Genomic DNA, 57671 nt, shown 5'->3' with positions numbered 1-57671 from the left:
GTTGCCTTAGAAAGACTTTCGTACTTGACAATTGCTTGCGGCGATCCCGATAAAGCTAAAATTGTAGCCAAAACACTTTCTGGAAATTATATTAAAGCCAAAATTTCAGACGACATCATCGGAACTGAATATGCGGCAATGCTTAAAAACATTTACTCCATTGCTGCCGGAATTGCGCATGGTTTAGGTTATGGCGACAACTTCCAATCGGTTCTTATGAGTAATGCGATTCGCGAAATGAAGAAATTTATTAGAAAAGTACACCGAATGAAACGTAACATTAACGATTCGGCTTATCTAGGCGATTTGTTGGTTACAGGATATTCTGTTTTCTCTAGAAATAGAATGTTTGGAAATATGATCGGAAAAGGGTACACCGTAAAAAGTGCCATGATGGAAATGAGCATGGTTGCCGAAGGTTATTACGCAACAAAAAGTGCTTATAAACTAAATCAAGGTTACGGAGCAAAAACACCAATTATAGACGCTGTTTACGCTGTTTTATACGAAGGAAAAGACGCTAAAACGGTTTTCAGGAAATTAACGGAATCTTTGGATTAAGTTTTTTTAGTGAAAAGAGACAAGAAGCAAGAGGAAAGACCTTATTAAAGAATATAGAATAAAGAGCCAAGACTAATTCAGTTTGGCTCTTTTTTTTATCTCGAAATAAAAGTCTTTACTCTTGTTTCTTGTCTCTTTCTCCTTTCTTCTAACCTTTAGCATTCTTTTTCTCCAGTTCCAACAGCCATTTCTTTCGCCATAATCCGCCTCCATATCCTGTCAGTTCTCCATTTGAACCTATAACACGATGACACGGAATAAGTATTGAAATTCTGTTTGCTCCATTTGCATTAGCTACAGCTCTAATTGCTTCTGGTTTATTAATGGCAATAGACTGCTCTTTATAAGTTCTCACAGCTCCATAAGGTATATTTTGTAGCGTTGTCCAAACTTTATTTTGAAAATCAGATCCTCGAGAGCAAATCGGAACTGTAAATTTCTTTCTTTTTCCTTCGAAATATTCTTTTAATTGCTCTTCTAAAATTTCAAAATGGATATTATCTCCCTGAATAATTGAAGCATTGAATGTTTTTGCCAATGCCTTAAATTCTGTCTCCAGCATTTTTCTGTCTGTAAATTCGAGCAAACAAATTCCTTCTTTTACTGCACAGACATACATCGTTCCGAGCGGAGTTTCTATTCTTTTAAGATCAATTATATTTTGTGCTTTACTATTTTTAGGAGAAACTCCAAATATCGATTTAAAAGAATCATTAAAACCACTCAAAGATTCATAACCAATATCAAAAGCTGTTGAAGTAACACTTTCTCCTTCTTTTATCTTTTTGAAAGCGCTATTAATACGAAACATTCTTTGATAAGCCTGAAATGTAATCTTATGATTTTTTAAAAACCATCGTCGCATTTTACTCGGTTCAATTCCGCGTTGTATTAAATCTGCATCTTTGAATTTTAGAGCTGGATTTTCTGAAAGCTCTTTTAAAATCTCCTTTATAAAATCAGGCGTTTCATTATATTTTTCCAAAGGAAAACAAACTTTACATGGCCGATATCCTTTTAAAATAGCCTCCTTTGATCTGGTAAAAAATTCTACATTTTCTCTTTTTGGTTTTCTAGCTGTACAAGTTGGTCGGCAAAATATTCCAGTTGTTTTAACCGCAGTAAAAAACACTCCTTCAAAAGAAGTGTCTTTATTTACTGCTGCCTGATACATTATATCGTCTGTAAGTTCCATAACCGATTATTCAAAAATGGGAGAAAAACTATTTCTTTCAAGTATCTGTAAAGTAACTTTTTCTAATTGTTTGTTTAGAAAATCATTTGCAAAATTCCCCATACTAATGCGCTTTACTCCCAATTCTTTTAACTTTTCAAAATTAGAAAGATTAGGCATGCACATCACATTAAGAGGAAGTTTTATTATTGCGGCAATTTCTTTTATATCATTTTCATTTGTAATACACGGAAGAAAAACACCATCAACCCCAGCCTTTTCATATTGTTTTAATCTGTATTTAGATTCTTCCATTTTGTTCGGTAAATCTAGAAGAAATACATCAGAACGCACATTTATAAACATATCAATGTTTTTCTTTTTTAAGTTTTCTACGATTGCTTTCAATTTTGCTGCAAAAGATTTTGTTTCTGTTATTTCTCTTTTTGAGTTGATAACAACCGAATCTTCAATATTAATTCCGACTATTCCAATTTCATATAATCTTGAAATATTTGCAACTATTTCCTCAACAGTATCACCATAACCAGCTTCTAAATCAACACTTAAAGGAATTTTTACAGCCGATTTTATTTTTCGAATCATAAAAAAATAATCCTCAAAAGGCATATTTTCCCCATCTTCATAACCTAAATCAGAAGCAATGGCTGCACTTGAAGTTCCAAGTGCTTTAAATCCTAATTTTTCATATTGCAATGTACTTTGAACATTCCAAACATTGCCAAGTAATAGCGGACTTTCATTATAGTTCAGTTTTCTGAATTCTTCAAATCTTGTTGTCATATTTTACTCTTTTAGTTTTGACAAAAGTACTTTTAGGAGAAAACCTTCTGCAACCGAAAAATTGACAACTATTTTTTTTAAATAAAAAATCACGACCATAAATGATCGTGATTTCATACTGTTTTTTAAGTAATCAGTCACCGTCATAGTTTTGAGTTTAGGTATTAAATAAAAAAAGTCAGAATGAATTATTTATCTGACTTTTTTTTTATCGTAAAACTGACCACTAAAAACTGACCACTGAATACTATTTGACCATTATCCCCTCAACAAACAAAATAGGCACTTCTTCCGTATTGTTTTCGTCAAGCGAATTGGCTTTAAAAATGAATTTCTTATCGTATAAAGTATTTCCGATGAAGAAAGTTACCATAAACTCATTATTAAGCGGTAAAAGGCTTTTTTCGACTAATTCTATTTTTACAACAGAAACCGAAGGAACCTCAACGAATGCATGACGCAAGATTGAAGTCTTTTTCATTTCGCCATCAATAGTTCCAAATGCTTTTGAAACTACCATTACGCTGTCTAAATTAAAATCACTGTCATTAACCAAATAAGCGTACCACACTTTTTCCATAAAATCGTCGCTCCATTCCTGCACTGCAGCAAGAAATACATTTTCAACTTCTGGAATTATTATATCTTTTTTCATCTATTAAATTTTAAAAACCTTTGTCAAAGCCTGAAGCTTCAACAAAGGTTTGTTTATTGTAAAGGTAAATTATAACGTAAAGCCATAGCCCTGATGGAAGCGGCATCCTTTTGTTTTTTTCTTTAAAAAACAAAAGATACAGCGGACAGCAGGAAATAGCTCCTAAATATTTGATTTGAACTGCTCTAAGAAACGAACATCGTTTTCATAGAACATACGGATATCTCCAATTTGGTATAAAAGCATAGCAATACGCTCTACTCCCATTCCGAAAGCAAATCCGTTGTATTCATCTGGATTAATATCACAGTTTTTCAAAACGTTTGGATCTACCATTCCGCAACCTCCAATTTCTAACCAACCCGTTCCTTTTGTGATTCTGTAATCCGTTTCTGTTTTTAATCCCCAATAGATATCAATCTCAGCGCTTGGCTCTGTAAATGGAAAATAAGATGGACGAAGACGGATCTTAGATTTTCCAAACATTTCTTTTGTAAAATAAAGTAACGTCTGTTTCAAATCGGCAAAAGACACATCTTTGTCAATGTACAATCCTTCTACTTGATGGAAAATACAGTGCGAACGAGATGAAATCGCTTCGTTACGGAAAACACGTCCTGGAGAAATTGTACGAATTGGCGGTTTATGATTTTCCATATAACGCACCTGAACAGATGATGTATGCGTACGCAATAAAACATCTGGATTGGTTTGAATGAAAAACGTATCCTGCATATCACGCGCCGGATGGTATTCTGGCAAGTTCAATGCGGTAAAGTTATGCCAGTCGTCTTCAATTTCTGGTCCTTCAGAAACATTGAATCCGATATTAGCAAAAATATCTATAATCTGATTTTTAACGATAGAAATCGGATGGCGAGAACCAATAATTACCGGTTCTGCCGCACGTGTTAAATCTCCAAAAATTCCTTTAGACTCTTCTTTGCTTTCTAGTTCTTCCTGAATAACTCTTACTTTTTCTTCAGCAACCGCTTTTAAAGTATTGATTACTTGTCCAAAATCTTTTTTCTGGTCGTTTGGTATATTTTTAAATTCAGTAAAAAGTTCTTTCAGCAAACCTTTACTTCCTAAATATTTAATACGGAATTGTTCTAACGATTCTTTATTTTTCTCATTAAAGGCTTTAGCTTCCTCTATATGTTGTTTTATCTTATCTATCATTTTCCTTCGATAATTGAGAGTACAAATTTAGTGTTTTTAGTTGAAAGTGTGCGGTCACTGTCGCAGTTTTAGGTTTTCCGTAAATTATTTTATCAGATTTAACTTTTCTTCAACTTGTTTAATCTTTCCATGCCAATAATCTAAACCTTCTTGATTGGTTACTATTTCCTTTTTGTAATTAGAAGAAATACTGCTGAGTTTATGCCAGTTTTTATTTAAATCCCGTTCTCGTTCTTGTTTATTTGTTGGTTCAATTCTACTGCGCCAAAAGCCAATATTTTCAAGATATCTTTTTTTTATCCCTTCAAAATACTCTACTAATTTTTCTTTTGAATTCGGAATATAGCCCGGCCCGCTACAACCGCAGGAGTGAAACGTAATGCCTACAGAAAATAAACTTTTAATATGTTCCCACTTTTTGACATCGTCTTTCTTAGGCGATTCAAAATCTAATCCCATATTCGCCATAAATTCTCCGCATTGCGGACATTTGGCTTCAAAAACCGATGTTTCTCCTTTTTTCACATCAACCATCAGTCTTCTTTTAAAGGTCTTTCGACAATTAAAACAAGCATAATGAGGCTTATAAGATGTCATTGCGTATCTGCACATTTTTTTAGTGGTCAGTGGTCAGGTTTTTAGTGGTCAATATTCCGTTTACAGCGCCGAACACTTCCAAACTGAATACTGAACACTAAAAAAAATCTATTCAATAAGTTTTCTTTCTAAAAAATAACTTACAATCGCTTCTTTCATTAAAACCGATTGTTCTCCTGCTTTTAACGGCGGCAAATTTTCTTTTACTTTGTAATGAGGCCAGCCTTCTTCATCGAAATATTCGAATTCATAAAATCCGTATGGTTCTAACAATCGACAGATTGCAATGTGCATCAAATTCAGTTTTTCGTCTTTTTTGTATTCGCGGTGCACTTTTCCGTATTCTTGAACTCCGATTAGGTAAATTATGGCATCCAAATCTAAATCTTCGCCTTGCGAAAATTGATTGGAAAGTATATCAACGAGCTTTTCCCAGCGCTCTTTTAATTGTGTATCTCTAGACATTATATGATTTTAGATTGTTGATTTTAGATATTAGATTGCTCAAAAATTCAATTCTGAAGGGGGGCAGAATTACAATCTGTACTCTAAATTTGATTTGCAAAGATACAGAGTTCGAACACAATGTGCCTAAAAAATTAAACACATAAAATTACATCTGCCATAAACCCCATGAACCTTTGTCTCTCTACACATTTGAACCTTAAAAAAAACATATCTTTGCGCCTTTATTAAACACCCGTAAAACATGAGTTTTTTTGATATTATTGTAGCCGCGCTTTTAGGATACAGTTTGTACAAAGGCATTAAAAATGGACTTTTTGTAGAAGTTGCCTCTTTCATTTCTTTGCTGTTAGGAATTTATCTTGCGATTAAATTTTCTTCGTTAATGACGGGAATGATTTCAAAACACGTTTCTTGGAATCCGACCAATATTCAAATTACGGCTTTTATCCTGACTTTTATCTTAGTTGTAATTGGCGTTTATTTTTTAGCCAAAATCTTAACTGGAATTGCCGATCTTGCCATGTTAGGCTGGATGAACAAACTCGGAGGCGGATTCTTTAGGGTTTTAAAAACCATTCTGATCTTAAGTATTTTTATTGCTTTGTTCGAAAAGATAAATTTCAATAATACATTGGCTAAAAAGGAAACTTTAGATAGTTATATTTTTTATAATCCAGTGAAGAAAGTTGCTGCTTTTGTTTATCCGTCGATTGAAAAATGGTACGAGACTTTTAAAAAAGAACATACTCAAAAAGATGAAGAAAAAGAAACTTCTGAATCTGAAAAAAAATAAATTCAAATATAAAAAAGCTTCGGAGAAGCGAAATATTTATAGAAATTTAATAATCAAACCAAAAAGAGCTCCAGCGGAGCGACATATAAATTATTTAAAATCCAAATATGTCGCTCCGCTGGAGCTCTTTTATATCTTGAACGCTTGTTTTTTTCTATAAATATTTCGCTTCTCCGAAGCTTTTCTAAAACTTGATTTCTATACTTTCTCCTTTTTTCAAAACAATTTCTTGTTTTTTATCGCCGAAAATCAAAGTTGTTTTTCCTCCATTTTTAGAGGAAATAATCACTTTTTCAGGTTTTTTATCATTCCAAGTCATTTCAATTTCAAATCCGCCTCTTGCGCAAATCCCTTTTACAGAACCTTCTGACCAAGCGTCTGGTAAAGCAGGCAATAATCTAATTTCATTTTCATTTGACTGCACCAACATTTCGGCAACGGCAGCTGCTCCTCCAAAATTACCATCAATTTGAAATGGCGGATGCGCATCGAATAAATTCGGATACGTTCCTCCTCCTCTTCTTGGTTTTTCTGTTTTTTTCCCGTCGGGGTCAACATATCGAAGTAATTCACGATACATTTTATAGGCACGATTCCCGTCCCAAAGTCTTGCCCAGAGATTAATTCGCCAGCCTTTTGACCAGCCTGTGGTTTCATCACCTTTTATTTCCAAAGTTTTCTTAGAAGCTTCAGCCAAATCAGGCGTTTTTAACGGTGTAATATGATCGCCAGGGAAAAGTCCGAATAAGTGCGATTGATGACGATGTTTCGGTTCATTATCATCCCAATCAAAATACCATTCCTGAAGATTTCCTTTTTTTCCAATTTGATACGGATGCAATTTTGAAAGTGCTGTCTCTAGTTTTTTTCTAAAATCAGCATCTGTATTTAGCACTTTTGAAGCTTTTATGGTTTTTTCAAAACATTCGCGAATCATGGCTAAATCAGCAGTTCCTCCATACAATGTCGCACCTACAAAACCATCTGCCAGTTTATATTGATTTTCTGGCGAAGTCGAAGGCGATGTAATTAAATTTCCATTTTTATCGGTAACCAACCAGCCTAAACAAAACTCGGCTGCGCCTTTCATTAACGGATATCCTTCTTTTTTCAAATAAGTTACATCTTGGGTAAAAGTATAATGTTCCCAAATGTGTGTACTCAGCCACGCCTGCGCCATTGGCCAGCACGCCCACATCGGATCTTCTTTTCCAAACTGTCCAACGGGATTAGTCATTGCCCAAATATCTGAATTATGCGCTGCAGCCCAACCTTTATCTACACCATAAAAAGTTTTGGCTGTAACTTTTCCTGTTACCGAAAGATTTTTAATGAAACTCAAAAGTGACGAATGCATTTCTGAAAGATTGGTGTTTTCTGCCAGCCAGTAATTTTCTTCCAAATTGATATTCATCGTATAATTACTGCTCCAAGGCGGACTCAAATGCGGATTCCAAAGTCCTTGCAAATTGGCTGGAACGCCCAAAGTTCTAGATGAACTGATTAATAAATAACGTCCGAAATTGAAATAGAGAATTTCTAGATTTTTATCTTCTTTTCCCTCAGCATAACGCAATAAACGTTCGTCGGTCGGCAAATCTGGAGCACCTGTTTTTCCTAAATCTAAATCGACACGATTGAAGAATTTTTGATAATCGGCAATGTGAGATTCCTTTAGTTTATCGAATGGTTTTGCGTAGGCATTGTTCAGATTTTGCAAGGCGATCGATACCTCGTCTAATCCTTCTGATGCTGGATTTTTGTCAAAACCGTTAAAGCTTGTTGCCACAGAAACATAAATAATTGCTTCGGTTGCATCTGTTAGCGTTAACGATTCTCGAGAACTTGTAACTTTTCCGTCTGTTTTTTTGATTTGGACCAAACCTGTAAATCGTGTTCCTCTTTCTTTTAAGCTCAAATATTTTGGAGAAACATTGTACCCTGCGTTTTCATGAATTGGCGCAGAACCTTTTAGAACCAAAATATTGTTTCTCACTTCAACATTTGATTTTAAAAGGCTTTTTAGATTGATATCAAAGTTTAAAGCTCCTTTTTGATCGGCTGTCAGTTTGATAATCATAACTTTATCTGGAGCCGATACGAAATATTCTCGCGTATATTTGATACCCGCCATTTCGTAACTAACTTTAGAAATAGCATTTGAAAGATCCAGTTCACGATGATAATTTACTGCCTTCCCTTTTTCGGAATTATTGATTTCTAATGTTCCTAAAGGCGCATACGATTCGGAATTTTTTCCCTCGACTTTTTTATTCAGTTCTTCGGCCAGTTTGTAGTTTTCGTTTTTTAATGCTTCTCGAATTGCGGGAATATTTTTGTAAGCTTCCGGACTCATATTGGCATTTACAGGTTCGCCTGACCAAAGCGTAATGTCATTCAAATAAATTTTGTCTGAATTGGCGCCTCCAAAAACCGTTGCTCCCATTTTTCCGTTTCCTAAAACCAAGCTTTCTTCAAAGAATTCTGCGGGTTGTTTGTACCATAAAACATTCTTGGATTGCGCCGAAATGTTTGTGTAGCAAGACGTGAGAAGTAAGATGAAAAATGTTTTTTTTATCATATTGTGTTATCTTATCCTAACAGGTTTTAAAAACCTGTTAGGTATTTATTTTTTATCTAAACTAATAAAAAAATCTAGTCATACCTAACAGGTTTTTAAAACCTGTTAGGATAAAAAACGGTACCAAATCAGATGTTCCTACGGAACATTTTTTGTTATATCCATTTTATTCAACGGATTTCCATTGCCACCGATGAAATTTCTACCGACGAAATGTTCCTAGTGGAACATCTATCGTTACGTATTATTTAGCTCTTTACTAGGGACTAATCACTAAGTACTCAAAAACTATTTACTCACTTTATACTTTTCATTCGCCGTTAGCATTTCCCAATTATCTGTTCTGAATGGCGATGCGGGAAATTTTTCTTTATTGAAAAGATTAATTGCCGTATCATCATCTGCCCAGCCGTAATGAACTGCTACGGGATTCCGAACTTTATCGCTCGAAACAATTATTTTGTTGTCTTTGATTATCGCTTTCGCGGAATGAAAAACTTTGTCTGCACCTGCAATTTCGAATCCTTTTAATTCAACATTATTAGGTGTTGATAATCCGCTGCCGATGTTATCGAAAGTAAGGATAATTTCGTTTCCTTTTATTGTTTGAGATTTATACGTTGGTCCGCTGTGAACTTGTTTTTTGCCGTAAATATTGTTCATCGCAATAGCTGCCAAACGCAAACCAATATCTTGTTTATTGGTTGGGTGAATGTCTTTTGCATTTCCAATATCGGTTGTAACAGCCATTCCTGTGTTTGGTAATTTTAAAGTTTCCGATTGCGCTTCGCGAAGTTCTGCCCAACGGCTTCCTTTTTGACTGTTGCCTCCGAATTCATCAAAAGTGGACAATTGAACGAAATAAAAAGGGAAGTTTCCTTGTTTGAATTTTGTTCTCCAATCGTTGATCATTAACGGAAATGATTTTTTGTATTCTGCCGCTCTCCAAACATTAGCTTCACCCTGATACCATAAAACGCCTTGCATTGCATAAGGCACTAACGGATTTACCATGGCATTGTACAATAACGATGGATAACTGTTTGGTGAAACTTCGATTCTCACTTTTATGACATTGAATTTCCAAAGTCCGTCAAGCGGAAGATTTGAATCTTTAAAATCGATTTTTAAATCTGTTGGATCACCGTAAATTCCACCGCCGCCACTGTAATCTGTAATTCTTACGGCTATTACGTTTGTTCCTTCTTTTAAAACGTTTGCCGGAATTTTGTAAACTCTTTTAGCATCCCAAAGGTTATTGGTTCCAACTTCAACTCCGTTTACATACGTTTTGTCTTCGTCATCGACTTTTGCTAAATGCAAAGTGGCTTCTTTTTTGGCTTGTTCTGCGGTTAAAACAATGGTTTTTCGCATCCAGACAATTCCGTCGATATTGCCGATTTGCTGGTTTTCCCAAAGTGAAGGTACTTTTATTTCAGGCCAGTTTTTATCCTGAAAAGTTGCGTTTTTAAATTGATCTTCGTTTTCCATCGAAACATCAAAACCCTGAACTTTTTTTAAATTTTCTAAAACCGATTTTTTATACGTTTCAAAAATGGCATTGATATCTACAGTTGGAACGTCGGCAATCATGGCTTTAAAATCGGAACTGTTTTCGAAAGCTTCACGGCTTGTCCAAGTTTCAACATTGGTTCCGCCCCAAGAAGTATTGATGATTCCGATTGGGATTTTTAATTCTGAATATAGTTTTCTAGCGAAATAATAGCCAACTGCTGTAAAGTTGCCTACATTTTCTTTGTTGGCCACTTCCCATTTTCCTTGCTTTAAATCGTCTTTTGGAGTTCCGCTTAAATCTTGGGCAACACCAAAATGACGAATCATTGGATAATCTGCACTATTGATTTCTTTTTCTGAATTCATCGTTTTGAAAACCTGAAATTCCATGTTTGATTGTCCGCTGCAAATCCAGACTTCACCGACCAAAACATTTTTGATGGTGATTTTATTTTTTCCGATTACGATCAATTCGAATGGTCCGCCAGCTTTTTCAGCACTTAAATTTACCGTCCATTTTCCGTTTTTATCGGCTGTCGTTTTCTTGATTTGTTTATTAAAATGGACTTCTACATTTTCATTCGCATCAGCAAAACCCCAAATCGGAATTTGTTTGTCTCTTTGAAGCACCATTCCATCAGAGAATATTAAAGGCATTCTCACATTAGCATTAGCTAAAACACTAATTAACAGAAAAATAAATATTACATTCTTTTTCATTTTTTCTAATTTAAATATTTTTTAAACCATATAAGTGATATAAGTAAATATAAATTATAATCTCAATCTAAACTTAAATTATCTTATATCACTTATATGGTTTAACTACATTTTTTACTTTAATCCTTCGATTAAAGCGTTTAAAGCTTGTGTATCGAAGACGGTATTATTGGTTCTATTCATAATTCCGAAACCATTATTTCCTGTACTTCCTTCATCCCAATAAAATGGTAATAATCCATTTGTTTTTGCTGTTTTGACCACCGTTTTTAAATAATAAGCTCTTGAGTTTAAATGCAAGGTCAAAGCATCTCCTGTTAAAGTGGTTCTGCGGATGGCGCCAAACTCTCCCAATAAAACTGGAATTCCTTTATCTACAAATTGGGTTTTCATCAATTTAAAATTCTTTTCTAAATCGGCTTCTTCGCCCCAAGTTGCGTTTCGTTCTGTATCTGTTGTAGAATGAAATCCTGCTCCCCAATAATAGAACATTTTACCCCAAGTTTCGTCTTTGGTTAAACCTGCGAAATTCCACGGAGCATAATAATGTACTTCGACCATCATTCTGCCAGTAACTTTATCTGTTGGCAATGTAGTCATTAATTTATTTGTTTTTTCGATATCTGTCGTTGGTCCCTGAACTACCAAAACACGAGTGGCGTTCTTTCCTCCCGTTGAACGAACTGCATCGATAAAAGTTTGATGGTACGAATTTAAAACTGCCATTTGAGTAGCATCTTCAACCGCTGGTTCGTTGGCGCTTGCAAAAAGTAAATGTTCGTCAAAACCTCGTAAATGTGTTGCAATTTGTTCCCAAAACGCTTTTTGTTTCGCATTGTTTTCTACTTTTTTGGCTTCGGTAATATTGTTTTCCAGCCAGCCGCCGTCCCAGTGAATGTTTACCACAACATACATATCGTTATCAATGCAGTATTGCACTACTTCTTTAACACGATTTAGCCAATCTGCTTTGATTTTTGCTGTTGCAGCATTTTCTAAATTCTGATTCCAAGAACACGGAATTCTGATGGCATTAAAACCATTTGCTTTTACGGCATCAATTAAAGCTTTGGTTACTTTTGGATTTCCCCAAGCGGTTTCTCCTCCAGTTGCTTCCAAAGTATTTCCGATATTCCATCCCAATTTGATTTTTGCTGCCAATTCGACCGCAGAACTTCCCATTCCGGAAGCATCCGCAGCAATTGGATTGGTATTGTAACTTGGATATAAACTTCCTGCTGCCTGAGAAACTGAAATTGTTGCAGACGGCAATTCGGTGCTTGTCAAAGTAATCACAGCATTTCGCAAAGCTGTAGTCGTGTTTTCTAAAGCGGTAATTTTTACCACGGTACTTCCTGATGTTCCAGCAGTCGAACTTAATTTTATCCAGCTGACAGGATTGCTCAATGTCCAAGCAACTCCATTGGAATTAACCGTTACTTCTATTGTATTTTCTTTGCTTTCAAAATCGATTTTACTCGTACTCGCAGTAAGCGTTTTTATACTTACTGGAACTTCTTCTTTATCTGAACTGCAGGCTGAAACTCCTAGAAAAACAAAACATAAAATAAAACTCAAGAAGTAATCGTTGATTGTTTTTTTCATTTGGTTTAAGTTAAGTTAAATATAAGTTTTTAAAATCAACGCCAGCTTAATGGGCTGGCGTTGGTGGTTTGGTTATTTTATAGCAATAACAATTTATTTAACTGTTACCTGAATTTCTTTTTTAATATCTCTTGAAGAAGTTCCCAATTTGATAGTATATTTTCCAGGTTCCACTGTCCATTTTTTAGCAGCAACATCGTAGTAAGCCAATTCTTTTACCGGCACTTTGATCGTCACTTTTTCTGAACTTCCAGCTTTTACATCCGCTTTTTTGAATCCTTTTAATTCTTGCGCTGCACGAGTGATTTTAGAATCAGATTTTGAAGTATACAATTGAACTACTTCTTTTCCGTCTATTTTTCCTGTGTTTTTAACGTCAACTGTAACTTCAATTACGTCGTTTTGAGCGTACGAATCTTTATTTGCTTTTGCATTATCAAGCGCGAAAGTTGTGTATGATAATCCGTAACCGAAAGGATATAATGGTGCAACATTTTTTGTATCAAACCAACGGTATCCAATTAAAATTCCTTCAGCATAATTTACCGCTTTGTCTCCAGGGAAACTGTTTGTAGCATGCGCAGGAGAATCTTTCAATTGTTTAGGCATTGTCCAAGGTAATTTTCCTGACGGATTTACTTTTCCTAAAATAACATCAGCCAAAGCATTTCCACCTTCAGAACCGTTGAACCAGCTCCAAACTAAAGCAGAAGATTTCTGGCTAACTTCATTAATATCAAAAGGAGCCCCAGCAATCATTACGACAATAGTTTTAGGGTTTGCAGCTGTCACTTTTCTAATTAATTCTTCTTGTCCAAAAGGCAAGTGTAAATCTCTACGGTCAGAAGCTTCTGTTTCATAATCACGGTTTGAACCCGCAAAAATGATGGCAACATCTGAATTTTTAGCTGCATCAACTGCTTCCTGAACTTTTGCAGGATCTAAAGCATCAATTGTAACTGGACCATTAGCCGTAATATTTCCTAAGTTCCCTTTGTTTTTCTCATCGTAACGCTCTAAATATCCTTCTGCGTAATTGATTTTGATTGATGAAGGAAGTCTGTTTTTAAGACCTTCAAGAGGTGTAACTTCTCTTTTTGTTTTTACTCCTGCTCCAAATCCGCCAAGAGCATTTTTCTTTGTTGCATTGTTTCCAATTACAGCAATAGATTTTACTCCGTCTAGTTTTAAAGGCAATGCATTGTTTTCGTTTTTCAACAATACAATTGCTTCAGCGGCAATTTTGTATGCGTCTTGGTAATGTGCTTCGGTTGCGATGCTTCCTTTTGCACGCTCGCCTCCGCCCATTGCTTTCACTTGGAATAAAACTCTTAAAATACGTTTTACGTGCAAATCAATTTCTTTCTCAGAAACTTCTCCAGATTTAACTGCTGCGATTAATTTATCGGCTAAGAAAAATTCGTTGAAAGGTTTTGGTGTTCCCATTTCAATATCTAAACCATTTTTCAATGCTTTTGCTGTAGAATGCACCGCAGCCCAGTCAGAAACTACAATACCTTTAAATCCCCATTCGTCACGAAGGATTTTATTCAGCATATAATCATTCTCACATAAATATTCGCCTCTAAATTTATTGTAAGCTCCCATAATACTGTATGCTTTTGCTTCTTTTACAGTAGCTTCAAAAGCCGGAAGATAAATTTCGCGAAGTGTACGCTCATCAATTTGCACATCTACAAAATCACGATTTGTTTCCTGATTGTTTGCCGCGTAGTGTTTTACGCACGCCATTACATCTTTTTCTTGTAAACCAACAACCAAAGGCACTGCAATTTTTTTATTCAAAAACGGATCTTCAGACATGTATTCGTATGTTCTTCCTCCAAGCGGCGTTCTTACCATATTGATGGCTGGCGAAAGCAACATATCTTTGTCTCTTGCACGTAATTCTTCTCCTAAACTGGTTCCGAAAGTATGTGCCATTTCTGTGTTCCAAGTTGCTGCCAAAGCACCACCTGCAGGATAATAAGTCGCGAAATCGTTTGTCCATCCTGCTGGAGCCCAATTGTCGCGTGAGATTTCTTCACGAACTCCCAACGGACCGTCTGCCATTTTTAATTCTGGAATTCCTAAACGTTTTACGCCTGCGTTAGCAAACATACTGTTCCCGTGAAGCATTCCGATTTTTTCTTCTAATGTCATTTGCGAAATCAACTTGTCGATTTCGGCATCATGATCTGTGCTTATTTCTTTTCCAACGTATTCTTCGGTTTGTGCCGAATTTGAAGCTGTTGTTTGGGCATCATTTTTACATGAAGTAAAGAATGCAAAAAGTAGAGCTGATGAAAGGAATATCATTTTGTTTTTCATAGATAGTTCGGTGTTTTTTGATTTAAAGATTTTTGATTCCTCACGCATCATCTTTAAATAACGTTAATACTATTTTTTATGTTTGTGGTTTTCTCTAAATTATTGTTTGATCAAATTCAGCATTACAACATCATTTTCGTTGATTTTGAATTCTCTGCCGAAAGTGCCTTTTCCGTCAATTGTAATTTTTTCTGTTGAAAGTGGTGCACCGTTATTTTTTTCTTTTATGGAATTTACCTGCTCTCTTGTTAACTGACTCGGTTTATTCATTGCCAGATAATCCGCGTAAGCGTCATTTACTTTGTAACCCACTTTATAAATTTCTAAAAGATATTTTCCTTTCTGCATTCCATCAATCTCCACTTTTATTTTTCCTTTTTCTTTTGATGGAAGGTCTTTTATGTAATAGGTTTGATTCAATTCTTTGTCGCCGGGATGTGTATTGGTAAAATCCCATAATAAAACCTGAACATCACCTTTTTCATTTTTAGAAGCCCAAGAAGCTTTATCTGAATTTTGAAGTTCCGTTTCTCCCAATTTATTCATTAAATAATAAGAGAAATAAGCTGGCTTTTTAATTCCCTGCGTATTCAATAATCCGAAACCGCCGTGAAAAGGGGTAAATCTTGGTCCTGGTTCTTCAAAAATATCAGTAAAAACCCAATATGACATCGAGTTTGCAGCGTTTCCAACTTGTTTTATTTTCTGCAAAATATACGCTGCAGAATGATAACTGTCGTGAATTGGATCTGCTGGTGTATACGATGTGCTCCATTCCGTATAATGCAATTCCAAATTTGGTTTTGCTGAAGCTGCAATTTGTTTTCTCGAATTTAAAATATCGCCGCTTACGCCGAATTCATCCTGACTTAAGATAGTTCCCGAAGTTCCAAATTCGTCCAGATATCCATGTTTTACTCCGTAAGTATGAGTCGAAACAAAATCCATTGGAACATTATTTTTTGCACAAAAATCAATTGTTTCCGGAACCCATGCTGCTCCTGCTGTTGCTGGGCCGCCAACTTTGTATGCAGGATTCACGGCTTTTACGCCACGAGTTGCGTAATCGTATAATTTAAAATAATCTACCTGCGTTCCTGTCCAAAAACCTGGGGATAAATTCGGTTCGTTCCAAACTTCAAAATACCAAGTTTTTACTTCTTCATCTCCGTAACGTTCTTTAAAATGCTGGGTTAAATTTCTAACTAAATCTTCCCATTTTTTATAATCTTTTGGAGGCGTTACGTTTCCTTTCCACCAAAAAATCGTTTCTTTTCCACTTGCCAATGCATTAGGCATAAAACCTAATTCTACAAACGGTTTCATTTTCAAACTCACAATATAATCGAATAAAACATCAACATATTGGTAATTGTATTCTGGATTTCCTTTTTCGTCTTCGCGATAAACAGCCATATCATCAGACAATAAACCATGAAAACGAATGTATTTAAAATCGCATTCTTTTTTTACCAATGCCAATTGCTGCTGCCAATCTGCACGTAGTCCTTCGTTTGCTCTTCCTGCGCCGATGCATTCTTTAAACATGGTGTTTAATTTTCCAGCAGTTTTATTGAAATCTACTTTTATGATTCGATTTTCAGCATTATTGTTTTGTCCAAACAAAATGCTGTTGTTTAGAATTAATGAAATAAATAGTATTGCTGAAATTTTTTTCATTTGATAATAAATATTTATTTGATCACTGGAACAAAATCGTTGCGTTTAGTAAACCCGACAGGTTTTAAAAACCTGTCGGGTTTGGGAAATTAATAATTATAGCTTTTTAAATCTTACTGCTCCACCGCCAGCTCCGCCTAATTTCAATTGTAATTTATCTGAAGCTTTTACTGTTTTCTTAGAAATTGCTACTGCTTCTGGATTATGTGTTTGATCTGTTCCTTCAACATCTACATAAATCTGTGCTTCGTAAGTTGCATTTGGATCTAAGAATGATAATGAAACCTCTACATTTCTAGGTTTTTCATTGGTCAAAGTTCCTAAATACCAATCAGCGCTGTTTCTGTCTTTTCTTGCCGTTGTGATATATTCGCCAATTTTTCCTTCTAAGATTTTAGTGTCTTCCCAATCGGTCGGCACATCTTTTAAGAATTGTAAAGCTGGTTTTCCTTCGTAATTTTCTGGAAGATCGGCCAGCATTTGAATTGGAGAATAAATTGTTACATACAATGCCAATTGCTGTCCAACTGTTCCTTGAATTCTTTTTCCAGGATAACCTTGTTTTACCTCAACATCAAAAATTCCAGGTGTAAAATCCATTGGTCCAGAAAGCAATCTTGTAAACGGAATAATACTTAAATGGTTTGGCGGATTTCCTTCGCTCCAAGCGTTATATTCTTGTCCGCGTGCTGCTTCTCTCGAAACCATGTTTGGAAAAGTCCTTCTTTCTCCCGTATCTTTTATTGATTCGTGGTATAAAACTGCTAAATCATATTGTGCTGCTTTTTCTAAAATGTATCTGAAATAATTTACTCCAAACTGTCCGAAGTGCATTTGTTTCATATTTAATTTTGAACCTACGTGACCAATTTTTACCGTGTGAATTCCTAGTTTCTTGTATAAAGCAAAACCTTCATCAACTTCTTTTAAGTAGTTAATTAAGTTCGAACCTGTTTCGTGGTATCCGATTAATTCGATGTTCTTTTTCTTTCCGTATTCCACTACTTTTTCAAGGTCGAAATTGTCAGCGCTTTTCGTGAAACTGAACATGTGCATACGGTTTTCATACCAACCTGGTGTCCAACCTTTGTTCCAACCTTCGATTAATAAATGGTTGAAACCTTCTTTTGCTGTAAAATCAATATACGTTTCCGCATTTTTGGTTGTTGCACCTTGTTTGTCGCTTTCCCAGAAAGTATATTTCCCGATGTGCATTCCCCACCAAATTCCTAAATATTTATAAGGTTTGAAATAACTTGCTGTATTTTTTAATTTGTTTGGTTCGTTTAGGTTTAGAACCAAATAAGAAGTAATCAATTCTCCTGGATTTTCTCCAATTTGAAGTGTTCTCCAAGATGAAGTAAACGTATCTTTTACGCGAACTTTTACTCCGTCAGGCCACGGCACTAAATCCGATTTTAATTCGGTCCCTTTTGTGTTTACCAAAGTCATACTTGCAAAATCAATTAGATTTGCTTCGTGAAAACTTAAAGCCAATCCGCTTTTACTTTCAATTGTTAGTGGAGTTAAAACGGTGTCCAAAGTACTTACCGGTGCATCTTTGAAAAGATATTCGTCGCGGTTTTCTCTGTTTGCTGGAATCCACCATGCTTTTCCGTCTTCTTTTAAGTTAAAAGTTGTTTTTTCATCCGTGATAAAAATACTGTCTTTTACATTTTGCTTTGGATACACATATCTAAATGCAACTCCGTCATCGAAAGCACGAAATTGAATTTGTAATTTTCTTTTGTTTCCTGTTTTTTGCTGTAAATCAACTACAAGCTGATTGTAATTGTTTCTGATGTTTTTCTTTTCTCCCCAAACTTGTTCCCAAGTTTCGTCAAAAGTCGAAGTTTTGGCACCTTTGATTTCAAAATTTGAGCTTAAATCTTCATTTCCTTTTAGCAAAAATCCCATATCAGACGGAGAAATCACTTCTGTTTTTCCGTGAGAAACTGCATATTTTGGAGCATTTTTTACGAGCTCAAATTTGATTTTGTTTTTTCCGTTTGGCGATGCCAGTTCGTAAGCGTTTTTGTTTTTCTGACTGTAGCCAATTGCTACTGAAAACAAAACGGCTGGGAGAATTAGATAGTTTTTCATGTTTTTTGAATTATTTTTTTTGCCGCAGACTTAAAGGATTTTTATTTTTCTCTCGCAGATTTGGCAGATTGCTTCGCCTGTTCGCTATCGCTTGAGTGAGCTGATTTTTAAAAATTAAAAAAAATCTGCATGATCTGCTAAATCTGCGAGAGTAATAATCTCTTTAATCTGTGCAATCTGTGGCTATTTTTTTGCCACGAATTGCACCAATTTCCACGAATTAAATCTGTGCAAATTCGTGTAATTCGTGGCTAACTTTTTTATTTTGCCCACTCTGTTTTAAAAGTGGTTTTTCCGTTTAACGGATTTGAAGCTACGTCAAAATTGTTTCCGTTTTTGTTCACTCTTATTTCTTGTACGGCATTGCCTTCTGGTAAAAATACTTTGGCTGTCGCCGAAGTAGTTTTGTCGCTTGCATAAACTTTTAATGTCAGTTTGCTCCAATCCATATCTTTTGTAGACTGCGCTAAACCAATGTGTGGAATTGCTGTTCCGTCTTTAACCAAAACAATAATTGGAATTTCACCAGCTTTGATTTTATGCCATCCTGATTGGTAAACTTTTTTAGTTTGATAATCAATCCAAGTTCCTTCAGGAAGGTAAACATCTCTTTCTTCAACTTCTTCAAAAAGCGGTGCCACCAACATACTTGAACCAAATAAATACTGATTATCTACTAACCAAGCTCCCGGATCGTTTGGATATTCTACAAATAAAGCACGCATCATTGGAAGTCCTTTTTGAGAACTTTCTTTTGCCTGAGCGTAGATGTATGGCATTAATTCGTAACGCATATTATCTGCTTTTCTAAATCCTTCCAAGAAATCTTTGCTGTACAACCAAGGTTCGCGAGGCGGTTCTCCGTGGCTTCTTACGTGCGAAGTCAACATTCCGAATGGTGTCCATCTTCTGTAAATATTCTCTGGAGATTTAGTTGCGAAACCTCCAACATCATGACTCCAGAAACTGAATCCGCTAAGACCTAAAGAAAGTCCACCGCGTAATTCTGCAGACATTGCTCCGTTTGTGGTTTCAGAATCTCCTCCCCAATGTAAAGGATAACGCTGACTTCCTGCCCAAGTACTTCTTGCCCAGATTAAAGTATATCCTTTTTCTTTTTGAGTGATTTCTGCAACTGCTTTATTGTATCGTAATGGATATAAGTTGTGCTCGTAGAAACCAGTTCTTCCCGAATGGTAAATTCCGTCTGGCGGTGCCGCTTCTCCAAAATCTACTTTGAAAACCGCAACTCCTTCATCAAATAATTTTTTCAACTTTGCTTGATACCAAGTTACCGTTTCTGGATTTGAGAAATCTAAAACTGCATCCTCATAAGGAAGGTTTCCTTTTCTGTCTCTTACTGCTAAGTTTTTATCCATGATTTCAGGAAACAAAGTATTCTTTGGCGTGAAATAAGGCAATTGCCATAAACAAACCTGGAAACCGTCTTTCTTTAAATCGGACATCATTTTTGTAGCGTCTGGGAAACGAGATTTTGCAAACTCATAGTTGTTTCTCCAATCTACATCAAACCAGCCTGTATCAAAGTGAATAACATCTGTTGGGATTTTATATTTACGCAAATCTTTTGCTACTTCGCGTCCTTCTTTTTCAGAGAAATAAGTGATTCTACTCATCCAAAAACCGAAAGACCAAAGCGGTGGCATTGCAGCCTTTCCTGTCAAATTAGTGTATTGATCTAATATCTCTTTTGGTTCTCCGATGAAGAAAAACAAATCGGCTTCGTCGTCTCCAATGTACATTTCGTTGGCACTTGAAAAATACTTTCCAAAGTCCACTGTAATTGGCGTTGAATGATGCATGAAAACTCCGTAACCACGGCTGCTCATGTAAAACGGAATCGGTTTGTACATCGTTTCATTTTGGATTCCGTTAGCGTCATCCGTCCATAAAACTACTTTTTGTCCTCGTTTGTTGAATTGTGTGAATGATTCACCGCAACCAAATATTTTTTCGTCTGGTTCTAAACTGAACGCCGCGCCCATACTTCTTGAATAATCACTATTTCTGCGAACGTAAGAAAACGGAAGCGTTGGTGTGTATGTGTTTTTAAAATCAGTATCGTGAAGTGTGCTTGTCAGCAGTTTTCCTTTTTCATCGTAGATTTTTACGTGCCAAGGTTTTGTCAAGATTTCAACTCTTCCGTGTTTGCTTGTATAACTGTGACCACCTTCAATTTTAGCATATTTCCATAATTCTGGGTGATTTGGTGCAACGCCGTCAATCAGCATTAGAGATTCCTTCTGCGGATGAAATTGCGGGCCAGAAGTTGTTTTGATACGAACTGTTCGATCTGAAACAAACTGAATTTCGAATGGCAAAACAGGAGATTCTGCATATTCTGTTGTTGGAAATTCGTTTGCTTTTTCCACATCTGGTTTCATCATCATGTTGTTGAAAGCCTGACGTGTTTTATAATTGTATCTCAAATATTTGATGGTTCCTTTTCCCGTTGCGGGATCAAAAGAAGCCAATTCGTCTGCGAAATAAAAAGTATTCAGATAGTTCTGAAAATCTTTACTTATATCTATTGGAGCATTTAATACATCTGCATTTTGGATTTGAGCATTAGCATTTGGAACTGCCAAAAATCCAAACATAAGAGCAGAAAATAATGCGGTTAGTTTTGAGTTTTTCATTGGTTAATAATGTAGATGTTAGTTCTCCTACAAGGTTTTCAAAACCTTGTAGGTCTTTACTTTTTTTACTTATTTAAAATATTATATATACCTACAAGGTTTTGAAAACCTTGCAGGAACTTGACTTCTTATTCTGTTGTAATTACAATTGTAGCTTGTTTTAAGCCATTCGCTTTTGCGGTTAATTCTAATCTTCCAGATTGATCGCCAGATTGTACAATAACCAAACATTTTCCAGCCAAAGCGGTGTGTTTATTTCCTTTATACGATTCGTGGCTAACTGGATCTCCGCTACAAACCCCAACGATTTTTCCATTTCCTTTTAAAGAGAAATTAATTTCGTTATTCGCATTTGGTGCAATCGTTCCTTTATCATCTAAAATATCAACTGTAATAAATGATAAATCGTTTTTATCTGCTTTAATGGTACTTCTATCCGCAGTCAGTTTCAATTGAGATGGATTTCCAGCGGTTTTAATTTCTTTTTCTAAAACCACTTTTCCGTCTTTACGAGAAATGGCTTTTAAAGTTCCAGCTTCAAAAGGAATTCTCCACATTACGTGTAAATCGTCTCCTTTTTTACTTCTTTTTCCAACTGATTTTCCGTTTACAAAAAGTTCAACCTCATCGGCTTTATTGTAGTATGCCCAAACATCAACAGTTTGTCCTGGTTTCCAGTTCCAATGCGGAAAAATGTGCAAAACCGTTTTGTCTGTCCATTCGCTTTGGTACATATAATACACGTCTTTCGGGAAACCGGCTAAATCAACAATTCCGAAATAGGAACTTACCGATGGCCATTCGTAAGGTGTTGGTTCTCCAATATAATCGAAACCTGTCCAAACGTACATTCCTGCCAAGAAATCATGTTTTTTAATAATTTTCCAAGTCGCTTCATGCGTAGATCCCCAAGGCGTTTGCACCTGATCGTAAGCTGAAACAGTATTTCCAGGGTTTCCTTCTGTAAATTTAAGATCCCATCTTACTGGCCATTTTTTGATAGTATCTGAAACGGCATCGTAATATCCTCTTGTCTGTAAACCTGAAGTGGTTTCAGTTGCAATGAAAGGAGTATTTGGGAAGTTCTTCAAATGATGTTCGAATGTTTGATGTGCATAATTGTATCCGATTAAATCTAAAACTCCAGATCCTGCAAGCGGATTAATCGATACCTCTTTTTTCTCAAATTGTAAAGTCACGGCATCAATATTCATGTTTACTGGCGGATTCATTCCTGCAGTCAACGGACGTGTTTTATCGTATTGACGCGTAATTGCTGCCAATTCTTTAGCAATTTCAACACCCGTCTCACTCCATTGTTCTGGAATTTCATTTCCGATACTCCACATAAAAATACTCGCATGATTTCGGTCGCGCAACAATTGATCGATTAGATCTTGTTTGTGCCATTTGTCCCAATCGTTTCCGTAATCGTATTTGGTTTTCGTTTGCTTCCACATATCAAAAGCTTCATCCATGACAATGAAACCCATTTTATCGCAAAGTTCTAAAAGTTCTGTAGCAGGCGGATTATGAGAAGTTCTGATTCCGTTTACGCCCATTTCTTTCAAAATCTCCAACTGACGTTCGATGGCACGCGTGTTGATCGCAGACCCCAACGGTCCTAAATCATGATGCATACAAACCCCTTTTATTTTGACTTGTTTTCCATTCAAAATAAAACCTTTGTTCAAATCGAATTTAAAATCTCTGATTCCGAAAGTGGTTTTGTATTGATCGATGATTTTATCGTCAAGCGAAATTTCGGTAACTGCTGTGTATAGTTCTGGGTTTTCATCTGACCATAAAATCGGATTTTCAACTTCTGTCGATTGATTCAGCGTTTGGTTTTCGTTGGCGTTGATTGTTATATCTTGAGTAACGGATGTTACTTTTTTGTCTTCTTTAAAAATAGTGGTTGTTACCGTTGCTTTTTTACTTGCTGCATATTGATTTTTAATTGTCGTTTCAATACTTACAGAAGCTTTTTCGGCCGTAACTTTTGGAGTTGTAATATACGTTCCCCATTGTCCCACATGAAGTTTATCTGTGGTTTCGATCCAGACATTTCTAAAAATTCCTGAACCCGAATACCAGCGTGAATTGGGTTGTTTTGAATTGTCAACCTTAACAATGATTTCGTTGTTTTTGTCTCCGTAATTTAAATAAGGTGACATGTCATATTGAAAACCAATATATCCGTTTGGACGTTTTCCTAAATAATGACCGTTTATCCAGACTTCGCTGTTTCTGTAAACACCGTCAAAAGTGATTGAAGTAATTTTTGTGCTGTTTTCTGCAGCTACTTTGAATGTTTTTTTGTACCAGCCCAAACCGCCATTTAGAGATCCTCCACCATAACCGCCAGGACTTTTTTCATCAAATTTTCCTTCGATGCTCCAATCGTGAGGGACGTCTAAAGTTCTCCATTTTGTCGAAGTTCCAATAGTGTCTTTATCAGCAATACTGTCATTAAGATGAAAACTCCAATCTGCATTAAAAGAAACTTTTCGGTTTACAAATGCATCTTCTTTTTTTGCACAAGAATTCAAGAAAAGAACTCCGGCTGCAACTGCCCATAAACTTATGTTTTTTATGTTTTTAATAATATGCATGGGTACTTTTTTGTTTTTTGGAATTTGAAGATAGAAATAAAAATCGATTTCATTTATTCCTACCCAAAATAATTTAAGTCTCAGTCTTAAAGCACATTATAAATGTATTTAAAACTGAGACTTCAAAACTAACTAACTTATGATTTTGGAACTAAATGATAGATCAAATAATCATTATCTGCTCTAATAGCTATAAAACATAAACTTGTATCGGTAAGTTCAACAATTTTTACATTGGTAAAACTAAATGATGGACTAAAGTAACTTGGTTCATTTGGATGAAGCATTTCTGTTCCTCCGTTAAACGAAATTCTATCATTTGTTTCGCCAGTTGTAAGACTAAAATTGAATGTTCCTACTTTGGTTGTTTTTTGTGTGTTTCCTAAAGTTGGGTTGGTTTGTGTTACTGAAACATTATAACCTCCATTAAGATCAAATGTAATTTCTCCCCAATCTTTATTTTCTAGACCAGCCCAAGAAATATCAGATAGATTTGGCCACCAACCTGGTCCACTTACTTCTCTGTTTACATAACTAGGAGTGTTTCCAATAAATTCCAATGGAGCAGTCATATACAAAACCCAAGTTTTTCCAGCTTGTCCGTTGGTCAATTTTTCCCATCTTGGATCACTAAAGAAAGCATCATCATTCTCTGGAACGTCTACAGTTACTGGCGCAGCTTCTACAGATCCACCTCTAACAAATGCTGTGTAGTAAATAGTATACTTTCCTGCAAAAGGGAAATTTACTTTATCGTCACTTTTGTTAGAATGCCCAAGTTCATTTCCGTTTCCGTCAACATATCTCCAAAATGGAATTACAGTTGGATCATCATTCTTTAAAACTACTTCATTCTTTTTTGCTGCATTTTGAGTTATCGAGAACTCAAGTGTTTCTGGCGTAAGCGTTACTGCCGGAAGGCTTTCACGATCCTCAGTTGCTTCACAAGAAAATAAAAACGAACTGATAGTTACAGCCGCTAATATTATATATAATATACGTTTCATAATCAATTTGTTTAAATGTTAATTCCAACCTGGATTTTGTTGAATAGTACCATTTGAAAGTACTATTTGCGACTGTGGCAATGCGAACCAACCTAGAGTTTCTGGTCTAAAAGTAACTGCAAATTGAGAATCTCCAGTCGTGTTATCAATAGCGGATTTCATTGCTGGCATACCTTGTCTGATTAAATCAAAATAACGTAATCCTTCTAATGCCAATTCTAAACGACGCTCTTCCATAATAACCGCTTTAGTTACAGGAATTCTATGCGTAGTACTCTTGAAAGCACGATCACGAACTCGGTCTAAATCTGCTTGTGCTAAAGCTGCATTTCCTTCCAAATTTAATTCGGCAGCCATTAATAAAACATCGGCAAAACGAATAATAGCATAATCCTGATAGTTATCAATTTGGAAGTTTCCTCCATTTGCTTCAACAACTGCTGTTCCTGCCGCATTAGTAATTGGACAGTATTTTTTCCAAGAATATCCTGTGTATTGACGTTGTTCTCTAGCTTGTGGATCAAAATTTAAACCTTCACCAACATAATCAATAAATGATGCTGCTTTTCTACTATCGCCAGATTCATATGCTTGAACCAATTTTGGATTCACTGTTGCTCCTCCCCATCCTGTTGCATATTTTCCAATTGAACCTCCACGTGGTGCAATATTTACTTGGAAACGGTTTCCTTCATGAAGATCCCAATTTCCTTTTCCTGAACCGTTAAAACGAACAGCCCAAACCATTTCTGTATTATCTTCTCCAGCAAAGTTTTCGAAAGAAGCGGCTAACCAAAGATTAGCAAAATCGGCAACTAGTCCGTGGCCACTGTTATTTACAGCATCATTGATATATGTTACAGCTTGTGCTTTGGTAACTACACCTGCTAAATCTGTTTTGCTATAAGCTCCTGTGTAAAACAAAAATGTTCTAGCCAAATACGCTTCTGCTGCCCATTTTGTAATACGTCCGTAGTTTGCATTTCCTGCTTGCGAGTAATTTTCAGGACCTAAGTTGTCTGCTGCAAATTTTAAATCGTTTGCAATTAAAGCATAAGTAACTTCTGGAGCTTGTCTTGGCAATTCAAATTCGCTTGTGGTTACTGTATGGTCTAGCGGAACAATATCTCCAAACATTTTTGCCGCTTGGAAATGAAAGTGTGCTCTTAAGAAACGAGCTTCTGCTTCGTAACGTGTTTTCAAAGCGGTATTAGATCCCCAGTTTACTTTGTCTAAGTTTTCTAATAAAACGTTAGCTCTGTAAATACCAAGATAAGAGTTTGTCCATGTTAGAGCGTTCATATCTTTATCTGTAGTATATTGAAAGCGGTCCCATTGCAAATCTACTGTTGGATCTGCAATACCGAATCCTCCAAAACAGTTGTCAGATGCCTGCTCACTTACGATCAATTGTGTACCATAAGCTTCTCTTTGCAATACGTCATAAACTGCTACTAAACCTTCAAAAGCATCAGATGGAGTTTTATAGAAATTCTCCGTTACTTTATCTGTATATGGTTCGTTTTCTAAAAAATCTTCCGAGCAAGAGCCTAAAACAAGTAAGCTTGAAAGAGCAAATAATTTTATATATGTTTTCATCGTTTTCAAAAATTAAAAGTTAACATTCAGACCCATTAAATAGGTTCTTGGCTGAGGATAATATCCAACATCAATACCTTTAGCCCAAGACTGATTTACGTTTCCGAAACCAATTTCTGGATCCATTCCTTTGTACTTTGTGAATGTATAAATGTTATTTCCTGCAACATACAATCTGAATTTGCTGAAGAAACTAAGTTTTGTTGTCAGCTTTGTTAAATCACATCCGATTGTAGCATTTTTAATTCTGAAGAAATCTGAGTCCTGAATATACAAATCAGAGAATTTAGTATAGTTACCATTATCATCTGTTCCGTATGTAACTCTCGGAATTCTGTTAGAAGTTCCTTCAGTTGTCCATCTTCCTAACACCTCTGTTGTGTTGTTTGTGTACGCACGAGTATAATCGTGAACTCCAAAAACGTTTTGTCCTCCAGCGATACCGTAAGTATTAATAGAGAAATCAAAAGCTTTGTATGATAATTCTAAGTTAACCCCGTAATTAATATCTGGATTTGGATCACCAATTTGAGTTTTATCGTTTGCATCGATTTTTCCGTCACCGTTTAAGTCTACGAAACGAACGTCTCCTGGCTGTGCATTTGGCTGAACACCTGCTGCAACTTCAGTAGCATTTTGGAAAATTCCGTCTGTTTTTAATCCGTAGAAATAGCCCATTGGTTTTCCAACCTCAACACGGTTCATCTCGTCTAAACCTTGGAATAATACGTTTGATTCTCCATGAATGATTCCTTCGTTGTTAGCAATTTTCAACACTTCATTTTGGTTACGAGAAAGGTTTGCATTGATAGCAAAATTCCAGTCTTTTCCAAAACGTGTACGGTAAGATAAACCAATTTCAAAACCTTTATTGCTTACGTCTCCACCATTAATGTAAGGTGCAGTTGCTCCAGCATAAGTTGGGATAGAGGCCAATACTAACCAATCTTTGGTTTTCTTGTCATAGTAATCAAAAGTTAAAGTAAAGTTGGTGAACAAAGTAGCATCAAAACCTAAATCTAACTGCTCAGAAGTTTCCCATTTTAAGTTACGGTTTGCTAATTGGTCTGGGCTTGAACCTACTAAAAGGGTTTCGTCACCAGTTCCAAAATGATATGTTTTATCTGTAGAATTTACAGTTGACATATAAGCAAATCTTCTAGCAAATTGGTCGTTACCATTTTGTCCCCAGCTTGCTCTTAATTTGAATGTATTTAAAACTTTATTTTCTTTGAAGAAAGCTTCTTTATCTAAATTCCATCCTGCAGAGAACGATGGGAAAATAGCATATTTGTTATCTGGACCAAATTCTGATGAACCGTCACGACGAACTGTTGCAGAGAATAAGTATTTATTGTTGTAATCATACAATAAACGTCCGAAGTAAGACTGAATCGCATAATCTTTACGATTTCCTTTTACCACATTTGATGTCGGATCTTTTGCATTATCTAAATAAGCGTGCTCGAAATCATCAAAAATTAAGTTTCTTCCTTGCCCTTCCATATAATCAGAAGTATTCTTTTTAGCAGAAGTACCCACTAACACATCAAAATTATGAGAATCAGCAATGTTAAATTTGTATTGAAGTGTGTTTTCAAAAATCCATCCTAACGATTTTGTTGCGCTTTGAGTTACGCTAGAAACTGTATTATTATCATTTGAAGAAAGCGAATAAACTGGTCTGAAAGAACGGTAATTGCTATCTGTCATATCAACACCATAACTAGTTCTGAAAGTAAAGTTTTTTGCAAATTTTAATTCCGCAAAAATGTTACCTACATAACGATTTGTTTTAGTCTGATTAAAGTTGTTATAGTATAAAGATCCAACTGGGTTACTAATATCTTGAGAAATAATAGAACGTGCAAAATCTCCATTTTCGTCATAAGCCTGATCAATTGGAGCTGCATTTAAGAAAGCTCTAATTGCGTTGCTGTAGATACCATCATCTGCAACACCACTAGACTTGATGTTTGATAAAGTGAAGTTTTCACCAATTTTCAAATATCCTTTAATAACTTCAGAAGTCGAGTTTACTGAAAAAGTAACACGATCGTATTGAGATTGGTTAGTAGATCCTCCAATCATACCTTCTTGTCCGTAGTAAGACAAACCAGTTGCAATGGTAGATTTTTCGTCACCACCCGTAATCAAAAGAGAGTGATTTTGTTTCATTGCGCCTTCGTTAAATAAATCTTTCTGCCAATCATGATCAGGAAATGCAGCAATTTGCTCTTTAGTATATAATGGCGCATATCCAGAATTTACACGAGCCTCATTCATTATTGTTGTATACTCTTGTGTATTCATCAAATCCAGTTTTTTAGCAATCTGCTGAAAACCTGTATAAGAACTGAAAGACACATTCATTTTACCATCTTTTCCTTTTTTTGTTGTAACCAAGATAACTCCGTTTGCGGCTCTTGCTCCGTAGATAGAAGCTGCAGAAGCATCTTTCAAAACGTCAACCCTTTCAATTACCGAAGGATCAAGGTATCCAATTCCGTTATCCACTACTACACCATCAACCACATAAAGCGGATCACTGTTTCCTGCTGTACCTGCTCCACGAATATTTACCACCATATTCGCACCTGGCTGTCCAGAAGATGAAGTTACCGAAACCCCAGAAGCTTGACCTTGTAAAGCATTTACAACATCAAGACTCGCAACCTGCTGAATGTCTTTTCCAGACACCAAAGAAGTTGCCGCAGTATTTACTTTCTTCTTTTGAGTGCCGTAACCGATTACTACAATTTCTTTAAGTTCTGAAGTTTCTGGATTCAAAATGACATTGATAACTTTTTGAGTTCCAACCGTGATATTCTGCGATTTGAAACCTACAAAAGTGATTACCAAAACATCTCCTGTTTTAGCCTCCACTTTATATTTTCCATCAAAATCGGTAACAGTACTCGATTTTGTTCCCTGTACTTGTACAGTTGCTCCTGGAACGCCAAATCCGTCTTCGGAAGAGGTAATTGTCCCACTTACAGTTTTGGATTCTTGAGCAAATCCAAACTGCATCATAAATACGCTAAGCAGCACCGCCATAAAATATGGAAGCTTTGTTGTTTTAATACAATTTTTGCTTTTCATAATAAGAATTGATTAAGTTTAAGTTATAGTTAGTGTTTTTTTACCCTAGGAGAAATCCGGAAAAACTTCCCAAGCAGGTCATGCCAAAAAAGAGGGCCTGAATCTCTTTTCCAACATTTAGTACTTGCAGACTATAAACAACTTTAAAATCGATTCTTTGGGCAAAATCTGATGATGGTAATCTCATCAAAAAGCGATTTAAATCAATTTCTAAAAAAAACATTTGTGGTAAGTTTAAGTTAAGTGTAGTTTTGTTCTTTTTTACTTATAGTCAATTTGAATTTATCTTATGGTAAATTTGACTACAAGTGTAAAACAAATTTTCTATATTAACAAAATATTAGGGTTATTTTTTTTCGATTCTAATTAATCCTAATCCATTTTTATTAATGTTGTAAAATCTGAACGAGAATTGAAATAAAAAATATAAAAAAATCAACGTTTTATAAAATTGACAATCAGTCGTTTAAGAATTAATTTAAAAAGAACGCTTTTTTAGCACATTCTTAAACGACTGATTATCAAAATTTTGTTTCGTTAAAAAAAATATAAGGCTTTCAAAAAGGTTACTAATGATTTTATTTATTTAATTTGTCAAAATTTATCTCATATATGGTTGAAAATGTAGACGACAAAACTGCTCTAAAAAATGAAAACAGTGCGATGAATGCCATCACGATTGACTGTGTCATTTTTGGATTTGACAAAGGCAGTCTTGAAGTACTTTTGGTACAACACGCCGAAGGTATCAGTAAAGGGAAATGGGGACTTCCGGGTGGATGGATTTATAAAAAAGAAAGCACCGACAATGCCGCTCATCGGTTATTGAATGAGCTTACGGGTCTTGACAATATTTATCTGGAACAATTGAAAGCATTTGGAGATCCAGATCGTTTTCCGCTCCGACGCGTTATTACGATTGGGTATTATGCACTTGTAAAAAGAGAAGATTATAACATTAAAGCAGGTTTCACAGCTTCTGATGCGAAATGGTATAAAATCAATGAAATTCCAGATTTGATTTATGACCACAACGAAATTCTTGATTACAGCATAAAACATCTTAGAAATAAAGTGCGCCAAACACCGATTGGCTTTAATCTATTACCCGAAAAATTCACTTTATTACAATTGATGCATTTGTATGGAGAAATTTTAGGAATCGAAATGGACAAACCCAACTTTAGAAGAAAAATTCTTCATATGAAACTGCTGGTTGCATTAGACGAAAAGCAGCAGGATGTATCGCACAGAGCAGCTCAACTGTACAAGTTTGATCCAGAAATCTATGAAAAACTCACTGAAAAAGGATTCAATTTTGAATTCTAATTTTCAATACACAATACTAACACCACAACAACAAATTGACTGAAATAACTACTAACCAACACAAACCAGCAGTAGACGGAATCACGATTGACTGTGTTTTCTTCGGATTTAACAAAGAGAGTCTCGAAGTGCTCTTGGTGCAGCATGCAGAAGGAGAAAGTAAAGGCAAATGGGGACTTCTTGGCGGATGGCTTCAAATAGACGAAAGTGCAGATAATGCTGCCCAACGAATTTTACAAGAACTTACTGGTCTCGAAAACATCTATTTGGAACAATTAAAAGCCTTTACAAATCCGCAGCGTGTTCTGGAAAGACGTGTGGTTACCATTGGTTATTATACTTTGGTCAATAGAGAAGATTATAATATTAAAGCCAGTTTAAAGGTTTTTGAAGCAAAGTGGTTCAAAATAAACGAAATTCCTGAGCTGATTTTTGACCATAACGAAATTCTTGATTTCAGTTTATTGCAATTGCGAAATAGAGTTCGTCAGGCTCCAATTGGTTTTAACCTTCTTCCAGAAAAATTTACTTTATTGCAATTAATGCATTTGTACGAAGAAATTCTTGGAATCGAATTGGATAAATCTAATTTTAGACGAAAAGTGCTTCATATGAAACTGCTGACAGCATTGGATGAAAAGCAAAAAGACGTTTCGCACAGAGCGGCCAAACTTTATAAATTTGACCCCGAAATGTATAAGAAATTAACAGAAAAAGGATTCAATTTTGAATTTTAATATCATTTTTGATTCTTTCCAATCAACTATCCAACATCAAGATTCCAGAATCCAAAACTTTGCGCTATCTTTGCGCCTTAATAACATGCTTTAAAGCAATTGCTTTAGGCTGTTTTACACCCAAAAAATACTAAAACTCGTTATAGAGAACTGATATATAAAATGAAGAAGATACGTAACTTTTGCATTATTGCACACATTGACCACGGTAAAAGTACATTGGCAGACAGATTACTAGGCGCAACACAAACCGTTACAGCTCGTGAAGAAAAAGCACAATTGCTTGACAACATGGATCTGGAGCGCGAGCGTGGAATTACCATTAAGAGTCATGCCATCCAGATGGAATACAAATACAAGGGTGAAGAATATATCTTAAACTTAATTGATACTCCTGGGCACGTTGACTTTTCATACGAAGTTTCAAGATCAATCGCTGCCTGCGAAGGTGCGCTTTTGATTGTTGATGCTGCTCAAAGTATTCAAGCACAAACGATTTCAAACTTATACTTAGCTCTTGAAAACGACTTAGAAATTATCCCAGTTTTAAACAAAGTCGATTTGCCAAGTGCTAATCCAGAAGAAGTTAGTGATGATATTATCGATTTATTAGGATGTAAATTAGAAGATATTATTCACGCATCTGGAAAAACTGGTTTTGGTGTTGAGAACATTCTTGCCGCTATTATCGAAAAAATTCCTGCTCCAAAAGGAAATCCAGAAGAACCATTACAAGCTTTAATTTTTGACTCGGTTTATAATCCGTTCCGCGGAATTGAGGTAATCTTTAGAGTTGTAAATGGTGAAATCAAAAAAGGCCAGAAAATTAAATTCATGGCTACAGATAACGAATATTTTGCTGACGAAATTGGAACTTTAAAATTAAATCAGGTTCCTAAAAATGTAGTTTCGGCAGGAGATGTTGGTTATTTGATTTCTGGAATTAAAGAAGCTCGTGAAGTAAAAGTTGGTGATACGATTACAGATGCAAAAGTACCAACTACCAATATGATTACTGGTTTTGAGGATGTAAAACCAATGGTATTTGCTGGTATTTATCCTGTTGACACAGAAGATTACGAAGATTTACGTTCTTCAATGGAAAAATTACAATTGAATGACGCTTCATTAGTTTTTACTCCTGAAAGTTCTGCGGCATTAGGATTTGGTTTCCGTTGCGGATTCTTAGGAATGCTTCACATGGAAATTATCCAGGAACGTTTAGAGCGTGAGTTCGACATGACTGTAATTACAACGGTTCCTAACGTTTCGTATTTGGCTTACACCAAAAAACATCCTGAAACAGCATTAATTGTAAACAATCCTTCAGATTTACCAGAGCCTTCAAAACTGGACAGAGTTGAAGAACCATATATTAAAGCTACTATCATTACAAAATCTGACTTTGTTGGAAACGTAATGAGTTTATGTATCGAAAAGCGTGGTTTAATTACCAATCAAACTTATTTAACAACAGAACGTGTTGAATTGAATTTTGATATGCCTTTGGCAGAAATTGTATTCGATTTTTACGATCGTTTAAAAACGGTTTCTAAAGGTTATGCTTCTTTCGATTACTCTCCTATCGGAATGAGAACTTCAAAATTAGTTAAATTGGACGTTCTTTTGAATGCTCAGACAGTTGATGCACTTTCTGCATTGATCCACGAAGACAACGCTTACAACATTGGTAAAAAAATGACCGAGAAATTGCGTGAGCTTATCCCAAGACAGCAATTCGACATTCCAATTCAAGCGGCAATTGGAGCCAAAATTATCGCTCGTGAAACGATTAAAGCACTTCGTAAAGACGTTACTGCAAAATGTTATGGTGGAGATATTTCGCGTAAGCGTAAATTGCTTGAAAAACAGAAAAAAGGTAAGAAACGTATGCGTCAAGTAGGAAACGTAGAGATTCCGCAAGAAGCATTTATGGCTGTTTTGAAATTGAATGATTAGACTTTAGTATTAAGATTTTAGTACTAAGTATTAAGATAGAACCCAATGACGAAAGTTGTTGGGTTTTTTGTTTATTTTTGATTAAAAAGTATTTATGGAAGTAATTAGTGGTGAAGAATTTCAAACAATGCTTTACTCAAATGTCGAGAATACAATTTCTAGTTTTATCGTAGAAAGTAGCACTCCTTTAAATATTGATTTAGAAAAAGTCGACTTATTTATTACTTTTTCAAACCTAGAGTTCAAAGGAAAAAACATACATTTTAATAATCACAAAAAAGAATGCATACACCGATTTAGATTTGAAAAGTGTTTATTTGAATCAAACGTATTTATAGAAAGCTCCTTTGATGATCTTTCATTTATATCTAACACTTTTAATTGCGATAAATTTCACATAAGTAAATCAAATATTAATGTTTTAGAGTTTACAAATGATGAATTTGCTTTTCCCAACATTAAGCCAAATATTTTCAAAAAAGGAAACTTCAATATCTATAATTGTAATTTCAATTCTATATTTTGGCTAAAAAATGTTCAATTTATAAAAGGTGCATCTTTTGATATAAGTAGTGTTAATTTTAATGATGGATTTTATTTTGATTCTATTTCACTAGACCAAATAGTGTTTTATAATTGTAATTTTTCCAACGAATTTAGATGCGATTCTCTTTACAATAACGCGCAATTTCGAGAATGTACTTTTTCAAGTCTTACCAATTTTATAAGTTACTCAAATTCAAACTTATCATTTCTAAATTTTGAGTCGTGTAACTTTTTAAAATTAACAAAATTCAATAACTATCATGTTCATTCACTTAGACTTGAAGATACAACATTCTCAGATAAAGTTTCCTTTCAAGAATCTAATTTTGATATCATTAAAATTGAAAGAAGTATTTTCGAAAAAACAGTTTGGTTCGACGGAATTCAAATCAATCAATTTTATAATTGTGATAGAAAAACGCTTAGAATAATAAAGAGGGAATTAGCTAGTTCTCATAATCAAATTGATTATCTAAGATTTAAAGCCTATGAACTAAAAGCATATAAGAGCGAAGTAGACAAAAACAATCTAAACAGGAAGGATGCTCTAATTTTATATTTTAATGAAGAATCCAATAATTTTGGGTTAGATTGGACAAAAGGACTTTTTTTTATTTTTCAATGGAGTTATCTTTTTTACATTTTTTACATCATCTCATATTCATATTATGTTACTGATATCAATTGCATCCCAAAAATTGATACTTTTTTAGTCAATTATTTGAAATTTCTAAATCCATTCTCTTTTCTAAAAGCTCCAATTGAAGATTCTGAAAATTACTTTTTACCTTTTCTATTTTTTATGTTCGGCAAAATATTTATTTCTTTTGGAATTTATCAAACAGTACAAGCATTTAGAAAATTTGGTGTAAATGGCGGATAAGAAAACCTATTTGATACAGACAATAGACTAGCCCGATGACGAAAGTTGTCGGGTTTTTTGTTGGCTTTTTGTTAGCAAAATTACAAAGTCATTCCCTACAAAAACATTGAAATATTAACTCTAAAAATCCTTTTTTAACCCATTCGAGTAAACTCAAGGCCATTTCATGACAGAAAATGTATTTTTAATCTTACAACTTTAACATTACAAGACTATGAAAACCAAATTTTCTGTTATTTTAGCACTATTCGCATTCTGCTTTGCAAACGCTCAACAAGACCAGGTTGATGCAGAAATGAATTCTGCGAAAGGCGTCACTTTTCAAAAGGGTGATATGTTTTTAGAAGGATCTATCAAAATTAGTACCGGCGGAGACGCAGACTATTATGGCTTTAGCCCAAAGTTTGGCTATTTGTTAAATGATAAATTTGCTGTTGGAGCTAAATTAAATTACTCAAGTAACAAAGTAGAAACCACTCAAGTAGAAACAAATGTATTTGGGATTGGTGCTTTTGCTCGTTACTATTTCTTAGAATTAGACAAAAAACGCTTTAAAACTTACGCTGAAGTTGGTTTGGGTTACGGAAGAAACAAAACTGATATACCGCAAGTGGGCAGCGATACCGACAACAGTTTAACAGCTGATATTAATGTTGGTTTAAATTACTTTGTAACCAAAAACATTGCTGTTACTTTCGTTCTTGCAAATGTTTTGGCTTACAATAGCGTTTCTCCAGAAAATGGTCCGTCGTCTGATACTTTTCAATTAAATATCAATTTATTTGAAAACATTTTCGATCAACCTCAATTTGGAGTTTTGTATAGATTTTAATTTTTTTTTTGCGATTTAACAATCGGAAAGCTGTTTCAATTTGGAACAGCTTTTTTTATTGCCAAGTAATTCTATTGGTTTTGGATTTTTCTTATGACAGAAGTGTTCCGCATATTCCTAATCCAATAATTAAATATAATGCTCCAATAATAAAACAAACTTTTGCTCCATTGGGACTATTTTTCTTAACTGCAAAACCGATAATGGTCATTAAAATTGGTGGGCCAACCATAATCGCTACAAAAATTGCGACCAAACCACTTAAATTACCTACTTCTAGTGCTGTCATATTCTTTATATGTTAGTTCTTAATTCTTCTAATCTTTTTACTTTATCGTCTCTGTAAAACAAATTCATGGTTTCAAAAGGAATTATTTTATTATCCTTATTGACAATATGTACGCATGATTTTTTTATTGCTCTCACATCAAAATTATAGGCATCAATAAACTGCATGATAATAATTCTAAACAGATTGTCATATCCTAATTCTGGTGCATCAATATTAGGAAGGCAGCATAATATCGATTTCAAGTTTTCTTGTGCTACTTCTACAGAATTTCCTGTACTAAACAAATCTATCATTTTGCCTCGAAGCACTTCGTCCTGCTCATAAATAATGGTGTTTTTACTATTGTCCAATAAATCATTTGGATTAATATATCTCGTTAACGGGAAAACTTCGTCTCCTAACTTCAACGCATAACCCATTACTAAAGCATCAGGATTACAGGGAACAGGAAGTAAATCATCTGAATTAAAAACAGTCGTTTGCTCCAGGATTTTTCTTCTTACTTCTGTTAATGTCATGCGATCGGTTTCTAGGTTAAAGTTCTCCAATCTACCCGCTATTTGAGTCGGCTGAAATGTAACCCCTCGAACGCATTTTTGCTTTAGTGCAAACTCAACAATTTTACCGATTTCATGATCGTTTAATCCTTTTTGAAGCGTAACAACCAAAGTGGTAGATAAATTAACTTCATTTAGATTTTCTAAAGCCTGTTTTCTTATTTCACTTAAATCGGCTCCACGCAATTCCTGCAATACACTATCTTCAAAAGAATCAAACTGAAGATAGATTTCAAAATCTGGAGCATAGCTTTTTAGCCTCTGAACGAATTCTTTGTCTTTTGCAATTTTAATTCCGTTTGTGTTTAGCATTAAATGCTTTATCGGAATTGATTTTGCATAATCCAAAATTTCAAAAAATTCAGGATGTATGGTTGGTTCTCCTCCGCTAATCTGCACTACATCGGGTTCTTTTTCGTTTTTAACAACCGTATCGAGCATTGCTTTTATTTCTTCGAGAGTTCTGTGTCTACCATAACTAGGTGATGAACCGGCATAACAAGTCGGACATGTCAGATTGCAGCGATCTGTAACTTCAACAACTGTGAGGCAAGAATGCTGTTCATGATCTGGACACAAACCACAATCGTACGGACAACCATAATGCGTTTTTGTATTAAAAGTATACGGCATCTCAGATGGTTTATTGTAGTTTCGGATATTCTTGTAATACTCAATATCGTCAGCAATCAAAACCTTAGAACTCCCGTGTTCTGGACATCTTTTAAGCATGTAGACATTCTCGTCTTCAAAAACAATTTTAGCATCAATTCTCTTTAAGCATTCTGGACAAAGGCTTAATGTAAAGTCATAATAAGTATATTTTCTAACTGGCATTTTTTACAAATAAATTTAAAATTGTTTTGTTATAATAGAGCAGACAAATCAAACATAAAATCTGAATCGAACTTATTCCAAAAATCAGGAAATAATTGGGTTTCAGAAATTCTACAAAAAAGCGAAATGCAAAATAGGCAATCATAAAATACTGAAATATAAGTCCGTTTTTTATATTTCTGCTTTTTAATTTCTTGAGAACAAAAAACAAAATGATCAGAAAAATTAATTCGTACAAGGCAATTGGATGCCTCATAATATTGTCGCCAAGATTCATCCCAGTAAAAAAGTTTGTTTCTTTTCCATATGTAAACTCATTGGTTCCAGATAAAAAACAGCCTATTCTTCCTATAAAAATTCCTAGAATAATCGGAAAGGTAAATAAATCACCCGATGACTCTTTTTCTCCTATAATCTTCTTAGCAATTTCAACGCCTAAAAGTCCGCCAAACAATCCTCCCATAATGGTCTTCGCATTGAAGAGTTCTAAAATTGATCTTGCATCAAGATGAAAAACAGGATTTTCTAGAAAACCCATAATTCTAGAACCCAAAAAAGCTCCAATTGCAGCTCCCAATATAATAGATAATCTATTGGAAGAAACAATAGTATCATTGGTTCTTTTTCTCAAAAAAACATAATAACGATATCCTAAAAAAAATGCCAGATATTCTAAAACTAAATGGATACTGATTTCATAACCAAAAATAACCGGCTCAAAAGGAAACTTCATTTTTTACGCTAAGATTTAATACTATAATTCTGTAAAGATGCAAAAAAATGTTTAAATTCATTTGACTTATAAAGTAAAAGCTGTTCTAGTTTAGAACAGCTTTTTTTATTCTCTTTACTTTTTACATTTGTATCTTTGAATTAGCAAAAGACTTAGAGTCTCAGCAACTCAGAACCTTAGAATCTTAAAAAAAATGCTTGACGAAACTCCAAAACGATTTGACCGAATTGTAGCTATTCTTATTCAATTGCAATCTAAAAAGGTTGTAAAAGCCCAAGAATTGGCCGATCGTTTTGAATGTAGTTTGAGGACGATTTATAGAGATATTAGAACTTTGGAAGCTTCTGGCGTTCCTATTTATAGTGAAGCGGGAGTTGGCTATGCATTGATGGATGGTTATCGGCTACCGCCAGTTATGTTTACGCGCGAAGAAGTAAGCAGTTTTATTGCAGCCGAAAAATTGATGCAGAAATTTACCGATCCTTCTTTGGGAACACACTATGCATCGGCGATGTACAAACTGAAATCGGTTTTAAGAAGTAACGACAAAGATTATCTTTCGAGCATCGAATCTAGAATTGTAATGCAGGATGCAGAACCAATGTTTAATGATAATTCGCCCAACACTTTGTCCGTTCTTTTTGAAGGAATTGCAGAGAAAAAGCAAATTCTTTTAACTTATAAAACTTTTGATAAAGACGAAACAACGCAGCGTAATCTTGAGCCAATAGGTGTTTTTCATGATAATAATAACTGGTATTTTCTGGGCTATTGTCATCTTCGAAAAGATTATAGACAATTTAGAACCGATAGAATTCAGGAAATAAAAAAAACCGATGTAGATTTTACGATCGAACACGATGCTTTAGAAACCTATTTAACTAAAACAGAAACCTGCCCAACAACAAAAGTTCGTATTTTAATTGACCGTAAAATAGCACGATATTTGGCAACCGAGAGAAAATATCATGGCTTTATTTCGCAAAAAGACGTAGGGGAAAAAATCGAAATGACCTTTATGTCTAGAGATATTAATAACGCTTTTCCGAGATGGTTTCTTATGTATGGGGATTATGCAGAAATTCTCGAACCTGAAATATTAAAAACCAACGTCCTGGAATTATTGGAAATCAACAGACAGAGACTTTTATAAAAAAACTCCTGAGAATATCATCTCAGGAGTTTTTTTCATTTATTTCTGTTTGACAACATTATAGAAATTATAATCGGTGTTTGAAGCGTCTGTAATTCCGGCATTTCGCCCTATTGTCACAATCTGACCGCGATGATACGTTCCATGATTGATAACTTGAATTAAATATTCGGAAATTGGTAATTCGCACTCAAACCACGGATTTACGATTTTAACTTCTTTCATTAAATCTTCTTCAGATAATGAGTTAATAAGATGTTTCAATTTTGTAGACGAATTTAATAATCCGGCAAATATTTCCTCTTTTGATAAATCACTTTCTACTTTCTTTTCTGATAATGAAGATTCGGAAATAATAGAAAACCAATATTCTTCAGTAGACCAGATATGATCAAGTGTTTTCATAATAGTAGAAAAGCTCGACGGCACTTCAGCATAAAGCAATTCATCTGATTTTGGCGAAAGCCAATTCACAAATTGTTGATTTACCCACAAATTATAATCTACGTAATTTGACATTATCTTCTTTAAACTCATAATCTTAGTTTTAGATTTCTGATATTAAGTTAGTAAAAAATCATTAATTATCTCTCCCAGAAAAACGGTGGCTCGATATTTAAAGCTCTTAAATAAACGTAAGCTTGTCCGCGATGATGTACTTCATTATCAATAAAATATAAGATATTCTGAATTACAGGAAATTCATATTGTCCAAAAAGATTAAAGGTCTCGCTAAAATCCTCAACCGATAATTGTTCCCAATATTTATTGATTTCTTCTGTAGCTTCATCCCATTTTTCCAAATATTGCGCTTTGAAAATCAAATTGTCTTTTCCTTCTGAAAATGCTTCAGTTTGTTTAGTCACAATTCCTTTTAAACCTGGAACTGCAATAGCCAAAAGTTCATCTACCAATTTAGCGAAAGGTCGCATTCCGCCAATTGAAAATTCGAAAAAATCTTTCTCTGGAAAAATCTCAATCAAACGACGTGTAAGTGCTCTGTGCCCTTGCCAGTGTTTTAATAAATCTTCTGAAGTAATAACTTGTGCTTCTAATGTTTTCATGGTTTTAAAGTTTAAATATTTTTAATACTTCAAAAGTAAAATGGGCTGGTGACAACAGTTTGTCAGCAGCAAAAAATAAATTTAAAAATATTTTTTGTTGTAGTAAAAATGCACCACCATAGAGATACTGTGTTAATTTGTTTTTTTGAATTGCCTCCAGCTTTAGCTGGGGAAAATGATTATTAAAAAAGACTTTATCCAAAATTTTAATGTTCGGCTAAAGCCTTTTTACATTCACATTAAGATGACCTCCGGCTAAAGTAGGAAGCAATTGATTTTTTAGACATCAGTATAAATCTGCTAGAAAAAAACTTAGAACTTTAGTATCTAAGAATCTTAGCCTCTTTAAAAAAAATCCTTTGTACCTTTGCACCTTAATAACTTTGGAACTTAACAGAAATGATAGAAGATAAAAATCAGCAGAGAACTAGTATAGCGCAATTAGGCGAATTCGGTTTAATTGACCATTTAACCAAAAACTTTGACGTTACTCAAGAATCTACTTTAAAAAGTATTGGCGATGATGCTGCTGTTCTTGATTTTAAAGACAAAAAAGTAGTAGTTTCTACCGATTTATTAATTGAAGGAGTTCATTTTGATTTGGCTTATATGCCATTGAAGCATTTAGGATACAAAGCCGTTGTGGTAAATGTATCTGATATTTGTGCGATGAATGCAAAGCCAACCCAAATTACGGTTTCGGTTGCTGTTTCTAATCGTTTTCCACTTGAAGCTTTAGAGGAATTGTTTGCAGGAATTACACATGCCGCTAAAGAGTATAAAGTTGATGTTATTGGCGGAGATACTACCTCATCTCAAAAAGGATTAATTATCAGCATTACTGCAATTGGTGAAGCTGACGAAAACGAACTGGTTTACAGAAACGGGGCTCAAAAAACAGATTTATTGGTTGTAACGGGAGATCTTGGTGCAGCTTATATGGGATTGCAGGTTTTGGAACGCGAAAAACAAGTTTTTCAGGTTAATCCAAACAATCAGCCCGACTTGGATCCTTATAGTTATTTGGTAGAGCGCCAATTGAAACCTGAAGCACGAAAAGATGTTCGCACGCTACTTCATGCTTTAGACATAAAACCAACGGCAATGATTGATATTTCAGACGGATTATCTTCTGAAATTATTCATATCTGTAAACAATCTAAAGTGGGTTGTAATTTATATGAAGATAAACTTCCATTAGATCCGCAGTTTATTTCTACTTGCGAAGAATTCAATATTGACAGTACCACAGTTGCTATAAATGGCGGTGAAGATTATGAACTTTTATTTACGATTGATATTAATGATTTTGACAAAATAAAAGGAAATCCGAATTTCTCTGTTATCGGACATATGGCGGAAGAAAATGAAGGAATACACCTTGTAACCCGCGCCAACACAAAAATCGCTTTAAAAGCACGCGGATGGGATGCTTTGAGTGAATAATTTTTAGAAAATTCCAATATTAAAAAATCCAAATTCCAATATGATAATCAACATTGGAATTTGGATTTTCTATTTCGCTTTTTTTGGAATTTGGAATTTCATTATTTGAATTTGACTTTTAAAAAAGTCCTTTGCTTTTTGCTTCTTTGATCAAATCTTGATCAGAGCCGCTTCTTATTTTTAGCAATTCCATTAAATGCTTTTTTCGTTTTTCTATGGCGTTTAATGAAATCGGAATAACTTGAAGCATTTCTTGAATTGAAGTTCCTTTTTCTAAATGAATTAATATCTGTTTATCGTATTGATCGATCTCTATTGCATTATGCGTAGATTGATTCAGCATTTTTACAACGGACTGGCTATAATATTTTTCATTTTTCATTACTTTATCAAAAGCCAGGAGTAATTCGTCAAAAGTAAGGTCATTTTTAATGATCAATCCGTTTGGCTGAATTGTTCTGATAATGGTTTTTATTTTAAGCAATTCCGTATACATCGTCAAAAGAATAATCTTGCACGAAGGCATTTTTTTCAAAAGTAATTTTGCCAGATCTTCACCCGAAAATATCTCTTTTTCTTCGTAAGGAGGCATACTGATATCCAAAAAAGCAATATCAAACTCTGGCGTGCTATTATTTTCAATTATATCATAACCAGATCTGCAGTCATGCGCCTGCGAAATTAAAAACTCATATTGTTTTGGATTATAACGAGTTATAGCATTTTTATAGCCTTCAATAATAAATGGATGGTCATCTACTATTAAAATATTCTTTCTAACTAATTGTGGAACTGAGGCTGTTAAATCAAATGTCATTATGCAGGTTATTATTTGGCTCTATTGGGACTTTTATCGTGAGAATTGTTCCTTCTCCTTTGGCAGACTTTATCGTAACTGTACCCTTACACTCTTTTGCACGATATTCTATATTATGCAAACCAATTCCGTTTTTGGTCTTATTGGTATTAAATCCAATTCCGTCATCTTCAATGGTTAAAACCAAATTATTGTTTTCGTTTTTAAACTCCACTTTTATAATATCAGCATTGGCATATTTATTACAATTTTGGAGTCCTTCCTGAACAATTCGATACAAATTGATTTTTTCAATATTACTTATCGAATCCCATTTAATATCGGGATCAAAAGTAGTAATCAGCTTCGAACTGTACGTATTTCTTTGATCTTCAAACAGTTTTCCTAAAATAGAGACAAAATTATTAATTAATTCGGATTTTTCTCTATTTAGGTCATGCGAAATTTCTCTAATATCCTGCTCTACATTTTTTAGTTCTGTAAGATACTTTTTTCTTTTAAAAACTGCTTCTTCTTCGTCTAGTTTATCCAAACTATCCAAACTTATTCGAATACCAAACATTCGTCCTAAAACTCCATCGTGCAGCTCTTGTGCAACTCTTTTCTTTTCTTTTATTCGCGTAAGCTCAATTTCATTTTGCTGCGAAATCATTAAATTGTAAATATCTTCATTTGCAATCTGCTGCTGCTGTTTAAAAAGCAATTCTCGATTTCTGGCTTGCTGCGTTTTGTAAACATAAAAAAACAGTCCGAGCAATGTACAAATACTAAATACATAAACCAAAGTTTTATTTTTTTCCTGAAGGTTAGAATTTTGGTCTTTAATTTCGTTGGTTTCGTATTCAATGCGAGAGAACTTCTCTCCCATTCTTCGTTCTGCTTTCAACAATTTGTCGTTCAACTGAATATATTCTTTCGAATATTCCGATGCATTTTTAGGATCAACAACAGCCAATTGTTTTAAGGCCTCAAGCGTGTTTCTTAGTTTATTGGATGTTTTTGAAAGATTTAAAGCTTCCTGAGAGAGTTTAATTGCCTGAGAAGTGTCTTTTTTAATTGCATAAAATTCAGACAGATGTATTTTGTTTAAAATTATTCCCGATGTCAAATTTAAGCTGTCTCTAATCTTCAGCGATACATAAAATTGTTTTGGAATATCTTCAAATTCATTCATTTTAATTTTTGAGTATGCTAGATTATCTAACAACATGGCATACAACGATGTGCTTTCTTGAAATAAATTCTTTTGTTTGAGACCTTCAGAAAAATTTTGTTTTGCATTTTTATAATTCTTCATACTTAAATACACAAAACCAATATTATTAAGTGAAGTTGCCTTAAGCTGAAAATCTGACGGAATCGAAGGATCTTTTAAAATAGCCAATGCTTTATTATGAAACTCTAAAGCTTTATTATATTCTTCACGCTCATTATACAATATTCCCAACAGATTATAACATTGATAGAGCAGATCACTTACATTTTTCTGGTCCTTAAGTATTTTCAGCGCTTTAAAAATGGTAATTTCACTTTCAAACAAGTCACTTTCTTTAAACTGAAGATCGGCTTTACTAAAATAGGTTTTAGCTAAATTAATTTTATCATCAATTTGCTTGTATATTTTTTCTGCCTTGAAGTAAACTAAAAAAGCGCTATCTGAAACTGACTTTCGACTATAATAATCTCCAAGATAAGTATACGCTTTTGCTAAATTTATCGAATCGCGACTGTTTAGGGATCTTGTCACAATTAATTTAGAAATACGGCCATACGACTGTAAATCGTTCATATTATAGTATCTATTGGCCACTTTAAATAAATTTACTTTATTTAAAGAATCATCTTTTTCACTTAAGATAATTGCCAATGCTTTTTCATTATAATCCTCTTTAAGCTTACGAGATAAATCAATATCGTTTGCCAAGGAGAGATAAATAGACAGACTGTCTTTAGAAGGATTTAAATTTTTATAAAGGTCATCTTTCTTGGTACAACCAAATAAAATTAAGAATAGAAGCAATACTATTTGGTTATATTTTTTCAAAAGATTTTGATTTTCATCAAAAATAACAAAAGTATAGATACAAAAAAAGGCTATCAATTGTTGATAGCCTTTTCTTATATTTTTATTTTTTTAACTTTTAGTCAAGTTTTCTATTTAAAGTAGATAATTGAGAGTCAGAATTAACTCCACCAATATTTGCAAAATCTGATTTTCTATCTGGAACTGTTTTTTGTCCTCCATCTATAGGTTGAAAGCTATCACGTTTTCTGTCTGGAGTTGTTTTTTGTCCTCCATCAATTGGAGTAATAATACTTAATGTTTCACTTGGACGAGCAGAAGCTGTTGGGTTTGCAAAAGAGGTTGCAACTATTACTAATGAGAATAATCCGAATGTTAAAGCTGTTTTTTTCATGACCTGAGGTTTTAATGTTTTGTATTATTTTTTTGGAGATGATTTGCTGTTTATGGCAGAATCAGAGTGTAAAACTAATACTGAGGTCGAAAAAAATTTATACGAAAAAATGAGTTTGTGGTAGATCGTACCCAATTGATAGTCAATGGATAGCAAATTAATGTAATCGTCTAATTTTTAGACTTCTAGATAATTTCCTGCTGCAAAATCGGCAATAATCTGCTCTACATTTCCTCGATAGGTTTTAGAAAAAGGAATCTTCTTTGTGGAGTTTTTTATGTAACAGATTGAGTTTCCGCTATGAATCCTTGAAATGTAATTTCGATTAATTACATAACTGTTATGAATACGAATAAAAGGGTATGTCAAAACACTTTCAAAATGCTTTAAAGTTTTAAACGCCGTAATCATTTCGCCAGTGTTTAAATAAATATCTGTCGAGTTATTATCGGCTTGAAAATAACAAATATCTTCTGCATTTAAATATCGATAATCGCCATATGATTTTATACAAATCGTTAATGGTTTTTGAATGTTTTGCGGAATCGTTATTTGATCTATAACAATAGAAGAAGGTTCTTCCCTAAACGGAGCAATTTGCGTCTCTAAATTGGCTCTATTGAGTTTTAAAATTGTTTTTAAAAGATCGTTTGATAGAATTGGCTTTAAGAGATAATCAAAAACGCCATATTGTATAGCATCAAAAGCTTTGTCTTTTTGTTTTGTGGTGATAATAATTTTGGGAATCTGCTGCAAAAAACGATGAAGCTCGCTAATAAAAGTCAAAGACAAATGACTCGCAGCATTTTGGGGCTCGATCTCGAGAAAAATCAAAGCCGGTTGGTGCTCTAAAACCAAATTTAAACCGTCTTTAAAATTGGATGCCGATGCCATAAAAGATAATTCTGAAAAACCTGAAGCGGTTGTTTGAGTCTTCAAAATACTCTCAGCGTCATCATCAATTATAATATACGAATACTTTTTCAATTTCGGTTTTTGTTGGTTTTCTCACTACGCAATCATAATCAAAAAATCGCTTTTATTTGATGTAATGAAGAAAAAAATTGCTCTTGACGGTATTACAAATTTAAAATTACGGATTTAAACATCTTAAACAATTCATTGTTAACACATTAAACCCAAATGTTAATACATAAAGATGAAATGCAAAAAAAGCCGATAAAATACCTGCTTTCTAAAATCAAAAATCCCAAACTCCGTTAGGGAATTTGGGATTTCTATACTAAACTGTAAAGATTACATTTTCATTAACCAGTTTTTCATCGAAACTTCGTTCTCGATAATACCTCTTAATTCAGTAATTTTTACACGATCTTGTTTCATTGTATCTCTATGACGAATTGTTACTGTTTCGTCTTCAAGAGTTTGATGATCTACTGTAATACAGAAAGGCGTTCCTAAAGCATCTTGTCTTCTGTAACGACGTCCTACAGCATCTTTTTCATCATAAGCCACATTGAAATCCCATTTCAAATCTTCAATGATTTTTCTTGAAATTTCTGGTAAGCCATCTTTTTTAACCAATGGCAATACCGCTGCTTTAGTTGGCGCTAAAACGGCTGGCAATTTTAAAACTGTTCTTGTAGAACCGTCCTCTAATGTTTCTTCTTTTAATGAAGTGGCAAAAACAGCCAAGAACATACGATCTAAACCAACAGAAGTTTCTACTACGTAAGGAACATAGTTTTCGTTTAATTCAGGATCAAAATATTGTAATTTCCTTCCAGAATATTCTTCATGCGCTTTCAAATCGAAATCGGTACGAGAGTGAATTCCTTCCAATTCTTTAAATCCAAATGGGAAATTAAATTCGATATCAGCAGCTGCATTTGCGTAGTGCGCTAATTTTTCGTGATCGTGAAAACGGTAATTTTCTTTTCCTAATCCTAAAGATAAATGCCATTTCAAACGCGTTTCTTTCCAGTACTCGTATGATTTCATTTCTTCTCCTGGACGTACAAAAAATTGCATTTCCATTTGTTCGAACTCACGCATACGGAAAATAAATTGTCTTGCTACAATTTCATTTCTAAACGCTTTGCCCGTTTGAGCAATTCCAAAAGGAACTTTCATACGACCCGATTTCTGAACATTTAAGAAGTTCACAAAAATACCTTGAGCCGTTTCTGGACGCAAATACAAGTCCATTGCATTTTCTGCAGAAGCTCCTAATTTTGTTCCGAACATTAAGTTAAATTGTTTTACCTCTGTCCAGTTTTTAGAACCCGTTTCAGGATCAGCAATCTCAAGTTCTTCAATCAAAGCTTTAACATCAGCCAAATCTCCGTTTCCTAAAGAACGCCCTAAACGCTCTCTAATTTCTTTTTCTTTAGCCAAATATTCAATTACACGAGCGTTTGTAGTTACAAACTCTTGTTCGTTGAATGCATCGCCAAAACGAGCTTTTGCTTTGTCAATTTCTTTTTGCGCTTTTTGGTGAATTTTTTCAGCATGATCTTCAACCAAAACGTCAGCTCTATATCTCTTTTTAGAATCTTTATTATCAATTAATGGATCATTGAATGCATCAACGTGGCCAGAAGCTTTCCAAGTTGTTGGATGCATCAATATTGCAGCATCAAGGCCGACAATATTTTCATTCATCTGAACCATTGATTTCCACCAATATTCACGGATATTCTTTTTTAATTCGACACCATTTTGTGCATAATCATATACAGCACTTAATCCGTCGTAAACTTCGCTTGACGGAAAAATAAATCCGTACTCTTTTGCGTGCGAAACCACATTCTTAAATATATCTTCTTGTTTTGCCATAGTGATGCAAAAATATAAAAACTACCTATATAAAAAAGAAAAATTATGAAGATTGACGTGTTGATTTTGTTACTTTTGTAAATAAAATCTCTCTTTTTGTGATTAATTATCTAATAAATCTGTTTTTCCCTAAAGTCTGTAGCGGATGCCGTGCGCTTTTACTTCAAAATGAAACGGTTTTCTGTACGATTTGCCGACATGAAATGCCTCTTACTCAATATCATTTAGATCCGAAAAATGAGGCCATGAAAAAGTTTTATGGTAAGATCGATATTCAATTTGCCGCTACCTTTTTGTATTTTAATAAAAAGGGGATGGTTCAAGAATTAATTCATAATTTAAAATACAAAGGCCATCAAGAAATTGGCACTGTACTGGGAAGCTGGTATGTTGAAGATTTAAAAGAACTTCAATTTGAGATTCCTTTTGATGCTGTAATTCCGGTACCACTTCATAAAAAAAAGTTTAAGGAACGTGGCTACAATCAGGTTACTACTTTTGGAAAAGCAATAGCATCTGGTTTTGAAATTCCGTTTGAGGAAAATATTTTAATTCGAAAGATCTATTCTAAAACACAATCCAAAAAGAATCTTTTGGGAAGATCGGAAAATATCGAAAACATTTTTGATGCTGAATTTACTGAAGCCGACTACAACAAACATTTCTTAATTGTTGATGACGTACTCACAACGGGCGCAACAATTGAGGCTTGTTCACGAGCTTTATCAAAAATTCCTGGCGCAAAAATCAGTATGATTTGTATGGCGATGGCTCATTAAGCCATTTCCAAAAGTTTAATTTATTAATATCTTCTTCACTACTTTTCTTTCTCCATCTGTAACCGTTAAGAAATAAAGACCTGAAGGTACATATGGCAATTGAATGTCTTGAATAAAATATCCTGAACCTTGAAAAGTTCTCTCATAAACATATTTGCCTACAATATCATTAACATAGACTTTAATCTCGCTTACTGAATCTCTACTAAATTGTACTGTAAAACTTCCTTTATTTGGATTTGGATATGCAACAAAGTCAACATTCTCAAAGTCATCGTTTCCTAAAGTATAGGTTCTATTACAAATATTTACCGAAGCAGAATTAATAGTTCCTGTCATTCCAACCTCACTATCAATAACTCTAAAAGTCCATGTCCCTTGTGAATTTTCTCCATTAAAAGCACTTAATAAAGTTGAGGGAATCACAATTTGACTTGTCGTTGTACCGCAGTTTAATGCAGATCCGCTATCATCAAACTGTAAAGCAAGAGTTGAATTTGTTCTGGCGCAATTTTTATTGAATAAAGTTACAACTGTTCCTTTCGGGCTTACGATTTCCATAGTCAAATCTGAAAATCTAGCATGTGTTACATTTACCGAAACATTGACATCTGAAATAGATCCAGAAGAAGCCGGCACAGAAACCGTTCTATTTACATATACATTATCTCCTGTCGAATATCCGCCTGCAAAATTATAAGACGCGCAAGATGTCGAAACGGTGTATCCTACAGCAAACGAAGCATTGTTGACGGCATAATAAATATTACCAACTGGCTCTATTAAAAGTCGACAATTTGTAGAAGCCTCAATTTCTGACGGAACCAATATAGTTTCTGTTCCATCATTTGGAGTATTTCCTGCTAAAACAATTGGAAATGTTAATCCGCCGTCTAGGGATAATTTTATATTCACGTTTGACGATCCTGGAAGTGTATTTGTGTTATTTACGCTCCAAGTTATAGTTTGTGCAGACTCTTTTGCCCATGCGATATCGCCTTCTTTTTGTGAAGTTACGGCAAATGGCCCAGCTGCAGCAGTTACAGTTACAACCATCGCATCTGTATAGGTTTGTCCTTTTCCTTGTACTGCATTGTCTCTTCCCGTAAGGGTAAAATTCATTGTTTTTCCAATAGAAGAAACAGATTCCCAAGTTGTAGTAAGCTGATTATTTAGTACCGAATTAAGAGCAGGCATATAACGGACTGGCGATGTTGTTGGCGTAAACGATCTAAACATTGGCCCATCTGGTTTTGTTGGAGAAGGAAAACTATTATTTCCAAAAGCCGTTGTGGCACTATCATATTGTTCCCAAGTATAGGTTATCGTATTACCTTCAGGATCAGAACCCGTTCCTGTTAAAATAAACGGTGTACTAATTGGAATGGTATAATCTGGACCTGCATTTATAACAGGCGGATTATTATCGACTATAGGTGTTGAAACTGGACACGTTTTTCCAGCTAAATTATTTTGTATCTGATTGATGCTTGCATAAGAAAAATAAGAATCAGAATGATCCTGAACATTATAACCATCTGTTACTCCTGCGTATCCCATAATCGTAGATCCACTTCCTGGTTCATAGCATGCGCCCAATCCTTCATTTGCATGCGAAAAAGTATGCGTTGCCCCAAGCTGATGTCCCATTTCGTGAGCAACAAAATCAATGTCAAAATTATCTCCTTGAGGTTTTCCATCTGCTGGAGAGGTATAGGCACTACCCTTTCCAACAGAATTGCTAGGAGTTGGACTGTCGCATACACAGCCAATACAACTGGCAAGTCCGCCGCCTCCAGAACCTCCAAACAAATGGCCAATATCGTAATTAGCCTCACCAATAACGCTAGTCAATGTTGTCTGAACTTCTTTCGGCCAAGTAGGATTATTGAGATCAGCACCTATTTTCGGAATAGAATAAGGATCTGCAGCAGCATCTGTATAAACAACAGCATCATTATTAGCAACTAAAATTAGTTCTACAGCAAGGTCTCTATTAAAAACGCCATTTACGCGAGTTAAAGTAGCATTCATTCCCGCTAAAGCGCCTTCTTTTGTACCGCCAAAATAGGCTGCGTACTCACCTGTACAAGATAATGCCAATCGAAGTGTTTTAAATTGTTTGGCGCTAGAAGTTGTTTTTGCAGTAGTCGTAGATTTATCATCCGAAATCGAATGGATTGTTTTACAATTCAAAAGCGCTCTTGAATCTGCATTATCTGCAGACTTAAACAAAACATATTCTGATTTGTTATCAGGATTTTGTTCAATATATTCAGTTGGTTTTTCAGTTCTAAAAACCATTGTCTGCATACCGATTGGAGCAACACTAAAATAGATTTTTGCACTTTTATCATCTAATCCGCGACCTTCATAAGATCTAATTTGTGGATATTTCGCCTGTAATTCTGGATCAAAATTAGATGATTCCCAAACTGCAAAACGTTCTAGATTTCCATCAGTATTTGGAATTGTAATTTCTGATGTTGTATTTTTTGCCGTTTTGCTCGATGCCGAAACCAGTTTAGAACTTAGAAGATTGGCATTTAGCTTATAATATAATTTATTAGAACTCGCCCCATCTGCCTTTCTTGAAAGCGATGAAGAAGTTACTTTTTGCCATAAAGCATCTTGTGCATTAGCAGTGGCAAAACAAAAAATTAAAAATATATAAAGTAGTTGTTTTTTCATACCCTCAAAATATCGAATATCAAAATTACTTTAATTAATTTGAAATCATATTATCTATCCGACAATTATTGCTTTTTCGTCGACGAGTTGGCATTTTTTTACAAAAAGATAGATTATGCGTTAAAATTCGATTTGGCATAGCATTAAATTTAAAACAGAATAGTATAAATTTGCAGCATCTTAAATAATTTGTTTTGAAGCTCTTTCATTCTATAAACGATTTTCAGTCAACCAAGAAAACTATCTTAACTCTTGGTACCTTTGATGGTGTGCATATTGGTCATAAAAAAATTCTAGAACGAATTACTGAGAATACTGAAAACGGGAAATATGAAAGCCTGGTTCTTACCTTTTTTCCGCATCCGCGAATGGTTCTTCAAGAAAAATCTGAAATTAGATTACTGAATACGATTGGCGAAAAAATAAAACTTTTGAAAGCAACAGGTATTGAAAACTTAGTTGTTCATCCTTTTAACGAAAGTTTTTCAAGACTAACAGCCGAAGAATTTGTTCGCACTATTTTGGTTGAGAAATTTCAGATTCAAAAAATTATTATTGGGCATGATCACCGTTTTGGCCGTAATAGAACTGCCAACATTGATGATTTAATTGCTTTTGGAATTGAATACGGATTTGAAGTAGAACAAATTTCTGCAGAAGAAATCCAAGATGTTTCGGTAAGTTCGACCAAAATTAGAAAGGCTTTAAATGAAGGAAACATGGCTTTGGCCAACGAGTATTTAGGCTATAACTATTTCTTGAACGGAACTATTGTAAAAGGAAAACAATTGGGACGAACAATTGGATTTCCGACAGCTAATATTAACATCGAAGAAGATTACAAACTAATACCAAAAATTGGTGTTTATGTTGTAAAAGCGACCATAAATGACGAAAGTCTTTTTGGTATGATGAATATTGGATTTAATCCAACGGTTAATGGCGAAAAGCAAACCATCGAAGTTCACTTGTTTAATTTTGACAAAGACATTTACGATCAAAACATCGAAGTTTCTTTGCTTCATTACATTCGCGATGAGCAGAAATTTAGTTCGGTAGATGCCTTAAAAGCACAGCTTCATCAGGATAAAATGGAATCTTTGGCTTTTATAGATTCTTCTCTAAAAAATCAGACTGTATAGTTTTTACCGTTTTTAAATCATCGTAGTTATTTTTTTAGTAAATTTGATAGAACACTGTTTTTCAAATATTTACTATTAACTTCTAAAAAATAACCACTATGAAATTACCTAAAGAAATTACCAACGGGTTTTTGATTTTCCTCGGAATTGGCATTTATTTTTTATTAATGAATGTATTAGGTTTAGCGCATTTGTTTTATTTGAGAACACTCAACGTTTTCTTTATATTCTGGGGGGTTAACAGGACAATGCAAATGAACCTTCATGAAGGAGAAACTAATTTTCTATCGAATGCTATTTCTGCAATGACCACTTCTGTGGTTGGTGTATCTATGAGTGTATTTGGCTTATTAGTTTATAGTTACGCCCGAGGCGGAGATGCTTACGTAAGAACTTTGTCTGAAACTTTCATGTTTGGAGGAAATCCATCAGTGCCAACTTATTGTATTTGTTTATTATTTGAAGGAATTGCTTCTTCTGTAATTGTTACTTTAATGATGATGCTGTATTGGAATAACAAATATGCAGCCGATTAATCTGAAACTGCTGCAAAATTTTTACGGAAATCACTTTTTATAAATGCCTCTTTTGAGCATCGATTAGATTAAAAATTTTAGTCAATAGAGATCTTAATTCTCAATAAATATTTTTAAATTGCTTGTAGCAGAGAGTTATAAGCAATTTTTTTATTTATAAAAATGAAATTAAAACAAATTGAAAGGGTAAAAAAAATCTCAAAAGAAGAGTTTGTTTCCCAATATGTAAAAAAACAAATTCCTGTTGTTATCGAAGAATTGACCGAAGATTGGCCAGCTTATAACAAATGGAAATTATCTTATATGAAAGAAATCGCAGGAGATTTGGTCGTTCCTTTATACGACGACAGACCTGTAAATCACGAAGACGGATTCAACGAGGCGCACACCACAATGAAAATGAGCGATTACATTGAGTTATTACAAGAAAAGCCTACCAATTATCGTATTTTTCTTTACAACTTAATGAAACAGGTTCCTTCGTTAAAAAACGACTTTTTATGGCCAGAAATTGGTTTAAAATTAGTCAAGCAAATGCCGATGTTGTTTTTTGGCGGTGAAAATTCGAGAGTGTTTATGCATTATGATATTGACTATTCGAATATTCTTCATTTTCATTTTCACGGAGAAAAACAATGTATGATTTTCCCTCCTAGCCAATCAAAATTTATGTATAAAGTTCCTCACGCATTAATTTCGAGAGAAGATATAGATTTTGACCATCCAGATTATGAAAAATTTCCAGCACTCAAAAATGCCGAAGGCTATATTACCAATCTAAAACATGGAGAAATGCTTTATATGCCCGAAGGATATTGGCATTATATGAAATATCTAACGCCAGGATTTTCTATGAGTTTGAGATCGTTTCCAAAAAACATTGTCAATTTATCGAAAGCAGCATACAATGTTTTTATTATGCGCCATTTTGATATTATGATGCGGAAAATTCAAGGCCAAAAATGGATTGACTATAAAAACGAAAAAGCGATTACCAATACGCATCAAAATTTACGGCGTACTGCCTAATAAATGTAAAAAGCGGTTGAGAATTTAAACCCAACCGCTTTTTTATTTATCTAAAGACTATTTTTCTTGTCACTGTATTTCCATTATCTAAAGTGATTTTAACCAATAATACTTGAGGACCCGATTGAAAATTTGGTATGAGCCATTCTTTACTTTCAATTTGTTTTTTGCGATATAACAATTTGCCTCCTACATCATAAATAGCGACTTCGTCAAGATTTTCCTGCTCAGGCATAGATTGCAATCTGATGTTTTTATCTTTAACCGAAACAAAAACCCTCTTATCTTGATTTTCAAAATCTTCGTTTCCTAAAGGTTTGCCACCATTTGGATTTGTATAACGCAATACAAATCGGTCTAGAAAAGTTCCTGGCGCAGAGATAAAGGTATATCCTCCAGATTTAAGGTTATGTACCGTGTTTGTTACCTTATCGTGCAAAAATATATCGTTATTGGCCAAATCTCCATCTGTATGATCTATAGCAATTGTAAAAGCACCTTCTTTAATAGTCGATTTATATCCTAACGGAATTGTATCGGTTACCACAAAAGGTACCGCTCGCCCTTGAATAACTAATTTTTTACCGTCATTGATACTATAAAAATCAACATAAGGATTTGCATTCATTGTTACAGCATCGTAATTAAAATCAAATAAGTTTGTTGCTCCCGTTATGTATCCGACAAGCAATTGTTTAAAAGCTCCTTCTGTATTTGTAAAATTTAACCAGACACGATGTTTTTCTACAACCTCTGTTTTCGCAGATTTATAAAACTGACTATTAGAATTAGGAACTCTCATCGAATTTGTAAAAACACCTCTTTGTCCTGTTCTTGCTTTTGCAAAAAACCCTTGCCCAGCAGCAATGTAACCTTTTAATGGCTCTTGATTTCCAGGCGATGGCGCACCAATACCAGTTAAGTTACCAACTGTAGTATCTCCCGATAAATTATAAATGGCATAATCATCGTTTGTATAAGTATAGGTATTACCTCCTGGCACAGTTATTTTTGGAGGTGTATTATGTGTCCAAAAAAATAGCGTTCCATAAAAATTAGCAGCATTATCATGAATAAACTCATCTGCATAAATTGCCGATGGATATGGATTTCCAAAAAAACAAAACTTTTCGGGACCCGCTACAGGACCTTGGATTGTTCCATTATTTGGCACCCCAACAAATTCGCCTGTAAAAACACTTGGCGTTCCCGTCTGAAAAGACTGCGGACCTCTAATGCTATAACCTCTTCCTGGTTCCATTGTCATTGTACCGTACAAATTGGTTGCCCATTTAAAATCGGAAGTCCAATAAAAATACTTATCGAATAGCGTTTCTGAAGAAAATTCATTCATTGTAATATCTGCAACGGGAGAAGACCAATAGGTAAGATCAAATCGTCTTACAGATGTTTTTCTTCTGTAAGTTATATTTCCAGTATTATTGACATCGGCAACCTGAACCAAACTTGAGTTATTTTCAAAAATCAAAACCCCATTACCCAATACACTGACTTCATTTGTCACCGTTAAAGAATTTGTTTCTTCTACAATTAATGATCCATTATTTTCAATCGTTAATCTACTCGCAAAAAAACTTCCATTGGTTCCAGAAATAATAGGATCAACACCTACATCTGGAATGTCTATACAGTCAGAAGCAATAGGAACCCCTACTGGCGTCCAATTTGCAGGATCACCCCAATTGGCACTCGCAATTCCATTCCATACTTTAGTAACAAAAGCATTTATTGTAATTGGTGTTACTTCTGATTCGCAGCCCGATGTATTATTTCTCACTTGCACATTGTAACCTCCGGAAGACAAACCTGTAAATATTCCCGAAGTATTACTAAAATCTATTCCATCAACACTATACGTATATCCTGTTCCAGATGAAGGCGAAGTGACCGTGATAACACCCGTATTATTGATACAGCTTGGCTGTTGTGTTACTGAAGCAGTTGGCGCAACTGAAATTGCATTTACAGTTAAAGAAACATTTTGAGTAGAAGGACACCCATTTGATGTTGTAATGGTCATTATACCATTGTAAGTACCTGCTGTCGTATTTGCCGGAACATTCACATTTATAATATCTCCTGATCCAGAACTAAAAGGAAACGGTGTCGCTCCTTGATCTGTCAATGCAATCCAATCGATTTCATAACTAACTGGAGAACCCGTAGTAGAATTGTAACTTAAAGTAGTCGTCTGCGCTGATGAACTTTGACAAACTGGAGTAAAAACCCCTGCAGTACTTATTGTTGGAACGGCATTAATCGTTAAAGAAACGGCTTGAGTTGCGAAACATCCATTTGACGTAAAAATTGTCATTACTCCACTGTAATTTCCGGCTGCTGTATTTGCTGGAACAATAATATTATTCATATTTCCTCCTCCCGAATCGAAAGAAAAAGCGGTAGCAACTTGATCATTCAATAGTGCCCAGTCTATAGAATAGCTAACCGGAGAACCCGTTACAGCAGAATATGGCAGAGAAGCTGTTTGCTCTAGTGCATTTTGACAAATTGGAATTAAATTTCCGGATGTTGTAATTGTTGGAACTGGATTAACTGTTATCGTAAAATTATTGCCTGTCGAAATACAGCCAGCTGCATTAGAAACTGTTAAAGTTCCTGTATAAGTTCCCGCCGCCGTATTTGCAGGTATAGGGATATTGATTGAGTTTGCTGGCAAGGCCGCATTTGTAACTGCTGCGAAAGTATTTGCCGGACTGGCATTCCACGTAATGCTGTAGGTCGTCGGTGCATTTGTAACAGCACTGTAAGGCAAAGTAGTGCTTTGTGCACTTGTACTTGCGCATACCGCAGTAGTGACTCCCAATGTTATTGTCGGCAATGAGTTTACCGTAACGGTAAAATTGTTTGCTGATGACACGCATCCGTTTGCATTGCTTAGCGTTAAGGTACCCGTGTATATTCCTCCCGCTGTATTTGCAGGTATCGGAATATTGATCGAGTTTGCTGGCAAGGTTGCATTGGTAACAGCTGCAAAAGTATTTGTCGGGCTTGCATTCCAAGTAATGCTGTAGGTTGTTGGCGCGTTTGTAACAGCACTATAAGGCAAAGTAGTGCTTTGTGCACTTGTACTTGCGCATACCGCAGTAGTGGCTCCCAATGTTATTGTCGGCAGTGGATTTACAATAACTGTAAAATTATTTGCCAAAGACGTACATCCAGATCCAACTGCATTTTTTACAGTCAATGTACCAGTATATGTGCCTGCGGCAGTATTTGCAGGTATCGGAATACTAATCGAACCTGCTGGCAATGTCGCATTTGTAACTGGCGCGAAAGTATTCGCCGGACTGGTATTCCAC

44 protein-coding genes (1 of these 44 running past the window's edge) are annotated in these 57671 nt (G+C 34.7%); 13 read left to right on the top strand and 31 right to left on the bottom strand.

The window, feature by feature from the left end:
* Positions 1 to 561, top strand: partial view of an NAD(P)H-dependent glycerol-3-phosphate dehydrogenase gene (locus SOM12_RS22580; protein WP_095928453.1) — the 3' portion only. It extends 435 nt beyond the left edge of the window; only the last 561 of its 996 coding nucleotides appear in the window; its start codon lies beyond the left edge, outside the window; it ends in the stop codon at positions 559 to 561.
* Positions 562 to 709: 148 nt separating this feature from the next.
* Here SOM12_RS22580 and SOM12_RS22575 read toward each other — a convergent pair whose 3' ends face one another.
* The 6 genes from SOM12_RS22575 to SOM12_RS22550 all read right to left on the bottom strand — a co-directional run bounded on the left by SOM12_RS22575 (position 710) and on the right by SOM12_RS22550 (position 5438).
* On the bottom strand, positions 710 to 1756 hold the full coding sequence (locus tag SOM12_RS22575) for a methylated-DNA--[protein]-cysteine S-methyltransferase (protein WP_320495592.1): 1047 nt from the start codon (positions 1754 to 1756) through the stop codon (positions 710 to 712).
* A 6-nt stretch (positions 1757 to 1762) separates the two neighbouring features.
* On the bottom strand, positions 1763 to 2539 hold the full coding sequence (locus SOM12_RS22570) for an isocitrate lyase/phosphoenolpyruvate mutase family protein (protein WP_320495591.1): 777 nt from the start codon (positions 2537 to 2539) through the stop codon (positions 1763 to 1765).
* A 247-nt stretch (positions 2540 to 2786) separates the two neighbouring features.
* Positions 2787 to 3194 carry a hypothetical protein gene (locus SOM12_RS22565; RefSeq protein ID WP_320495590.1) on the bottom strand — a complete coding sequence of 136 codons (408 nt, stop codon included), beginning with the start codon at positions 3192 to 3194 and terminating at the stop codon, positions 2787 to 2789.
* 162 nt (positions 3195 to 3356) lie between these two features.
* A complete protein-coding gene (locus tag SOM12_RS22560; RefSeq protein WP_248728619.1) occupies positions 3357 to 4376 on the bottom strand; it encodes a phenylalanine--tRNA ligase subunit alpha in 1020 nt (339 codons plus the stop codon).
* Between the two features lie 84 nt (positions 4377 to 4460).
* Positions 4461 to 4910, bottom strand: coding sequence for a hypothetical protein (locus tag SOM12_RS22555; protein WP_320495589.1), 450 nt, complete (start codon positions 4908 to 4910; stop codon positions 4461 to 4463).
* Positions 4911 to 5081: 171 nt separating this feature from the next.
* Positions 5082 to 5438 carry a hypothetical protein gene (locus tag SOM12_RS22550; RefSeq protein ID WP_095928457.1) on the bottom strand — a complete coding sequence of 119 codons (357 nt, stop codon included), beginning with the start codon at positions 5436 to 5438 and terminating at the stop codon, positions 5082 to 5084.
* Positions 5439 to 5682: 244 nt separating this feature from the next.
* On the opposite strand from SOM12_RS22550, the gene SOM12_RS22545 reads away from it, so the two are divergent.
* Positions 5683 to 6234, top strand: a complete 552-nt coding sequence (locus SOM12_RS22545) for a CvpA family protein (protein ID WP_320495588.1) — start codon at positions 5683 to 5685, stop codon at positions 6232 to 6234.
* Positions 6235 to 6418: 184 nt separating this feature from the next.
* Here SOM12_RS22545 and SOM12_RS22540 read toward each other — a convergent pair whose 3' ends face one another.
* The 12 genes from SOM12_RS22540 to SOM12_RS22485 form a co-directional block, all read right to left on the bottom strand.
* Positions 6419 to 8815, bottom strand: coding sequence for a glycoside hydrolase family 95 protein (locus SOM12_RS22540; protein WP_320495587.1), 2397 nt, complete (start codon positions 8813 to 8815; stop codon positions 6419 to 6421).
* A gap of 288 nt (positions 8816 to 9103) precedes the next feature.
* On the bottom strand, positions 9104 to 11050 hold the full coding sequence (locus SOM12_RS22535) for a sialate O-acetylesterase (RefSeq protein WP_320495586.1): 1947 nt from the start codon (positions 11048 to 11050) through the stop codon (positions 9104 to 9106).
* A gap of 114 nt (positions 11051 to 11164) precedes the next feature.
* Entirely contained in the window at positions 11165 to 12655 is a 1491-nt protein-coding gene (locus SOM12_RS22530; protein ID WP_320495585.1) for a cellulase family glycosylhydrolase, read from the bottom strand.
* Positions 12656 to 12748: 93 nt separating this feature from the next.
* Positions 12749 to 14986: a glycoside hydrolase family 3 C-terminal domain-containing protein gene (locus tag SOM12_RS22525; RefSeq protein WP_095928521.1), complete on the bottom strand. Its 2238-nt coding sequence runs from the start codon at positions 14984 to 14986 to the stop codon at positions 12749 to 12751.
* A gap of 99 nt (positions 14987 to 15085) precedes the next feature.
* Positions 15086 to 16666 carry a GH39 family glycosyl hydrolase gene (locus SOM12_RS22520; RefSeq protein WP_320495584.1) on the bottom strand — a complete coding sequence of 527 codons (1581 nt, stop codon included), beginning with the start codon at positions 16664 to 16666 and terminating at the stop codon, positions 15086 to 15088.
* Positions 16667 to 16762: 96 nt separating this feature from the next.
* Entirely contained in the window at positions 16763 to 18769 is a 2007-nt protein-coding gene (locus SOM12_RS22515) for a glycoside hydrolase family 97 protein (protein WP_320495583.1), read from the bottom strand.
* Positions 18770 to 19029: 260 nt separating this feature from the next.
* On the bottom strand, positions 19030 to 21429 hold the full coding sequence (locus tag SOM12_RS22510) for an alpha-xylosidase (RefSeq protein WP_320495582.1): 2400 nt from the start codon (positions 21427 to 21429) through the stop codon (positions 19030 to 19032).
* Positions 21430 to 21557: 128 nt separating this feature from the next.
* Positions 21558 to 24044 carry a glycoside hydrolase family 2 TIM barrel-domain containing protein gene (locus SOM12_RS22505; protein ID WP_095928464.1) on the bottom strand — a complete coding sequence of 829 codons (2487 nt, stop codon included), beginning with the start codon at positions 24042 to 24044 and terminating at the stop codon, positions 21558 to 21560.
* Positions 24045 to 24181: 137 nt separating this feature from the next.
* Positions 24182 to 25051, bottom strand: coding sequence for a hypothetical protein (locus SOM12_RS22500; RefSeq protein WP_253251759.1), 870 nt, complete (start codon positions 25049 to 25051; stop codon positions 24182 to 24184).
* Between the two features lie 18 nt (positions 25052 to 25069).
* Positions 25070 to 26650 carry a RagB/SusD family nutrient uptake outer membrane protein gene (locus tag SOM12_RS22495; RefSeq protein ID WP_320495581.1) on the bottom strand — a complete coding sequence of 527 codons (1581 nt, stop codon included), beginning with the start codon at positions 26648 to 26650 and terminating at the stop codon, positions 25070 to 25072.
* Positions 26651 to 26662: 12 nt separating this feature from the next.
* Positions 26663 to 29752, bottom strand: a complete 3090-nt coding sequence (locus SOM12_RS22490; RefSeq protein ID WP_320495580.1) for a TonB-dependent receptor — start codon at positions 29750 to 29752, stop codon at positions 26663 to 26665.
* Positions 29753 to 29792: 40 nt separating this feature from the next.
* Complete coding sequence (locus tag SOM12_RS22485) at positions 29793 to 29975, bottom strand: hypothetical protein (protein WP_320495579.1); 183 nt, start codon at positions 29973 to 29975, stop codon at positions 29793 to 29795.
* Between the two features lie 389 nt (positions 29976 to 30364).
* Between SOM12_RS22485 and SOM12_RS22480 the strand changes: the two genes are divergently transcribed.
* From SOM12_RS22480 to SOM12_RS22460, 5 genes are all read left to right on the top strand, one after another.
* A complete protein-coding gene (locus SOM12_RS22480) occupies positions 30365 to 31081 on the top strand; it encodes an NUDIX hydrolase (protein WP_320495578.1) in 717 nt (238 codons plus the stop codon).
* Positions 31082 to 31116: 35 nt separating this feature from the next.
* Positions 31117 to 31818, top strand: coding sequence for an NUDIX hydrolase (locus SOM12_RS22475; RefSeq protein WP_095928469.1), 702 nt, complete (start codon positions 31117 to 31119; stop codon positions 31816 to 31818).
* 162 nt (positions 31819 to 31980) lie between these two features.
* Positions 31981 to 33777 carry a translation elongation factor 4 gene (lepA, locus tag SOM12_RS22470; RefSeq protein ID WP_095928470.1) on the top strand — a complete coding sequence of 599 codons (1797 nt, stop codon included), beginning with the start codon at positions 31981 to 31983 and terminating at the stop codon, positions 33775 to 33777.
* A gap of 94 nt (positions 33778 to 33871) precedes the next feature.
* Positions 33872 to 35206, top strand: a complete 1335-nt coding sequence (locus SOM12_RS22465) for a hypothetical protein (RefSeq protein WP_320495577.1) — start codon at positions 33872 to 33874, stop codon at positions 35204 to 35206.
* 214 nt (positions 35207 to 35420) lie between these two features.
* Positions 35421 to 36038, top strand: coding sequence for an outer membrane beta-barrel protein (locus SOM12_RS22460; protein ID WP_095928471.1), 618 nt, complete (start codon positions 35421 to 35423; stop codon positions 36036 to 36038).
* 91 nt (positions 36039 to 36129) lie between these two features.
* Here the strand turns inward: SOM12_RS22460 and SOM12_RS22455 are convergent, their stop codons facing one another.
* From SOM12_RS22455 to SOM12_RS22445, 3 genes are read right to left on the bottom strand one after another with little or no spacing between them, the layout of a single operon-like run.
* Complete coding sequence (locus SOM12_RS22455; protein ID WP_095928472.1) at positions 36130 to 36327, bottom strand: hypothetical protein; 198 nt, start codon at positions 36325 to 36327, stop codon at positions 36130 to 36132.
* A gap of 5 nt (positions 36328 to 36332) precedes the next feature.
* Complete coding sequence (locus SOM12_RS22450) at positions 36333 to 37724, bottom strand: radical SAM protein (protein ID WP_320495576.1); 1392 nt, start codon at positions 37722 to 37724, stop codon at positions 36333 to 36335.
* On the bottom strand, positions 37714 to 38457 hold the full coding sequence (locus tag SOM12_RS22445; protein ID WP_095928474.1) for a prolipoprotein diacylglyceryl transferase: 744 nt from the start codon (positions 38455 to 38457) through the stop codon (positions 37714 to 37716). Before SOM12_RS22445 ends, SOM12_RS22450 begins: the two co-directional genes overlap by 11 nt.
* Positions 38458 to 38650: 193 nt before the next feature.
* Between SOM12_RS22445 and SOM12_RS22440 the strand changes: the two genes are divergently transcribed.
* The gene (locus SOM12_RS22440) at positions 38651 to 39610 is read left to right on the top strand and encodes a YafY family protein (RefSeq protein WP_320495575.1); all 960 of its coding nucleotides are present in this window, start codon (positions 38651 to 38653) and stop codon (positions 39608 to 39610) included.
* A gap of 39 nt (positions 39611 to 39649) precedes the next feature.
* Here the strand turns inward: SOM12_RS22440 and SOM12_RS22435 are convergent, their stop codons facing one another.
* From SOM12_RS22435 to SOM12_RS22425, 3 genes are read right to left on the bottom strand one after another with little or no spacing between them, the layout of a single operon-like run.
* Entirely contained in the window at positions 39650 to 40147 is a 498-nt protein-coding gene (locus SOM12_RS22435; protein WP_320495574.1) for a DinB family protein, read from the bottom strand.
* A gap of 47 nt (positions 40148 to 40194) precedes the next feature.
* Entirely contained in the window at positions 40195 to 40674 is a 480-nt protein-coding gene (locus SOM12_RS22430; protein ID WP_095928477.1) for a DinB family protein, read from the bottom strand.
* Between the two features lie 4 nt (positions 40675 to 40678).
* Positions 40679 to 40876 (bottom strand): hypothetical protein, encoded by a 198-nt coding sequence (locus SOM12_RS22425; RefSeq protein ID WP_320495573.1) that lies wholly within the window; start codon positions 40874 to 40876, stop codon positions 40679 to 40681.
* Positions 40877 to 41073: 197 nt separating this feature from the next.
* Between SOM12_RS22425 and thiL the strand changes: the two genes are divergently transcribed.
* The gene (thiL, locus tag SOM12_RS22420) at positions 41074 to 42120 is read left to right on the top strand and encodes a thiamine-phosphate kinase (RefSeq protein WP_320495572.1); all 1047 of its coding nucleotides are present in this window, start codon (positions 41074 to 41076) and stop codon (positions 42118 to 42120) included.
* A 118-nt stretch (positions 42121 to 42238) separates the two neighbouring features.
* Here thiL and SOM12_RS22415 read toward each other — a convergent pair whose 3' ends face one another.
* From SOM12_RS22415 to SOM12_RS22395, 5 genes are all read right to left on the bottom strand, one after another.
* Positions 42239 to 42937, bottom strand: coding sequence for a response regulator (locus SOM12_RS22415; RefSeq protein WP_320495571.1), 699 nt, complete (start codon positions 42935 to 42937; stop codon positions 42239 to 42241).
* A complete protein-coding gene (locus SOM12_RS22410; RefSeq protein ID WP_320495570.1) occupies positions 42927 to 44981 on the bottom strand; it encodes an ATP-binding protein in 2055 nt (684 codons plus the stop codon). The genes SOM12_RS22415 and SOM12_RS22410 overlap by 11 nt, the downstream gene beginning before the upstream one ends.
* Positions 44982 to 45078: 97 nt before the next feature.
* Positions 45079 to 45354 carry a hypothetical protein gene (locus SOM12_RS22405; RefSeq protein WP_095928481.1) on the bottom strand — a complete coding sequence of 92 codons (276 nt, stop codon included), beginning with the start codon at positions 45352 to 45354 and terminating at the stop codon, positions 45079 to 45081.
* A 177-nt stretch (positions 45355 to 45531) separates the two neighbouring features.
* A complete protein-coding gene (locus SOM12_RS22400) occupies positions 45532 to 46341 on the bottom strand; it encodes a LytTR family DNA-binding domain-containing protein (protein WP_320495569.1) in 810 nt (269 codons plus the stop codon).
* Between the two features lie 270 nt (positions 46342 to 46611).
* Positions 46612 to 48153, bottom strand: coding sequence for a glycine--tRNA ligase (locus SOM12_RS22395; RefSeq protein ID WP_095928483.1), 1542 nt, complete (start codon positions 48151 to 48153; stop codon positions 46612 to 46614).
* Positions 48154 to 48251: 98 nt separating this feature from the next.
* Here SOM12_RS22395 and SOM12_RS22390 point away from each other — a divergent pair, with 98 nt between their 5' ends.
* Positions 48252 to 48932: a phosphoribosyltransferase family protein gene (locus tag SOM12_RS22390; protein ID WP_320495568.1), complete on the top strand. Its 681-nt coding sequence runs from the start codon at positions 48252 to 48254 to the stop codon at positions 48930 to 48932.
* Between the two features lie 15 nt (positions 48933 to 48947).
* Here the strand turns inward: SOM12_RS22390 and SOM12_RS22385 are convergent, their stop codons facing one another.
* Complete coding sequence (locus SOM12_RS22385) at positions 48948 to 51623, bottom strand: reprolysin-like metallopeptidase (RefSeq protein WP_320495567.1); 2676 nt, start codon at positions 51621 to 51623, stop codon at positions 48948 to 48950.
* Positions 51624 to 51817: 194 nt separating this feature from the next.
* Here SOM12_RS22385 and SOM12_RS22380 point away from each other — a divergent pair, with 194 nt between their 5' ends.
* From SOM12_RS22380 to SOM12_RS22370, 3 genes are all read left to right on the top strand, one after another.
* Positions 51818 to 52765, top strand: coding sequence for a bifunctional riboflavin kinase/FAD synthetase (locus SOM12_RS22380; RefSeq protein ID WP_320495566.1), 948 nt, complete (start codon positions 51818 to 51820; stop codon positions 52763 to 52765).
* A 98-nt stretch (positions 52766 to 52863) separates the two neighbouring features.
* Positions 52864 to 53301 (top strand): hypothetical protein, encoded by a 438-nt coding sequence (locus SOM12_RS22375; RefSeq protein WP_320495565.1) that lies wholly within the window; start codon positions 52864 to 52866, stop codon positions 53299 to 53301.
* A 162-nt stretch (positions 53302 to 53463) separates the two neighbouring features.
* Positions 53464 to 54330 (top strand): cupin-like domain-containing protein, encoded by an 867-nt coding sequence (locus SOM12_RS22370; protein WP_320495564.1) that lies wholly within the window; start codon positions 53464 to 53466, stop codon positions 54328 to 54330.
* Between the two features lie 46 nt (positions 54331 to 54376).
* Here the strand turns inward: SOM12_RS22370 and SOM12_RS22365 are convergent.
* Positions 54377 to 57671 (bottom strand): T9SS sorting signal type C domain-containing protein (locus tag SOM12_RS22365; RefSeq protein WP_320495563.1); only part of this gene is annotated, 3295 nt, incomplete at its 5' end.

Source organism: Flavobacterium sp. CFBP9031, from assembly GCF_034044945.1.
Lineage (GTDB): Bacteria > Bacteroidota > Bacteroidia > Flavobacteriales > Flavobacteriaceae > Flavobacterium.
Note: the sequence above shows the minus strand (reverse complement) of the source record. Positions and strands in the feature narration are given on the sequence as shown.

Excerpts from the sequence above, each read along its gene's own strand:
- SOM12_RS22575 (WP_320495592.1), bottom strand. The coding sequence starts at position 1,756 with ATGGAACTTACAGACGATATAATGTATCAGGCAGCAGTAAATAAAGAC.
- SOM12_RS22570 (WP_320495591.1), bottom strand. The coding sequence starts at position 2,539 with ATGACAACAAGATTTGAAGAATTCAGAAAACTGAACTATAATGAAAGT.
- SOM12_RS22565 (WP_320495590.1), bottom strand. The coding sequence starts at position 3,194 with ATGAAAAAAGATATAATAATTCCAGAAGTTGAAAATGTATTTCTTGCT.
- SOM12_RS22560 (WP_248728619.1), bottom strand. The coding sequence starts at position 4,376 with ATGATAGATAAGATAAAACAACATATAGAGGAAGCTAAAGCCTTTAAT.
- SOM12_RS22555 (WP_320495589.1), bottom strand. The coding sequence starts at position 4,910 with ATGGTTGATGTGAAAAAAGGAGAAACATCGGTTTTTGAAGCCAAATGT.
- SOM12_RS22550 (WP_095928457.1), bottom strand. The coding sequence starts at position 5,438 with ATGTCTAGAGATACACAATTAAAAGAGCGCTGGGAAAAGCTCGTTGAT.
- SOM12_RS22545 (WP_320495588.1), top strand. The coding sequence starts at position 5,683 with ATGAGTTTTTTTGATATTATTGTAGCCGCGCTTTTAGGATACAGTTTG.
- SOM12_RS22540 (WP_320495587.1), bottom strand. The coding sequence starts at position 8,815 with ATGATAAAAAAAACATTTTTCATCTTACTTCTCACGTCTTGCTACACA.
- SOM12_RS22535 (WP_320495586.1), bottom strand. The coding sequence starts at position 11,050 with ATGAAAAAGAATGTAATATTTATTTTTCTGTTAATTAGTGTTTTAGCT.
- SOM12_RS22530 (WP_320495585.1), bottom strand. The coding sequence starts at position 12,655 with ATGAAAAAAACAATCAACGATTACTTCTTGAGTTTTATTTTATGTTTT.
- SOM12_RS22525 (WP_095928521.1), bottom strand. The coding sequence starts at position 14,986 with ATGAAAAACAAAATGATATTCCTTTCATCAGCTCTACTTTTTGCATTC.
- SOM12_RS22520 (WP_320495584.1), bottom strand. The coding sequence starts at position 16,666 with ATGAAAAAAATTTCAGCAATACTATTTATTTCATTAATTCTAAACAAC.
- SOM12_RS22515 (WP_320495583.1), bottom strand. The coding sequence starts at position 18,769 with ATGAAAAACTATCTAATTCTCCCAGCCGTTTTGTTTTCAGTAGCAATT.
- SOM12_RS22510 (WP_320495582.1), bottom strand. The coding sequence starts at position 21,429 with ATGAAAAACTCAAAACTAACCGCATTATTTTCTGCTCTTATGTTTGGA.
- SOM12_RS22505 (WP_095928464.1), bottom strand. The coding sequence starts at position 24,044 with ATGCATATTATTAAAAACATAAAAAACATAAGTTTATGGGCAGTTGCA.
- SOM12_RS22500 (WP_253251759.1), bottom strand. The coding sequence starts at position 25,051 with ATGAAACGTATATTATATATAATATTAGCGGCTGTAACTATCAGTTCG.
- SOM12_RS22495 (WP_320495581.1), bottom strand. The coding sequence starts at position 26,650 with ATGAAAACATATATAAAATTATTTGCTCTTTCAAGCTTACTTGTTTTA.
- SOM12_RS22490 (WP_320495580.1), bottom strand. The coding sequence starts at position 29,752 with ATGAAAAGCAAAAATTGTATTAAAACAACAAAGCTTCCATATTTTATG.
- SOM12_RS22485 (WP_320495579.1), bottom strand. The coding sequence starts at position 29,975 with ATGTTTTTTTTAGAAATTGATTTAAATCGCTTTTTGATGAGATTACCA.
- SOM12_RS22480 (WP_320495578.1), top strand. The coding sequence starts at position 30,365 with ATGGTTGAAAATGTAGACGACAAAACTGCTCTAAAAAATGAAAACAGT.
- lepA (WP_095928470.1), top strand. The coding sequence starts at position 31,981 with ATGAAGAAGATACGTAACTTTTGCATTATTGCACACATTGACCACGGT.
- SOM12_RS22465 (WP_320495577.1), top strand. The coding sequence starts at position 33,872 with ATGGAAGTAATTAGTGGTGAAGAATTTCAAACAATGCTTTACTCAAAT.
- SOM12_RS22460 (WP_095928471.1), top strand. The coding sequence starts at position 35,421 with ATGAAAACCAAATTTTCTGTTATTTTAGCACTATTCGCATTCTGCTTT.
- SOM12_RS22455 (WP_095928472.1), bottom strand. The coding sequence starts at position 36,327 with ATGACAGCACTAGAAGTAGGTAATTTAAGTGGTTTGGTCGCAATTTTT.
- SOM12_RS22450 (WP_320495576.1), bottom strand. The coding sequence starts at position 37,724 with ATGCCAGTTAGAAAATATACTTATTATGACTTTACATTAAGCCTTTGT.
- SOM12_RS22445 (WP_095928474.1), bottom strand. The coding sequence starts at position 38,457 with ATGAAGTTTCCTTTTGAGCCGGTTATTTTTGGTTATGAAATCAGTATC.
- SOM12_RS22440 (WP_320495575.1), top strand. The coding sequence starts at position 38,651 with ATGCTTGACGAAACTCCAAAACGATTTGACCGAATTGTAGCTATTCTT.
- SOM12_RS22435 (WP_320495574.1), bottom strand. The coding sequence starts at position 40,147 with ATGAGTTTAAAGAAGATAATGTCAAATTACGTAGATTATAATTTGTGG.
- SOM12_RS22430 (WP_095928477.1), bottom strand. The coding sequence starts at position 40,674 with ATGAAAACATTAGAAGCACAAGTTATTACTTCAGAAGATTTATTAAAA.
- thiL (WP_320495572.1), top strand. The coding sequence starts at position 41,074 with ATGATAGAAGATAAAAATCAGCAGAGAACTAGTATAGCGCAATTAGGC.
- SOM12_RS22415 (WP_320495571.1), bottom strand. The coding sequence starts at position 42,937 with ATGACATTTGATTTAACAGCCTCAGTTCCACAATTAGTTAGAAAGAAT.
- SOM12_RS22405 (WP_095928481.1), bottom strand. The coding sequence starts at position 45,354 with ATGAAAAAAACAGCTTTAACATTCGGATTATTCTCATTAGTAATAGTT.
- SOM12_RS22395 (WP_095928483.1), bottom strand. The coding sequence starts at position 48,153 with ATGGCAAAACAAGAAGATATATTTAAGAATGTGGTTTCGCACGCAAAA.
- SOM12_RS22385 (WP_320495567.1), bottom strand. The coding sequence starts at position 51,623 with ATGAAAAAACAACTACTTTATATATTTTTAATTTTTTGTTTTGCCACT.
- SOM12_RS22375 (WP_320495565.1), top strand. The coding sequence starts at position 52,864 with ATGAAATTACCTAAAGAAATTACCAACGGGTTTTTGATTTTCCTCGGA.
- SOM12_RS22370 (WP_320495564.1), top strand. The coding sequence starts at position 53,464 with ATGAAATTAAAACAAATTGAAAGGGTAAAAAAAATCTCAAAAGAAGAG.